The sequence below is a fragment of the Streptosporangium sp. NPDC048047 genome, from assembly GCF_040653115.1.
Classification (GTDB): Bacteria; Actinomycetota; Actinomycetes; order Streptosporangiales; family Streptosporangiaceae; genus Streptosporangium.
The window spans coordinates 1-57,294 of record NZ_JBEZNH010000037.1; the positions used below are offsets into that span (position 1 = coordinate 1).

Sequence of the window (57,294 nt, forward strand, 5' to 3'; positions counted from 1 at the left end):
CCTTCACCCACCGGCTGGCCTGCGGGCTGGCCGCCCGGGGCAACGAGGTCCTCGTCCGACCGCCGGACCCCGGCAGAGCGAAGGCCGGACAGCCCCCCAACTGTCCGGCCTTCTGTCGGCCGGGCGGGCAGTCCCCCAACTGCACGAGCCCAGCCTCCTCGCGGGCCTCTCCTTCGTCTCCCCCAAGACTCCGGCGGCTCCGCTCGGGGACGCGATCCCCCTCGCGTCCTTATCCGGTGAAAAGTCTCTGCAACGCTCCCCCCGGGCTTCGCAGAACCCCTTGACCTGCTACAACAGTACAGAATCGAACGTAAGAAGCACGTCATACACGGGTCGTTTTTGGGCCTACATCCATACTTGACCCGGTATAGCCGAACGGGTGCGCCCGCCCTCCGGCGGAGGGCTCGGCCACCCGTCGGAGAGCCCCCGCGACGCGGGGATCCCCGGCGTGGAGACGGCACGGGGACGGACCGTCAGGCGGGCGGTTCGAGGACGAGGGCCCGTCAGGCGAGCGGGTCAGGCAGAGAGCCCATCAGGCAGGCGGTTCGAGCACGGGGGCCCGTCAGGCGGGCAGTTCGAGGATGACCTCGCTCTTCTCCCGCAGTGCCCGGCTCACCGTGCAGTACTTGTCCTCGACGCGCCGGGCCACCGCGCGGAAGACCTCGTCGGCCTTCTCGTCGCCCTCGGGCAGCTCCACGTCGTAGGTGATGGTGATCGGCCCGAGCAGCGTGGGCTCGACCTTCTCCGCCTGGACGGTCATGGCCAGCCGGACCAGGCGGTGGCCGCGCTGGGCGGTGAGCGGCTCCACGGTGACGATGTTGCAGCCGCCGAGGGCGGCGAGCAGCAGCTCGACCGGGGTGAAGACCCCCTGCTCGTCGGCGCCGCCCATGGCGACCTCCGCCCCGCGATCGTTGCGGGCCACGAACCCGTCGTCGGTCCGCTCCACCCTGACCTGCGCCATGGCGCACCTCCCCGGTTACGCCGCTCACCCTACCGAAACGGGCCGGGGGTGCGGGCCCCGGATCCGGAACCCGGACTCCGAACCCAGCCTCCGTTCCGTGGTCCGTCCCGCCTGCCTCGGTCGAGCGGGCGGGACGAACCACGGAACAGAACTAGGCTTCGGGGTGCCTGGTCAGGTACTCGATGTAGAACGGGCGCAGCGCCTCCCCCAGCTCGCCCTCACCGGCGGCCACCGCGTCGCTGAGCAGGGCCGAGACCCGGCTGAGCTCGTTGGCCGTCTCCTCCTCGTTGCCCGTGGACGCCTCCGCCGCCGGAATCACCTTGAGCAGCTCCCACAGGAACGCGAGATCCCCGTGGTGAACCGCGTAGCGGACCGCGCGGTCGTGCAGTTCCCGGGCCGGCAACGCCTCCAACTCGTCCGTTTCCAACCGTCCCACCTCCTCACCGCGCCTTCTGCCCTCCGATCACACTGATCATGCGTGGTCGGCCGCCAGGCGGACGATCATCTTGCCGACGTTGGCTCCGCCCAGCATGTCGATGAAGGCCCGGGGGGCGTTCTCCAGGCCGTCGACGACCGTCTCCTGGAAGGTGAGCCGACCCTCCGCCAGCCACGGTCCCATCTCGGCGAGCATGTCGCCCATGCGGCCGGAGTGGTCGCCGACGATGAACCCGCGCAGGGTGAGCCGCTTGCCGACGGCGAGGAAGAGGTTCCGCGGCCCCGGAGGCGGCTCGGGGGCGTTGTAGACGGAGATCGCCCCGCACATCGCGACCCTGCCGTGCGTGTGGAGCGCGCCGATGGCGGCCTCCAGGTGGTCGCCGCCGACGTTGTCGAAGTAGACGTCGACGCCGTCGGGGGCCGCCCGCGCGAGCAGGTCGTGGACCCGGCCCTTCTTGTAGTTGAAGGCGTCGTCGAACCCGAGCTCCTCGATCAGGTAGGCGACCTTCTCGTCCGAGCCCGCGCTGCCCACCACCCGGGAGGCCCCCTTGAGACGGGCGATCTGCCCGACCAGGCTGCCCACGGCCCCCGCCGCGCCGGAGACGAACACCGCGTCACCCTCCTTGAAGGAGGCGATGTCGAGCAGGCCGACATAGGCGGTGAGGCCGGGCATGCCGAGCACGCCGAGGTAGGCCGACAGCGGGATCCCCGGCGCCGGATCGAGCCGGCGGGCCTGCCCGGCGTCGAGGACGGCGTGCTCGCGCCAGCCGTACCCGTGCAGGACGAGGTCGCCGGACGTCAGGCCGGCGGTCCGCGACTCCACGACCTCGCCGACCGCGCCGCCCTCCAGGGCCTTGCCGAGCTCGAACGGCGGGACGTAGGACTCGCCCTCGTTCATCCGGCCCCGCATGTACGGATCGACGCTCATGAAGAGGTTGCGGACGAGGATCTGACCGTCGCGCACGTCGGGCGGCCCGGCGTCGGCCATCTCGAAGTCGTCCTCGGTCGGCCACCCCGAGGGCCGCGAGGCGAGCCGGATCTCACGGAATGTCGTGCCGCCCGCGAACCGCGGGCCGCCGGACGTCTGGTCTGCCATGGTGAAGCCCCCTCGGCCTTCGTGTCCGTTCACCGGAGACGTTCCGCATCCGGCGAACGAGACCATCCCCACATCCGGGCGGATCTCTCACCCTGTGACCGAACACACCGCCCCGGACTGCGGCGACGCCCGTTCCCCGTGGGTGACACCGCCGTGGCGGCGCCGCCGTGACCACCGTCGCGGGCACGAAGTGGCTAGGGTCCGGGTAGGCCCGCGCGGCGGGCCTACCGTCCGTCCGACTCTCCTGCGAGGATGCCCAGGCGTGAGAATCATCATCAAGATCGTGGCCGTGGCGGCCGCCCTGTGGGTGGCCACCCAACTCGTGCATGGCATCAAGGTGTCCGCCTCCACCACAGCCGCCGAGATCGGCACGCTGCTCGCGGTCGCCCTGGTCTTCGGCGTCGTCAACGCGGTCCTCAAGCCGATCATCAAGACCGTCGGCTGTGCCTTCTACGTGCTCACCCTCGGGTTGTTCGCCCTGGTGGTCAACGCCGGCCTGCTGCTGCTCACGAGCTGGCTCGCCAAGCAGTTCCACCTGGCCTTCCACGTGAGCGGGTTCTGGGCGGCGTTCTGGGGCGCGATCATCATCGGCCTGGTGAGCTGGCTGCTGGACCTGGTGCTCGGCGACTGAGCCGCTCGCGGCGGGCGGGGCTCAGCCGACCGAGCCCCGCCCGCGGAGCTGGGGTGACTGGACGATGCGCCGGTGGCGGCTCTCGCCGTCCGCCGCGTCCACGACCGTGCCGACGGCGGCACGGACGATGCGGTCGATGTCCCAGTCGACCGTGGTCAGCGGCGGGGTGAGCAGCCCCGACATCGGGTGGTCGTCGTAGCCCATCACCGAGACGTCGAGCGGGATGCGCAGGCCGTCCGCGACGGAGGCGGCGTAGACGCCGTAGGCGATCGAGTCGGAGAAGCAGAAGAACGCCCGGTGCCCGGCGGCGAGCGCACCCCGGGCGACTCCGGCGGCGGCGGCCGGGGACTGCGGTGCGGTGATCACTTCGATGTCCAGCGCCAGCCGTTCGGCCTCGGCCAGGACGTGCACGTCGGCGGGGCGGTCGGGGGTGCTGGCCCGGGTGGGGGTGAGGACCGCCAGCCGCCGGTGCCCCCGGTCGCGCAGGTGCTCCAGTGCCAGGGTCACCCCCGCGCGGTTGTCGAAGACGACCTCTCCCGCCGTGCGGGCCCCGGCCAGCGCGTCGCCGATCGACACCACCGGCAGGCTCTCGCACAGTTCGGCCCAGAACGGCGCGGCCGGGTCGACCGGCTGCACGATCAGGGCGTCCACCCGCTGGTCCCGGAGCTGCCGGGCCAGCGTGCGCTCCCGCGCCGGGTCGCCCGCGGCGTCGAGGATCAGCGCGTAGCGGTCGTTGTCCTTCAGCGCCCGGCCGATGCCGACGGCCAGGGCCTGCTGCCAGAGGTCCTCCAGGGATCCGCAGAGCAGGCCGATCATCCCGGTCCGGCCGCTGGCCAGCGCGCGGGCGATGGGGTCGGCCTCGTAGCCGAGTTCGGCGGCGGCCCGCCGTACCCGCTCGATGGTCTCGCCGGACACCTGCATCCCGCGCAGCGCGTACGAGACCGAGGCAGGGGACAGGCCGGTGGCCTTCGCCACCTCACGTATCGTCGCTCGTTTCCGTGGCTGGGGCACCAGCCCAGGGTATGTCGCGGTCCGCCCCGGCAGGCGTCTCCCGCGCGGTATTCCGCTGTTTCAGCCTGTCACCCGGGGCGGCCCGACACGCCATCGCAAGAACGAGGATGCGGCCCGCCCAATTACCTGTATTCTAGGTAGGGAATAACAGAATGGAGGTTCCGGTGACCGTTGACGTGCACCAGCACCTGTGGACGCCCGCGTTCACCGACGCGCTCCGACGCCGTACGGCCGCGCCGCGCCTCGACGGCTGGACGCTCCACCTGGACGGCGAGCCTCCCTACGAGGTGAACCCCGCCGACCACGACCCGGCCACGCGGCTGGCCGCCGACCCCGGCCTCGACCTGGCGCTGGTCTCGCTGTCCAGCCCGCTCGGCGTGGAGTCGCTGCCGCCCGAGGACGCCTGGCCGATCATCGACGCCTACCACGAGGACGCCCTCGCCCTGCCCGCCCCCTTCGGCGCCTGGGCCGCGACCTGCCTGAGCGACATCGACCCCGGCGCGCTCGCCGGAGCCCTCGACCGGGGGCCGGCCGGGCTCCAGCTGCCCGCCACGGCCGTGGGAGACGCCGCCGGCCTGGCGCGGGTCGCCCCGCTGCTCGACGTGCTCGCCGAGCGGGACCTGCCGCTCTTCGTGCACCCGGGCCCGGCCGCGTCCGCCGTACCGGCGGCGGGCCCCGGGGCGCCCGCCGCGCCCGGGTGGTGGCCGGCCGTCGTGCCGTACGTGCAGCAGATGCACGCCGCCTGGTTCGCCTTCGCCGCCTTCGGCCGCCCCCGCCACCCCGGACTGCGCGTCTGCTTCGCGCTGCTGGCGGGCCTGGCGCCGCTCCACTCCGAGCGGCTGGCCCGCCGGGGCGGCGACGGCCGGGGAGAGGTGGACCGCGACGTGTTCCTGGAGACCTCCTCCTACGGCCCGCGCGCCATCGACGCGATCGTGCGCGAGCTCGGCATCGACGTGGTGGTCAACGGTTCCGACCGTCCCTACGCCGAGGCCCCCGACCCCGCGCTCGGCGAGGCCGCCCGGCACGCCGTCACGGTGGTCAATCCCGACCGCCTGCTGAACCGGAAGGAGACCGGAAGATGAACCAGGTGATCGCCCCGGCCCGGGAGCGGCACGCGCTCCCCCAGGGGCCGGGCACGGGCGGCGCGGGCTACGAGAGCCTGCCCGCGCGCCCCCTCGACCGGCGCGAGCTGCGCACCCTCGTCGAGGAGCTGGCCGCCGACCCGTCGTGCTGGGAGGGTCAGGTGGACTTCCCCGCCGAGGGGGGCCGCCACTACGCCTCGCTGCACCGCGACTCGCACGTCGACGTCTGGCTGCTGTGCTGGCGGCCCGGGGACGACACCGGCTGGCACGACCACGACATCTCCTCCGGGGCCGTCAGCGTGGTGGCCGGGGCGCTGCGGGAGTGCAACCCCAGGATCGGCGGCGAGCACGTGGAGACGCTGATCGAGGCCGGGGAGTCGTTCTCGTTCGGCCCCGACCACATCCACCGGCTGAGCGGGGCGGCGGAGGGCAGCGTGTCGATCCACGCCTACTCCCCGCCGCTGTGGCGTCTCGGGCAGTACTCGATCGACGAGGGCGGGGTCATGCGCCGCGTCTCGGTCAGCTACGCCGACGAGCTGCGGCCTGTGGACCCGTCGGAGGATCCGCCGGGGACGCCGGACGCGCCGGACGTGCTCGACGTGCCGGTCGGCGAGGCCGTCCCCGTCTGACGTGACCGGCCCCCACGGGGCCGGCCCGGCCGATGGGGCCGATTCCCGGGCGGGGCGCGTCTAGCGGGGACCGCCGTTCCCGGCCGCTCCGCCGTTTCCGCCGCTTCCGGCCGCGCCGCCACCCTGGCCCGCGCCGCCGCCCCGGCCGCCCGCTCCGCGGGTGGCCATGACCGCGTGCTCCTCCTCCTCGTGCCTGCGGTACTCCTCGTGGCTCTCCTCCAGCGGCACCTTCTCGCCGCCGTAGGCCCGGCTCATCCTGGCCCGGAGCCTGCCGAGCCGGCCGCGCAGCTCCTCGGGCGGGACCGCGCCCTCCCCGTCGCCGTTCCCATGACCGTTCCCGTGGCCGTCTCCGGCCCCGTGCAGGACCGGGATCGGCTCCTTGCCGCGGACCCGGTCCTCGAGGTCCGGGGTCGGCGGGGCGTGCACCTCGACGTACTCGCCGCTGGGCAGCCGCCTGATGACGCCGGCCTCCACGCCGTGGGCGAGGATCTGCGAGTCACGGCGCTGCAGGCCGATGCAGATCCGGTAGGTGACGAGGTACGCCAGAGCCGGCCCCAGGAAGATCAGGACGCGACCGATGTAGATCAGGTCGTTCATCGAGAAGTGGAAGTACGCGGCGATCACGTCGTTGGAGGCGCCCAGCCACAGGATGCCGTAGAAGGTGACCGCCGCCATGCCGATCGAGGTGCGGTGCGGGTTGTTGCGGGGCCGGTCGGCGATGTGGTGCTCGCCATGGTCGCCGGTGACCCACCGTTCCAGGAACGGATAGAGGGCCAGGCCCAACACGATGATCATGAGCGGGACCAGCGCCGGGATCAGCACGCTCAGCGTCAGCGTGTAGCCGGCGAAGTTGATCTCCCAGCCGGGCATCAGCCGGAGCGCGCCGTCCAGGAACCCCATGTAGAAGTCGGGCTGGGTGCCGGCCGAGATGTTCGCCGGGTTGTAGGGACCGAACAGCCAGATCGGGTTGATCTGCGCGAAGCCGCCCAGCAGCGCGACGGTGGCGAAGGTGAACATGAAGTACGCGCCCGACTTGATCATGAAGGCGGGCCAGAACGGCGAGCCCACCACGTTCATGTTCGTGCGGCCCTTGCCCGGCATCTGGGTGTGCTTCTGCACCCACATCAGGATGAGGTGAGCGGTGATCAGCGCCAGCAGCACGCCCGGGATGAGCAGGATGTGCAGCGAGTAGAACCGGGCGACGATGTCCTCACCCGGGAACTCCCCGCCGAAGAGCAGGAAGGTGGACCAGGTGCCCAAGATCGGGATCATCTGGGCGATGCCCGCGGTGATCCTCAGACCGGCGCCGGACAGCAGGTCGTCGGGCAGGGAGTAGCCGGTCAGACCCTCGGCGAGGGTGAGCAGCAGCAGGGCGACGCCGATCAGCCAGTTCAGCTCGCGCGGCTTGCGGTAGGCGCCGGTGAAGAACACGCGGAGCATGTGGATCATCAGGCCGCCGATGAACAGCAGGGCCGCCCAGTGGTGCATCTGCCGCATCAGCAGGCCGCCGCGCACGTCGAAGCTGATGTCCAGCGTCGAGGCGTACGCCTCGGACATCATGACGCCCTTGAGCGGCTCGTAGGAGCCGGTGTAGGCGAGCTCCTGCATGCTGGGTTTGAAGAAGAACGTCAGGAACGTGCCGGTCAGCAGCAGGATGACGAACGTGTAGAGGGCGATCTCCCCCAGAAGGAAAGACCAGTGGTCAGGAAAGATCTTCCGTAGGTTCCGCCGGAGGAAGTTCCCCGCCCCCAGACGATCGTCCAGGAAGCTGCTCGTGCTCGCTATGGGCTTCGGAACGGTTCCGCTGCTCACGCATGGCCTCCGTTCTCAGGGCCTCGGCTCCGGCGCGACCCGGCGCCCGGTGACCGGACCGGGGTGTACGGCGGAGCACGCCGTCGCCGACCAGGTCCTTCCATCATCCACAGCGGGTTACAAACGAACGTAAAGTCGGAAACCACGCAATACGCACGAAAAGCCTAGAACTTATTCACCGGTCGGGTACGGGGCGCCGGACGGGCCATCCGCACGGCAGGCGACGGCAGAGCCTTTGCCGCCCCTTTACGTTCCCGGCCTGCTCCGTCGCCTCTCCCGGATGACGCGGCGACGCCCCGCCGCCCGGACGGCGGTCAGGCGGGCTCCGGGCTCAGGTGACGGTGGAGCGCGAGCGAGCAGCCGATGACCGCGACCCCCGCCAGGGCGATCGCCAGGTGCGGCGCGGTCGCCTCGGCCACCGCGCCCGCCAGGGCGGCGGCCAGCGCCTGACCGGTCATCACTCCCGCACCCGCCAGGCCGAACGCCTGTCCGGCGACCGCTTCGGGCACCGCCGCCACGAACCCGCGTTGCAGCCCGAGCGCGTAGGAGCCGCCGGCCATCGTGGCCAGCAGGACGAGGAGCGCGGCCACCGCGAGTCCCGGCCGGAGGACGAAACCGAGCAGCGGAACACCCGCCAGGGCCGCGAGCGGCAGTGCCAGGCGTTCCCGGCCGGACGGGGAGGTCAGCCGTCCCACCGCGAGGTTGCCGGCCGCCAGCCCGGCCGAGGCCGCGGCGAGCGCCACCCCGGCCGCGTCACCGAGGTAGGGGACGAGCACCGCCTCGGCCGCCGTCACGAACGACACCGGCAGCCACTGGGCGAGCAGCAGCCCGCGCACCCGGGGATCCGCCAGCAGCGCCCGGTTGACGCGCAGCGTCTCCCGCACGGCCCCGCCGCCCGCTCCCCGAGCCCGCGCACCGGCCCCGCCCTCTTCTCCGCCCCGAGCCCGCGCACCGCCCTCGCCCGCACCCTCGCGTTCGCCCCCGTCCTGAGCCCGCGCGCCGGCCCCGTCCTCACCCCGGACCCGCACGCCCCCGGCTCCGCCCCCGGCACGGGCCGGTACGTCCGGCAGGCCGAGCCGGAGCAGCACGGCGGCCACGGCGGACAGCCCCGCGGTGGCGGCCAGGGCGCCCGCGGGGCCGGCCGCGGCCAGCACGCCGCCGCCGGCCGCCAGCCCGGCGATCTGCCCGCCCGCGGCCGTCACGGACAGCACGGACCTGCCCAGGACGAACGCGTCCCCGGGCAGCAACGCGGGCAGCAGGGCGTTGCGGGACGCCATGAAGACCGGCGAGAACAGGCCACCGGCCAGTACCAGCGCCAGCATCGCCCAGACGGGCAGCCCGGCGAAGGCCAGCAGCAGGCAGGTCACCGCCCGGACTAGCTCACCGACGATCATCAGTGTGCGGGGCCGGACGCGGTCGGCCAGGGAGAGCAGGAACGTCCCGCCGACGACGTACGGCAGGAAGCCCAGCATGTAGGCCGCGGCCGACAGCCCGGGCGAGCCGGTCCTCGCGTACACCAGCGCCGACAGGGCCAGCGCCTTGACCTGGTCCCCGGCGATCAGGAGGGCGAAGCTCGCGAACAGCGTCCGGAACTCGGCGACGGCGAAGAGCTCTCTGTAGGTCGCGGCCCGTTCCCGCGAGGTGATCGTCATGTCCGTCAGGGTGGGGCGTCCCACCGCCCGGGGATAGGCTTTCGGAAATCGCCGAAAGGTCGCCGGGCGGCCCGCCGCGCCGGGACCGTCAGGGAGACGTCATGGCCATCAGGATCGAGGTCAGCCCGGGGGACGTCGTGGCCGCCAGGTTCGCCGTCTCCCCGCTCATCGTCACCAAGCTCGCCCTGCGGGTGGTGTCCGGTGGGAAGCAGGCCGGGGTCTGGCGGGCCTGGGCGGACCGGCAGCGGAAGCCGTACGAGAGGTTGCGGGCCGAGCGGCCGGGGCTCGGGGCGATGGTGGCGCTGTTCCGCGACCGGAGTTACAACGTCGACTTCGCCGCGCCGCCGCCGGCCGGGGTGGGCACCCCGTTCGAGGCGGAGCTCGCGGTAGTGCGCGCCACCTCCGCGGCCCAGGCGCACCGGGAGATCGCCAGGAACCTGGACGGCATGCCCCGGCCGCCGGCCGCCGTGCTGGACGTCCTGTCCTCGCCCGACGTGGTGACGCTCTTCGCCGACGCGCTCCAGGCCCTCTGGGAGGAGATCGTCGCGCCCGCGTGGCCCCGCTTCCACGCGATCCTGGAACGCGACGTGATCCAGCGGTCCGGCCGCCTGGCGACGTACGGCTGGGCGGCGGCGCTCGCCGACCTCAGCCCGCGGGTGCGCTGGCATCCCGACGGGGTGATCGAGGTGCGGGCGGAGAGCCCCGGCGAGACCCGCCGGCTCGGCGGGCGCGGCCTGCTGTTCGTGCCCTCCCCCTTCCCGTCCGGGGTGGGCTCCTACCTGGAGGACGCCTGGCCGTACGCGATCTCCTATCCGGCACGCGGGGCCGGGATCCCGCACGAGGCGCCGGACGGCCTGACCGGGCTGATCGGCCGGACCAGGGCGCGGGTCCTGCTGGAGCTGGCCGTCCCGGCCACCACCAGCCATCTCGTCGCACTGCTCGGCCTGGGACTGGGAACCGTCGGCGACCACCTGGGCGCACTGCGGCGCGCGGGCCTGGTGGCCCGGTGCCGTACCGGCCGCGCCGTGCTCTACCACCGCACGGCGCTCGGCGACGCGCTGGTCAGCCCTTCGATGCCCCCGCCATGAGACCGGGCGGCAGGACGCATGGCCGCCGGAACGGCGGGCGGGTGACGGGAAGGGTGTGGGGGCCCCGCCCCGCCGCGGGACCCCCACCAGGCGCGCCTCAGGGGCCGCGCCGCCCGCCTGTGTCGTGGCGGGCCGCGCCGTTCACCCCTGGACGCGCTGGATCGCGCCGTCGGGCAGCGTCATCACGGTGACGCCGAAGTCGTGGACGGTCGCCGACAGCTCCTCGGGGGAGAGGCCGGGGGCCACCACGACCAGCGCGCCGCGCATGAGCGCCAGGCCGATCAGCGTGGTCATGGCCAGGACGCAGGTCAGGGACCACGTCACCAGCAGGACGTCCGACTTCTCCAGGACCACGAGCCGGTCGAGGACGTGCATCCGGCCGATGAGGTCCTCGTGGGTGAAGACCCCGGCGTCCTGGGTCAGCAGGGCGGGCTGGACCGACGGGTCGAGCAGGGGCAGCGGCCCGGGCTCCAGCAGCAGCAGGTCGGCGAAGTCGACGGTGTCCCGCGCCTGGCCGAACGTGATCACCTGCCGGACCCTGGACGCCTCAGCCGCCCGCAGCGACGCCTCCGCCAGCCCGGGGGTCGTGATGAGCAGCCGGGCGTCCCACCGGGCCAGCAGCGTGCCGACCTCCCCGCTTCCGGGGTCGACGGGGGCCGCCACGCCCCCCGCCGCGATGACGGTGTGCACCGCGAGGGTCTGCGCCGCGGCGTCGCCGACGTGGATCCCGGCCACCTGACGCCTGCGGGCGCCCCGCCGGACCAGACCGGAGGCGCCCAGCGTCACCTCGCCGGCCAGGCGGCGGTAGCCGTACACGACTCCGGCGCCGAGGTCGATCAGCGCGGGCCGGTCACCCCGTTCGTACGCGCGACCGAACACCGCCTCGGTGACGGTTCCCCTGATGGAGGAGGAGGTCGGTCTCATGGCGCCGACCGTAAGGCCGCTCTGACGGCCGGGGCATCGTTCGATGTATGTAGATGAGTGTGTATTCGAGATCGTCCTTTCCGGGGGGTGCGGGCCCGAGCCCTGCGCGGCTCGGACCCGCTGTCGCGTGCCCCGTGGCCCCGAAGTCCCCACCCCTCCGAGGAGACCTCGGCCGACGGGCGGGACACGCGACGCCTCCGGTGTGCCCGGCCGTGACGCCGGGGATGGTGTGGGCCCGCCGCGTCCGCGGCCCTCGCCCCGGGCGGGACGGCGCGGAAGGCCGGCGTCACCGGCCGAACACGAGGGAAACGTACGGCGGGCACCCGGGGCCGCACATGCGCCGAACTGCGTATCCCGAGGTGTAGCCGTACGGCCGCCGGGGTGTGTAGGCCGGGCGGCCGGCGCTCCCCGCCCGCCGGAGCGCCTCAGGAGCGCCGCGTACGGCCCGGCGGCCCCGGTCCCCGGCCCGCCTCTTTCCGGCCGGGGCCGCGCCCCTCGGGCGCGGTCGTGCCCGATGACCCCTTCAGGCGCGGTCGTGCCCGATGACCTCTTCAGGCGCGGTTGTGCTCGATGACCCAGGTGGCGACCTGGGTGCGCGAGGAGAACCCCAGCTTCGCCAGGATGTTGGCCACGTGCCGGGCCGCGGTCGCCGGGCTGATCACCAGTTCGTCGGCGATGGCCTTGTTGCTCAGGCCGCGGGCCACCAGCTCGGCGATCTCCCACTCGCGGCCGGTGAGGGTGGTCAGCGGGGTGGCCGCCGGGCCCCGGGCGGCCGTCGGCGGCGGAGCCCCGGCCTGCTCGCCGTCCGGCTCGTCGTCCTGGAGGGCGTAGCGGATCGCCTGCTCCTGCGTCATCTCCTGGCCGTGCGCCCAGAGCTGGGCGACGAGGGCGTCGCCCAGGCGCGTGCGGGCCGGCTGGAGCAGCTCCTCCATGCGGGCGCCGAACCCCGACGGCAGGAAGGCGCCGCACATCGAGCCGCGGATCGCGGCGGAGGCGCCGGCCAGCCGTACGGCCCGGCGGTCGTCCTCCTCGGCCAGCGCGAGCTGCGCGAGCGTCTCGATCCGCCGGGCGACGCCGAGCCGCTGGCCGGTGCCCAGGCACAGCCGCAGGCTCTCCACCAGCCGGGCGCGGGCGGTCGCCAGGTCGCCCTGGGCGAGGGCTATCCGGCCCAGCCCCGACAGGCAGGTGATCGTCTGCCAGTGCGAGGTGATGTCCTGCAGCAGGTCGAGGGCCTGCTCGTAGTAGGCGCGGGCCTCGGCCAGGTCGCTGCGCAGCCAGGCGACCTGCGCCAGGCCGATGAGCGCGACCGGCTCGGCCCAGTGGTTGTCGAGCTCGTGGGCGATGGCCAGCGCCGCCTCGAACGACCGCTGCGACTCCTTGGCACGGCCCTCCGACAGGGCGAGGGTCCCCTCCATCGAGCGGATCACCATCTCGTGCCAGGGGTCGTCCACCTTCCGCACGGCCTCCAGCGCCTCGTCCAGGCAGGCCCTGGCCGCCTCGGGCCGCCGCTGGTAGATGGCCACCCAGGCCAGGATGGCGAGCGCCCCGCTCAGCGGCCCGTGCAGGCCCGTCGCCCGGCACAGCTCGGCGGCGGCCGCGCAGGCGACCTGCGCGGTGTCGGGGTCGCCCTGGCCGAAGGCCACCTGGCCGCGCAGCACGAGGGCGTCGCCGCGCACCCGCGGGGACAGCAGCGCGGGCTCGGTCTCCAGCAGGCGGTCCAGCCACTCGTCGGCCGGGGTGAACCTGCCTCCGGCGATGGTCGGCCAGCGCAGCAGCACCAGCAGGCGCAGCGCGCTCTCGGGTTCGCCGGTGTCGGCCGACCATCGCACCGCCGCCCAGATGTTGGACTGGAGCTCGTCCAGCAGGACGAGCTGCGGGCAGATCTCCTCCCACGTGGGGCGGGGGTGGCGGACGATCAGCCGGTGGACCCGGTCGGCGATGCCGATCATGTGGTCGCGGTGCCGCTGCCGCAGCGGGCACTCCTCGCCCGAGGCGTCGAGCTGCTCGGCGGCGTACTGGCGGATCGTCTCCAGCATCCGGTAGCGCGTCTCGCCCGCGGCCGCCGCGTCGGCCAGCACCAGGGACTTGTCGACCAGGCCGCACAGCACGCTGAGGATGTCCTCGGCGCCCAGTCCGTTGCCCGAGCAGACCTGCTCGGCCATGTCGAGCGTCCAGCCGCCGGTGAAGACCGCGAGCCGCCGCAGCAGGATCCGCTCGGGTTCCTTGAGCTGCTGGTAGCTCCAGTCGACGGTGGCCCGGAGCGTCTGGTGCCTGGCGGGGGCGGTGCGGTCGCCGGCCGACAGCAGCCGGAAGCGGTCGCGGATGCGGGCGTGGATCTGCTCCACGGTCAGCGCCCGGCACAGGGCGGCGGCCAGCTCGATGGCGAGCGGCATCCCGTCGAGCGCCTCGCACAGGCTGGCGATCTCCGCGGCGTTCTGGTCGGTGACGGCGAAGCCGCGCGAGGCGGCGCCGGCCCGGTCGACGAACAGCCGTACGGCCTCGCTGCCCGCCGGGTTCTGGGCGTCGTCCCCCGGCAGCGAGAGCGGCGGCACCCGCCACACCGTCTCCCCCGCCACCCGCAGCGGCTCGCGGCTGGTGGTGAGCACCCGCACCTCGGGACAGACGGTGAGGACCATGCGGCAGAACCGGGCGCACTCCTCGACGAGCGACTCGCAGTTGTCGACGATGAGCAGCAGCCGCCGGTCGGCGAGGGCGTCGATCAGCGTCTCGGCCAGCGGGCGCGACGGCTCGGCGGCGACGCCGAGCGCGGCGGCCACCCGGGGCACGATCTGGTCGCCGGGCACCGCCTCGGCCAGCTCCACCAGCCACACGCCCCCGGGGAAGCCGTCCGCCACCTGGGTGGCCACCCGGACCGCCAGCCTGCTCTTGCCGATGCCGCCCGCCCCGCACAGCGTCACCACCCGGGCGACGCCGAGCAGATGGGCGAGCTCCTCCACGTCGGCCTCGCGGCCGATGAAGGCGTTGGGTTCGAGGGGCAGGTTGCCCGCGGTGAGGGAGGAGTGCGCGGTGTCCTGTGTCATCGGCTCTTGGTCGCGGTGTCCTGGTCTCGGCGGTCGGTGGCATCCGGTGGTGCGTCGCGGGGCGGCCGTCACGGAAAGTGTGACACCAATTACCGTGCCGTGCCCAGGCTTAACACCTTTTCGGATCTCCGGATCACCTGGCCGTATCCCCTCACGAGCCCCCGATCGCCCCTCGCGGCCCCGTCGCCGCCGTCACGGGACGCGGCCGGGGAAAGGGACATCCGGTGGTGAACCCGCGTAACGATCAACGGCCGTATCCCACCGAACCGCCCACATAACGGTCATCCCCCGCGTCCCGGCGGTAAGCCGCACGGGGGCCGCCGGCCGACCCGGGACGCGACCGGCGACCGGCTCCGGCCATCGGCAGCCGCCCTTCACCGGATTGTCAGTGCCCGACTCCACACTGTCACCATGCCAGCCGAATCCCCAGCCCCAGCCACCGCCGCCTCCTCCGCCCCGGCGCCGCGCGACGGCCTTGCGGGGCCCCCGGACCCCCCTGACCTCGCGGAGCCTTCAGACCTGACGGAGCTCGGCGAGCTCACCGCGCCCAACTGGTACGCCTTCTCGGAGCGGCTCTCCGGGATCGGGTTCCTCACCGTCGCCCGCCGGCTCCCCGCGCTGGTCCGCCGGGCGCTGGGCATGGCCTGGCGGGCGAGCCCCCGCGACACGGCGGCCACCGTCGTCCTCAGCCTGCTCGGCGGGGTGTTCACCGCCTTCGGCCTGCTGGCCACGACCGGTGTGCTGAGCGCCCTGTTCAGCGCCGGGCCCACCCCCGAGCGGGTCAGGGCGGCGCTGCCCTCCCTGGCGCTGGTCGCCGGGGCCGCCTGCCTGCGCTCCGCGCTGCAGGCGGGCGCCGGCTGGGTGCAGGGCCGGCTCCGCCCGCAGGTCGGCCGGATCACCGAGGAGCGGCTGTACGGCCTGACCAGCCAGGTCGACCTGGTCGCCTTCGACGACCCCGAGTTCCACGACGCGCTGCAGCGGGCCCAGGCCCGCGGGATGGACACCGCGCGCGTGATGGTGGACAGCACCATCGACACGATCACCGGCCTGATCGGCATCGCCGCCGCGGCGGGCGTCCTCGGCGTGCTCCACCCGGCGCTGCTGCCGCTGCTGGTGCTGGCGGTCCTGCCGGACGCCTGGGCGGCGGTGCGCGCCGCGAAGATGGGGTACGCCGCCGACCACTCGCTGATCTCGGCCCGCCGCCGCAAGTGGATCCTCGCCGACCTGATGGCCGAGCGGGAGACGGCCGCGGAGGTGCGGTCGTTCACGATGCGCGGCTTCCTGATGCGGATGTACGACGCGGTGGCCCGGGCCGAGCAGCGGGTCATGCTCGACCTGGCCAGGCGCCGGGCCCTCACCCGGGTCATCGGGGAGGCGCTCGGCGGCCTCGGCACCCTGACGGTGTACGTGGCGCTGGGCGTGCTGCTGTCCCTCGGCACCGTCGCGCTGGCGGTGGCGGGTACGGCGGTGCTCGCCATCCGCTCGGGCAAGGGGTCGTTGGAGAACCTCATGTTCGCCGTCAACCGCCTCTACGAGGGGGGCCTGTACTTCACCGACTTCCTGGAGTTCTGCTCCCTGGCCGAGCGGCACCTGCCCCCGCCCCGCCCGCGCCCGGCCCCCGAGGGGTTCGAGCGGATCACCGCCGAGGAGGTCGTCTTCACCTACCCCGGGGCCGACCGTCCGTCCCTGTGCGGCGTCTCCGTCCGCCTCGACCGCGGGGAGGTCGTGGCGCTCGTCGGGGAGAACGGCTCGGGCAAGACCACGCTGTCCAAGATCCTGGCGGGCCTCTACGAACCCGGTGGCGGCCGCGTCCGCTGGGACGACGCAGACCTGTCGGAGGTCGATCCCGCCTCGCTGCGCCGCCGCGTCGCGGTGATCGCCCAGGACCACAGCCGCTGGCCGCTGACCGTCCGGCACAACATCACCATGGGCGACGGCAGGGGGGAGGCGTCGCTGGTCTCGGCCTCCGAGGTGGCGGGCGCCGACGAGGTCGTCTCCGAGCTGCCGCGCGGCTACGACACCCTGCTCGACCGGCGGTTCAAGGACGGCAGGGAGCTGTCGGGCGGCCAGTGGCAGCGGATCGCGGTGGCCCGCGGCTTCCATCGCGACGCCCCGCTGCTGATCTGCGACGAACCGACCGCGGCCCTCGACGCCCGGGCCGAGCACGCCCTCTTCGAACGGGTCAGGCGGCACGCCGAGGGTCGCACGGTTCTGATGATCACCCACCGGCTGGCCAGCGTCCGGCACGCCGACCGCATCTACGTCCTCAACCGGGGCGAGGTCGTCGAGCAGGGCACCCACGCCGAACTCATGGAGCTCGACGGCCTGTACGCCGAGCTGTACAACCTCCAGGCCCGCGCCTACTCCCCCTGACCGGCCGGCTCCTCCCTGCCGGGGGGTGTGAGGACGGCGCGCATGACGGCCCTGGCGATCGGGGCCGCCACCTCGCCGCCGAATCCGCCGTGCTCCACGACGACCCCCACCGCGACCCTGGGGGCGTCGGCCGGGGCGAACCCCGTGAAGATCGCGTGGTTCTCCCGGGAGGGGGCGTTCTCGGCGGTGCCGGTCTTGGCGGCGACGTCGATTCCCGGGATCGCCGCCGCCGTGCCGGTCCCGCCGGGCCTGGTGACGGCGACCATCATCGCGGTGAGCCGGTCGGCCTCGTCGGCGCCGAGGACCCGGCGATACCTCGACGGCTCGGCGTTGCCGATCACCGTGCCGTCGGCGAGGCGGACCTCCTCCACCAGGTAGGGGCGCATCAGGTCGCCGTGACCGGCGACCGCGGCCGAGAACATCGCGATCATCAGGGGGGTGGCCCGGGTGTCGAACTGTCCCAGCGCCGACATGGCGGTCTGTGCCCGGCTCATCCGCTCCGGGTAGACGCTCACGGCCACCGGCATGGGCACGGCGAGGTCGGCCGCGCCGAACCCGAACGCCTCGGCCTGCTCGCGCAGCGCGTTCTGGCCGAGGTCGAGGCCGATCTTCGCGAACGGGGTGTTGCAGGAGACCTTGAACGCGTAGGCCAGTGACGGGTGGCCGTCGCCGCAGGCCGCGCCGCCGGAGTTGCGCACGCGCGCGCGGGTGCCGGGCAGGCGGAGCGAGGCGGGCGCGCTGACGGCGGTGGCCGGGCCGTACCGCTCGGAGCTGAGCGCGGCGGCGGTCGTGACGACCTTGAAAGCCGAGCCGGGCGGGTAGGTCCGCTGGATCGCCCGGTTCAGCAGCGGCCGGCCGGGGTCCCTCTGCAGCCGCCGGTCGGCGGCGTCGAGCGCGGCGGCGTCGAAGACCGTGTACAGGTTCGGGTCGTAGGAGGGGTAGGAGGCCATGGCCAGGATCGCGCCGGTGTTCGGGTTGATCGCGACGACGGCCCCGGGCTTCCCGGTGGCGCGCAGCGCCCGGTAGGCGGCCCGCTGCGCGCGGTCGTCGAGGGTGAGCTTGAGGGTGGCCCCGCTGCGGATGCCGTCCATCAGCGAGCGCACCCTGACCTCGGGGTCGCTCCCGGACAGGCCGGGGTCCTCGGCCGCCTCGATGCCGGAGGAGCCGTAGAGGGAGAGGTAGCCGGTCACCGGCGCGTACAGGGGCCCCTGCGGGTAGACGCGCCGGTACCGGTAGGTGCGGTCGCCGCTCCTGCGGCTGGTGGCGATCACCGTCTCGTCGCGGAGCACGATGTCGCCCCGGGGGCCGTCGAAGCGCTCGATCATGCCGTGCCGGTTGCGGGGGTCCCCGGCGAGCCGGTCGGCCCGGAACGCCTGGATGTAGGTGGTGTTGACGAGCAGCGCGAACAGCATCACCTCGCACGCCACGGCGACGCGTCCGAGCGGAGCGTTCATCCGCCGCGCACGCTGCACCGTCACGGACCTCATGGCCCTCCCCTCGATCCCCTTTCCCGGTGTAACAGTCAGACCGGAAAGGGGCCGCCGCACAGGGGCAAAGCGCCCGTACGGCTTGCGCTCGCCACCGGGGCGAGGAGCCGGGCCGGGAAGGGCCGAGAAGGGGGGCCGCGGGAACGGGCTCTAGTCCACCACGGACCGGTAGTAGCCGATCTTGGCGCGGATGGCCCGCTGCTGCTTCTGGAGGGCGGCGATCTGCGCCTCCACCCGCTCGTCGTGGGCCTCCAGCACCGCGATGCGGTCGCGGACCGTGTGGTCCCCGGCCCTGGTCAGCTCAGCGAAGCGGATCATCTCCGCGATCGGCATGCCGGTGTCGCGCAGGCAGCGCACCATGCCGAGCCAGCCGACGTCCTCCTCGCTGAACCTGCGCTGGCCGGCCGCGTTGCGGCGGATCGACGCCAGCAGCCCGATCCGCTCGTAGTAGCGCAGGGTGTCGAGGCTGAACCCGGTCTCCTCGGCCACCTGTCCCGGTGTGTACACGCTCACGCCCGGCAGCATCCCACCTGGAGCCCACTCCACGTCAAGCACGACAATCCGAACTTGACCTGGAGCCCGCTCCAGGTTCCACAGTGGATCACATGACGCAGATCCCTTTTGCTCTGGGCACGATTCCCTTCGGCACCGCCCTGGACGACCGGGCGACCTTCGAGATCCTCGACCGGTTCAGTGAGGCCGGCGGCACGATTCTGGACACCGCGAACAACTACCCGTTCTGGGTGGAGGGCGCGACCGGCGACGAGAGCGAGCTGGCCATCGGCCGCTGGCTGGCCGCGCGGGGCAACCGCGACCGGATCACGCTGAGCACCAAGTGCGGCGCGCGTCCCACCGTCCCGGGCGACCGTACCCTCGACTCGATCGAGGGCCTGTCCGCGGCGGCGATCCGCTCGGCCGCCGAGGACAGCCTGCGCCGGCTCGGCACCGACCGCATCGACGTCTACTGGGCGCACATCGACGACCGGTCGGCGCCGCCGGAGGAGACGCTGGGCGCGTTCGCCGAACTGGTCGAGGCGGGCAAGGCCCGGGAGATCGGCGCGAGCAACCTGACGGCCTGGCGGCTGGAGCGCGCCCGCGCCGTGTCGGCGGCGCACGGCCTGCCCGCCTACACCCACGTGCAGCTCCGCCACACCTACCTCCGGCCCCGTCCGGGGACGCGGGTGCCGGAGGGCGGGCACGTCCTGGTCCAGGACGACATGACGGACTACCTGCGCTCGGAGCCGGGGCTGACCCTGTGGGCGTACAACACGCTGATGGCCGGCGCGTACACCCGTCCCGACCGGCCGCTCCCGGAGATCTACGACCACCCGGGCACCACCCGGGGGCTCGCCGTGCTGCGCGAGGCCGCCGCCGAGCTGGGCGTGACCGTCAACCAGGTGGTGCTGGCCTGGCTGATCGGCGGCGACGTCCCGACGATCCCGATCATCGGCGTGAGCTCCCTGTCCCAGCTCGATGAGGCGCTCGGCGCGGTGGACCTCAAGCTCGACGACGAGCTGCGCGCCCGCCTGGACGCCGCGCGCTGAGCGGCCCGGCCACCGTACGGCGAGCCGCCCGGCGCCGTACGGCCGGGCGATCGGACGGCCGGGCGATCGGACGGCCGGGCGATCGGACGGCCGGGCGATCGGACGGCCGGGCGATCGGAGGGCCGGGCGATCGGAGGGCCGGGCGGTCAGGTCCGGGGCAGGAGGCCGGAGAGGTAGCGGCGGACCAGCAGCTTGCACTCGGCGATCAGGTCGGGGTCGCCGTCGGGCCGGGTGCGGAAGGCGAGCTTGAGGACGGCGTCGGCCGCCTCGACCGCGACGACGAGCGCGCGGTCGAGGCCCGGCCCGGCGGCGGCGCCGGCCTGCTCGACGACGACGGCCCGGAGCCTGTCGGCCACGATGGCGTTGTTCTCCAGCGCCGCGTCGAGCATCCGCTCGGTCCCCCGGATCGCCGGGCCGCCGGGCGCGGACAGCACCTCGCCGAAGTCCACGACGCCGAATCCCGGCGTGGTGCGCTTCATGGCCACGAACTCGTCGACCGCCAGATCGGTCATCTCCGCCCAGTCCGACGGCGGGGCGGCCGACAGGCGGGCCACGATCCGGCCGAGGAATGCCTCCAGGTTGCGCAGTGCGAGCGCGCGCACCAGCGCCTGCTTGTCGGAGAAGAACTGGTAGAAGGTTCCGATCGGCACCCCGGCCCGGCGCGCGACCTCCTTGGTGGTCAGTGCCTCGTACCCCGCCTCGTCCAGCAGCCGCGCGCACTCGTCGAGCATCCGCTCGACGCGTTCCGCGCTGCGCCGCTGGGCGGGACGGCGGCGCAGCGTTCCCCCGGCGACATTCGTCATCGCTCCATCATCTCGCACGCGGGGGGACCGGCGGTTAACATGAGCCGCACTCATACCACTCGGAGGTCAGGATGTTCCTTTGGGGTACGGCCACCGCTTCCTACCAGATCGAGGGGGCCGTCTCCGAGGACGGCCGGGGCGCCTCGGTCTGGGACACCTTCACCCGCGAGCCCGGCCGCGTCCGGGACGGGCACACCGGCGAGGTCGCCTGTGACCACTACCACCGCTGGGCCGAGGACGTCGAGCTGATGGCCGGGCTGGGAGTGGACTCCTACCGCTTCTCCGTCGCCTGGCCCCGGGTCCAGCCCGCGGGCTCCGGACCGGTCAACCAGGCCGGCCTGGACTTCTACGACCGGCTGGTGGACGCCCTGTGCGCGAGGGACATCGTCCCGGCGGTCACGCTGTTCCACTGGGACCTGCCCCAGGCGCTGGAGGACCGCGGCGGCTGGCTGGACCGTGACACCGCCCACCGGTTCGCCGAGTACGCCGCCGTCGTGGCCGACCGGCTGGCCGACCGGGTGCCGATGTGGATCACCCTGAACGAGCCCTTCGTGCACATGGTCTTCGGCTACGCCCTGGGGACCCACGCGCCCGGCAGGACCCTGTTCCTCGACGCGCTGCCGGTGGCCCACCACCAGCTCCTCGGGCACGGCCTGGCCGCGGCCGCGCTGCGCGAGCGGGGCGCCGGCCGGGTGCTGATCACCAACAACTGCACCCCCGTCCGGGCGGCCTCCGCCGATCCGGCCGACGTGGCCGCCGCTCACGCCTACGACACGCTGCACAACCGCCTGTTCAATGACCCCGTACTTCTCGGCAAATATCCGGATATGTCGGCGTACGGCGTGCGGCTCGACTGCGTCCGGGACGGCGACCTCGACCTGATCTCCGCCCCGCTCGACGGCCTCGGGGTCAACTACTACAACCCCACCCGGATCGCCGCCCCCTCCGGCGACGGCCTGCCGTTCACCGACGCGGGGATCACCGGGCATCCGACCACCGCCTTCGGCTGGCCCGTCGTCCCCGACGGCCTGCGCGAGCTCCTGACCGGCCTCAAGGCCCGGTACGGCGACGCCCTGCCGCCCGTCTACGTCACCGAGAACGGCTGCTCCCAGCACGACGAGCCGGGCCCGGACGGCACGGTCGACGACCGGGCCCGCATCGACTACCTCGACGGTCACATCGCGGCGCTGGACCGGGCGCGCGCCGAGGGCGTGGACGTGCGCGGCTACTACGTGTGGTCCCTGCTGGACAACTTCGAGTGGGCCGAGGGCTACCACCAGCGCTTCGGGCTGGTCCACGTCGACTTCGCGACGGGGCGGCGCACCCCGAAGGCGTCCTATCACTGGCTCCGGGAACGGCTGGCGGAGCGGAGCCGCAGCCGCTCGGACGCTTCGTGAGGAAATATCCCTTTTTCTCCATCCACGGGGGTGTTTTCTGTACGGTCCATGGCCCTTCGAGTAGGCTCCGTGATCACCGGTGTCGCGGGAACGCGGGCGCGGGAAGCGCTCCGCGGAGGTCACCGAAGGGGGCTGGGCGAACCCGCGTCGCCGCATGCCCCGGACGGTCGTGTGGAGGTGCACCATGGGGGACGACTCAAAGCTGCGTCCGACTCAGGAACACAGCTGGCTGGACGCCAAGTGGCCCGGACTGGAGATCAGGAAGGACCAGACCGAGCACAACCCCACGAAGATCAAGAACTGCGTGAAAGACCTGCAGGACATGCTGGAGCGGCTGCAGGGCAGCGAGAAGGGCTCCTTCGGCACCGTGTCGGCCAAGACGAACGTCATGACGCTGAGCGCGGTGGCCAAGGACTGGCCGGCGGGCAAGATCCTCAGTGACACCCTGGAGAACGGCAACCGGGAGTTCGTCCAGGTGTACCAGGAGATCATCCAGAAGCTCCAGGCCGCCATCCTGCTGCTCCAGAGCGGGGCCACCACCTATGACGGCGCCGGCCACGCCAACGGCGGAACGAAGAGCGTCTAGGGGACCGGGATGGACATCTCCAAGAAGACCCACATGATCAAGACCGGCAGCGTCGACTTCGACGTCAAGGGCGATCAGCCGGTGGCCAGGGTCAAGCAGATCATCGAGGCCCTGGACGGCGAGTCCATCAAGAAGGCCGGGACCGCCTACCTGGACGCCTGCTCCCTGCTGGCGGAGTGCCGGTACATGATCGAGGATGTCAGCAAGACCCTCGCCGAGAGCTGGAACGACAAGGCGTCGGTCGAGGCGCAGACCGCGCTGCGCTACATCCACGCGACGACGCGTGAGCTCTCCGAGAAGGGCAACATGATGGGCCGCCCCCTGGAGTCGCTCGGCAACGCCCTTCCCGCCTACAAGGAGACCGGCGAGGGTGGGTTCGCCCCCTCGTGGAGCGAGAACACCTTCACCTTTGAAGATGACATCCCGGACTTCTACGACACAAAAGACGGTGTGCAGTGGGGGTCTCAGAACCAGCTCGCCAAGGAGCACCTGGAGAAGCTCAACGCGGAGATCAAGACGTGGCACAGCCTGCTTCCCGACTCGCTGCGCAAGGAGCTGCCGAGGATCGAGCCGCCGACCGGTCCCGACCCGAACTTCCCGCACGTGAACTACCCGCCGGGCACGGGGCCGTACGGTCCCGGCGGAACGGGACCGTACGGGACCGGACCTTACGGGGCCGGTCCTTACGGGGCCGGACCTAACGGAACGGGACCGTACGGCACCGACCCCTTCGCCAACGGCCCTAACGGGACGAACCCCAACGGAACCGACCCCAACGGGAACAACGGCCTGCCTCCGGGCGGCTACCCGGGTGACGGCACCGGGAACCCGCCGGGGCAGAACGGCCCGGGATCGGGGATGCCCGGGGGGCCGGGCGGGAGCGGCGCCGGCCCCACCGGCGGCCCGAACGACCCGTCCGGGAACCTGACGGACCCCTCCGGGAACCTGACGGACCCGTCCCGGAACCTGACCTACCCCGCCGGGTACGACCCCGCTAACGCGCGGACCACCGACCTGTCGTCGTTCCAGCCCCCGCAGGGCTACGACGCCAACGGCGTCGGGAACCCGAACCTGACCGGCCCGAACAACTCCACCGGCACCTCCCCCACGCACACGGGCCCGCCGACGAACACCGGCACGGGTCCGGGCACCGGCGGCGGTGGCGGGTCCGGCTCTTCCGGGTCGTACGGCACCGCCGGCATGCGCGCCGCCGCCCTGAACGCCGCCGAGGGCGCGGCGGGCGGCGGCATGTTCATGCCGCCGCCCATGGGCGGCATGGGCGGGGCCGGCGCGGGCGAGGAGCAGGAGAGGGAGACCGGCAGCAACCTGTGGGAGCACGACGACGTGTGGGGCGCCAACGACCACGACGGCGCCGTCGACGGCCACATCCGCAACGTCTGACGGCGACGCGGACGGGGCCGCCTCCGGCGGGGTCCGGCCCGGCCCGGACCCCGGACGGGCTCCAGGCCCCGGACGGGCTCCAGGCCCCGGACGGGCTCCAGGCCCGGTCACGCCCGTGAGGCGGCCGTCCGCGTCCGCCTCACGCGGCGGGCCCGGCCGGGGACACGCCGGAGGGCGCGGTCAGAACACCGAGACGTGGACGTGGTCGTAGTGGTTGGCGGTGACGCCGCCCCGGTCGGACATCATCCGCCAGCCGCCGCCCGAGCGGACGTCGTAGTAGCGCTGCTGCCAGATGAGGTACATCACGCCGAGGCGCGGGCCGTTGTCGATGACCCACTGGGCCAGGCGGTCGCCGCGCTCCTTGTCCGCGGGGGACGGCATCCGGCCGCCGCCGCTCATCATGAAGTCGCAGGCCCGGCCGCTGCCGTGGTCGCCGGGGTCGCCGGGGCGCAGGCAGCCGTAGCTGTAGGGCATCGGGAAGTTCCGGAGCACCTCGTTGCGCACGCCGACCATGCGGGGGGTGAGGCCGTCGCTGCCGGAGGGGGTCTCGAAGCCGTACTTGGCCAGCAGCCCCTCGATCCGGACCCGGTTCTTCTTCAGCCTGGCGATGTCGGCCTTCAGCGCGGCGATCCTCTCGCCGGCGGTCTTCTCGGCCTTCTCGGCCTTCTTGATCAGGTCCTGGATCCGGCTGAGCTGGCTGCTCCGCAGGCTGGCGAGGTAGGACATGGTGGCGGCGCCGCCCAGGGCGGCCGAGACGTCCCCCTGGAAGCTCAGCAGGGTGCCGCCGTCCAGCGGGGCGCCCATGTAGGAGGTCTGGGCGAAGCGCACGACGTCGGTCCGGGCGGCTGCCAGCGACCTGCGCAGGCTCTTGACGCTCGTGGTCGCCTTGCCCGCCCGCACGCGGATGTCCTCCAGGCTCTGCACCTGGCCGCGGTACGCCTTGTCGAGCCGGTCGGCCTCGCGGGTCAGCCTGCGCAGCTCGGCCTCGGGGTCGGGCTTGGCGGCGGTGCGGGCGGCCGGGCCGGCGGCGGCCCCGGCGGACAGGAGGGGCGTCAGGAGCAGGGTGGCGAGCAGGAGGACGAGCACGGCCGGGCGGCTCGGTCTCACGCTTCGCTCACCTCCAGAGCCGCACGGACGGAGCGAAACTATAGGAGATGATCTTGTAAACCGCCACCGGAACGACAGAACTCGGCCTCGACGGCGCACCGCCGCCCCGTCCCCCTTGCCATCGACGGCAGAACATGATTCCGTCTCACCACCGGAAGGGCCCTCGGCGACAGGAGGCAGGACGACATGCGCCAGCACGACACGCTGTTCATCGGGGGCGACTGGGTGGCCCCCGCCGGCACCGGGACCATCGACGTCATCTCGCCCCACACCGAGGAGGTCGTCGGCCGCGTCCCCGAAGGGACCGCCGCCGACATGGACCGCGCGGTGGCCGCCGCCCGGCAGGCGTTCGACCACGGCCCCTGGCCGCGCATGACGATGGCCGAGCGCGCCGCCGTCGTCGGCAGGCTCGCCGAGATCTACGCGACCCGGCAGGAGGAGATGGCCGAGCTCATCACGATGGAGATGGGCTCGCCCATCACCTTCTCCCGGATGGCGCAGGCCCCGCAGCCTCTCGGCATGCTGCAGTACTACGCCGAGCTCGGCCGCACGTTCCCCGTGGAGGAGGAGCGCCCGGGCACCTTCGGCCCGGTGACCGTGCGCCGCGAGCCGGTCGGCGTGGTCGCCGCGGTGGTGCCGTGGAACGTCCCGCAGTTCGTCATCATGATCAAGCTCGCCCCGGCGCTCGTCGCGGGCTGCACGGTCGTGGTCAAGCCCGCCCCCGAGACGCCGCTCGACTCCTACCTGCTGGCCGAGATGGTCAAGGAGGCCGGCATCCCCGACGGCGTCGTCAACATCGTCGCCGCCGGGCGCGAGGCCGGCGAGCACCTCGTCTCCCACCCCGGCGTGGACAAGGTCGCCTTCACCGGCTCCACCGCGGCCGGCCGGCGCATCGCCGCGATCTGCGGCGAGCAGCTCAAGCGGTGCACCCTGGAGCTCGGCGGCAAGTCCGCCGCGATCATCCTGGACGACTGCGACCTGCCCTCGGCCATGGGCTTCCTGTCCATCGCCACGCTGATGAACAACGGCCAGGCGTGCGTGGCCCAGACCCGCGTCCTGGCCTCGCGGGCCCGCTACGACGAGGTGGTGGAGGCGGTCGCCGGGATGGTCCGCGCCATGCCGGTCGGCGACCCCGCCGACCCCGCCACCGGCATCGGCCCGCTGGTCGCCGAACGCCAGCGGGAGCGGGTCGAGAACTACATCAGGATCGGCATCGACGAGGGCGCCAAGCCCGTCCTCGGCGGCCTGGAGCGGCCCCGCGACCGCGGCTGGTACGTCGCCCCCACGGTCTTCGCCGGGGCCACCAACGAGATGCGCGTCGCCCGCGAGGAGATCTTCGGACCGGTCCTGACCGTGATCCCGTACGAGAACGAGGACGACGCCGTCCGGATCGCCAACGACAGCGACTACGGCCTGCACGGCACGGTGTGGACCGCCGACGCCGAGCACGGCATGGAGATCGCCCGCCGGGTGCGCACCGGCTCCTACGGCGTCAACCTCCTGATGATCGAGAACAGCTCGCCGTTCGGCGGGTACAAGGGCAGCGGCCTCGGCCGGGAGCTGGGACCGGAGGGCCTCGCGGCCTACCTTGAGTACAAGTCCATCGCCCGCCTGGGCTGAACCGGCGCCGGTTGGAACGACCCGGCCGCGCCGTACGGCTCTGCGGAGGACCGTACGGCGCGGCCGGAGGCACGGATGGGCGGCCCAGCGCGCCCCCGCGTCGCTGGACCGCCGCCGCTGCGGTGGAGCCTGTCACACGTGTCCCGGCATGCGGGTTCACGTACCCCTTGGACGTCTCCCGGCGGGTTCAACCCATCCGTTCTAGGTAGACGTCATTCATCCGGGATTGGTTCGGGGAATCCGGCAAAGTTTTTTACGGACCCGCCGGAACGCTCCCGCGGACCCGCATCCGGTGCGGCGGCGCCTTGCCGGCATCGCGATCTCCCTCGCGCCCCGTGGGCGGTCCCATGGGGCCGTCCGGCGTTGCCCGACGCCTCCGCCATAGCGTTCACCTTCAACTCGTTGCAACGAACGATGGCCCCATAGTTGCGTTAAGCAGGAGACGACTGCAACGATTAATGCGTTTCTAGCTGTATGAACACTGTTTTAATGCAAAGATCTTGTTGCGTAAACATGGAAAGCAACGTAGCGTTTCCGTTGTTCGAAACAGTGAGCAGCAAGCACGAGGGAGAGCACGATGCACACGTCCGACACCGCCGCCCCGATCCCCACCGGCCAGGACGGGTCCACCCCGGCCGGGCAGGACCGCCCGGAACTGCGCGAGATCATTCAGGAGATGGTCGACTCCGGTTTCGTCGGGGTGTCTCTGCGAGTGCACGACGAGCGGGGCGAGTGGGCCGCCGTCGCCGGGGCACGTGAGCTGGGCGGCGCCGAAGCGCCGCCGGCCGACGGGCACGTCCGCATCGGCAGCAACACCAAGACCTTCGTCGCGACCGTGGTGCTGCAGCTGGTGGCCGAGGGCGGGCTCGGACTGGACGACGCGGTGGACGACCACCTGCCCGGGTTCGGCCTGGACCGCCGGATCACGGTGCGGATGCTGCTGCAGCACACCAGCGGGGTGTTCAACTTCACCGGCGAGTACTACGACGACGGCACGTTCGCACCGGGCATCCCCGCCACCCCCGCCGGCAAGGAGTGGGTGGAGGGCCGGTTCAAGACCTACCGGCCCGAGGAGCTGGTGAAGCTGGCGCTGTCGAAGCCGTCGCGGTTCGAGCCGGGCACCGGCTGGAGCTATTCCAACACCAACTACGTGCTGGCCCGGCTGCTGATCGAGAAGGTCACGGGCCGCTCGCTCGCCGAGGAGATGCGGAGGCTGATCCTGGAGCCGCTCGGCCTGTCGGGCACCCTGCAGCCGACCACCGAGACGGACGTCCCCGCCCCGCACGCCCACGCCTACTACCGCTACGAGGAGGACGGCGGGACCGAGACGGTCGACGTCACCCGCCACAACCCCTCGTGGATCTCCAGCGGCGGCGACATGATCTCCACTCCCCGGGACCTGCACACGTTCATCTCCGCGCTGGTGGGCGGCAGGCTCCTGCCGGCCGAGCTGCTGACCGAGATGATCACGCCGGAGTCCAGGGCCGGCTACGGCCTGGGGGTCTTCGTGCAGGAGGCGCCGGGCGGCGGCACCGTCATCACCCACAACGGCGGCATGGCGGGCCACGCGGCGCTGATGTACAGCACGCCCGACGGAGGCACCACCCTGACCGCCGCGCTGAACTACGTCGACGACGCCGCCATGTCCACGGGGGCGGCCTTCCAGCAGGCGCTCCAGCGGCTCGTCGCCGAGGTGTTCGGCGGAGGGCGGGCCGACGCGGCCCGGTAGCGGGGACCGGGGAGGGGCCGGGCCGCCACGGCCCGGCGGACGAGGCGGTCAGGCGGACCCGCCTCGCGGGTCTCCGGCGGGTCCCGGGCGGACCCTCACCGGCGCCGTTCGACCACCTCGAGGGTCTGACGGGCGATCTCCAGCTCCTCGTCCGTGGGGATCACCGCCACCCGCACCGGGGAGCCGTCGGCCGAGACGACCCGTTCCCCGCGCGTGTTGCGATCCGGATCGAGCACGATGCCCAGCCGCTCCAGCCCGGACAGGGTCCGTTCCCGGACCGGCGCGGAGTTCTCCCCCACGCCGCCGGTGAACGCGATCACGTCCACCGTGCCGAGCACCGCGTAGTAGGCGCCCACGTACTTGCGCAGCCGGTGGCAGTAGACCGACATGGCCAGCTCGGCGACCGGGTCTCCGGCGGTCAGCCGCTCCTGCACCGCGCGCATGTCGTTGTCGCCGCACAGTCCGAGCAGGCCGGAGCGCCGGTTGAGCAGCGTGTCGATCTCCTCCGGGGTCATCCCCGCGGACCGGGTGAGGTAGAGGAGCGCCCCCGGGTCGATGTCGCCGCTCCGGGTGCCCATGACCAGGCCCTCCAGCGGGGTCATGCCCATCGAGGTGTCCACGCAGCGCCCGCCGGACACCGCCGAGGCGCTGGCCCCGTTGCCCAGGTGCAGCACGATCACACCGGCCGACGGCGTCCCCGCCAGGCGGGCCGCCTCGCGGGAGACGTAGGCGTGCGAGGTGCCGTGGAAGCCGTAGCGGCGGATCCTCCACCGCTCTGCCAGCTCCCGGTCGATCGCGTAGGCCGTGGCGGCCGGGGGGATCGTGGCGTGGAAGGCGGTGTCGAAGACCGCGACCTGCGGAAGGTCCGGCCGGAGCCGCCGCACGGCCTCGATGCCGGCCAGACCGGCCGGGTTGTGCAGCGGGGCGAGCGGGATCAGCTCCTCGATCTTCCTGATCACCTCGTCGGTGATCAGGGTGGGTTCGGTGAAGGTGACGCCGCCGTGCACCACCCGGTGCCCGACCGCGGTCAGCTCCGGCGAGTCGATCCCCAGGCCCCGCTCGGCCAGCTCGGCGCCGACCAGCTTCAGCGCCGCCTCGTGGTCGGGCACCGGGGAGCCGGGCTCGCCGATCCGCTCCACCGTGCCGGACGCCAGCCGCTCGTCGCCCTCCAGCAGCCGGTACTTCACCGAGGAGGATCCGCTGTTGACCACCAGTACGCGTCCCACCGCTCCCTCTTCTCCCTCTCCGCTCCGCCCGACGTCCCCGCCTGTCCCCGCCTGTCCCCATCGGCCCACGGCCCGCCACGCGCCTACCCGGCGCCCTCCTGCGCCTGGATGGCCGTGATGGCGACCGTGCTGACGATGTCGGCGACCAGCGCGCCCCGCGACAGGTCGTTCACCGGCTTGCGCAGTCCCTGCAGGACCGGCCCGATCGCCACGGCCCCGGCGGAGCGCTGCACCGCCTTGTAGGTGTTGTTGCCGGTGTTGAGGTCGGGGAAGATCAGTACGGTGGCCCGCCCGGCGACCTCGGAGCCGGGAAGCTTGGCCGCGGCGACCCGGGGGTCCACGGCCGCGTCGTACTGGATGGGCCCCTCCACCAGCAGGTCCGGCGCCCGCCGGGCCACCAGGGCGGTGGCCTCGCGGACCTTGTCCACGTCGGCGCCCCGGCCGGAGGCTCCGGTGGAGTACGACAGCATCGCCACCCGCGGCTCGACGCCGAACCGCTCCGCCGTACGGGCCGAGGAGACGGCGATGTCGGCGAGCTGCCCGGCGTCCGGGTCGGGGTTGATCGCGCAGTCGCCGTAGACGAGCACCCGGTCGGCCAGGCACATGAAGAACACCGACGAGACGATCGAGGTGCCGGGGACCGTCCTGATGATCTGGAAGGCGGGCAGGATCGTGGCCGCGGTGGTGTGCGCGGCGCCGGAGACCATGCCGTCCACCATGCCGCGGTGCAGCATCATCGTGCCGAAGAAGTTGACGTCGCCGACGACGTCGCGGGCCCGCTCCGGCGTCATCCCCTTGTGCGCCCGCAGCGCCGCGTACTCCTCGGCGAACGGCTCGCGCAGCGGGGACGTCAGCGGATCGACGACGGTCACGCCGGACAGGTCGAGGCCGAGGGCGCCGATGCGCCTTCTGACCGCCTCCTCCCGCCCCAGCAGGGTGAGGTCCACGATGCCGCGGCGCAGCAGGACGTCGGCGGCCCGCAGGACGCGGTCCTCCTCCCCCTCCGGGAGCACGATGTGCCGCCGGTCGGCGCGGGCCCGCTCCAGCAGGGTGTGCTCGAACATCATCGGCGTGATCCGCTCGGAGCGGGCCAGCTCGATCCGGTCGGCCAGGTCGGCGGTGTCCACGTGGGCCTCGAAGTGGCCGAGCGCCGTGTCGATCTTGCGGGGGTTGTCGGCGGTGAGCCGGCCCTCCAGCCCGGCCAGCACGGTCGCGACCGTGAAGCTGTCCGCGGCGGCCGACAGCACCGGCAGCCCCGGCGCGAGGCGGGCGGTGAGGTCCCTGACCGCCTCGGTCGGCCTCTCCCCCAGGGTCAGCACCACGCCGGACGGCCTGGCCGTGCCCGCCGCCTCCGCCGCGGCCGAGGCGAGCAGCAGGTCGGCGCGGTCACCCGGGGTGATCGTCAGCGCCCCGTCGGCCAGGTGTTCCAGGAACAGCGGCAGCATGGCGCCGCCGAAGACGAACCCGAACACGTCGCGGCGCAGCCCGTCGTCGTCGCCCTGGACGTGCTCGGCGTCCACGGCCAGCATCACCTGGCCGACGGTCGGCGCCGACAGCGACGGGTTCTCGGGGATGGCGTAGCAGGGCACGGGCAGGCCGGGCCGTACGGTCACCCCCTCGGGCACCCGGTTGGCGACCACCGCGAGCACCGTGCCGCCCAGGTCGGAGAAGACCTGGTGGGCGGTGCGCATCTCCATCTCGGCCTCGTCGGAGCGGTCGCCGTGCGCGCCCACCACCACGATCACCGGCGCGCCGAACTCCGCGGCCAGGCGCGCGTTGAACGCCGTCGCGGGCGGCAGGGCCTCGGTGTCGAACGAGGCGCCCAGCACCAGCAGCGCGTCGCACTCCGTCTCCAGCGTGTGGAAGTGGCCGACCAGCCGGCTGACGAGTTCCTCGGCGCCGTGCCGGGTGTAGACCTCGGCGGCGGCCGCGGCCGTCATCCCGACCGCCGAGACCGCGGGGCTGTAGCGGGCGGTGAGCAGTTCGAGGGTCCGGTCCTCGCCGTCCCGGGAGATCGGCCGGAAGACCCCGGCCCGGCCCACCCGGCGGGTGAGCAGCTCCATCAGGCCGAGCTCGACGATCTGCCTGCCGTCACCGCGGCCCAGACCGGTCACGTAGATGCTCCGCATGGACGCCCGCTCCTCCCTCCGGCGCGATGCCGCGCAGGACCCGTGAGACCCGTAGGACCCGTCGGACCCGTGGGCGGCGGTCCTCGTGGCCCGCGGTCCTCAGGACCCGCGGCCCGTAGAACCCGTAAGACTCGTAAGAGGAGTAAACACCCTCGGTGATCAGGTGTTGGCGCTGACCCACGCGCCGATCCGGCGGATCAGCTCCGGCGTGGCCGCCGTCTCGGCGTGGCCGAACCCGGGTTCGATCCACAGTTCCCTGGGGTCGCGGGCGGCGCCGTACAGCTGGAGGGCGTGCTCGACCGGGAAGAAGGAGTCGGCGTCGCCGTGCACGACCAGCAGCGGCGTCGGCGTGATCGTCGCGGCGGCCTCGTAGGGCGCCAGCGGCACCGGGTCCCAGCCTTCCTTGCGGATCCGGGTGCCCCGGCCCACCCGCGCGGCCCACCGGCCCAGCCGCCGCTCGATCGCCCAGTGCACCTGCCGCATCGGCTTGGTGCCGCGGTAGTACCACCGGGCCGGGGAGCTGACCGAGATCACGGCGTCGGCCCGTCCCCGCCCGTCGGTGAGCGCGGTGTTCACGAGGTCCGGGCCCGGCCCGTCCCGGCCCGCGACCACCGCGCCGCCGTCCGGGTCCATCGGCCCGTCCATGACCGGGCTCAGTACCGCGCCGGCGCTCAGACCGCCTCCGGCGCCGCTCAGCAGCCCGTCCCCGGCCGGGCCCACCATCGCCCCGCCGGTCCCGCCGGAGCGCGCCGCGCCGCGCAGCCCCGCGTGCCGCACGACCACGGCGGCGCCCATGGAGAACCCGACGGTGGCCACGCGGGTGTACCCGATCATCCTGGCGTGCCGTACGGCGGCCTCCAGGTCGAGGACCTCCAGGTCGCCGACCGTCGACAGGCCCCCGGAACGGCCGTGCCCGCGGAAGTCGAAGGACACGACGCCGCCGAACTCGCTGAGCACGTGGGTGATCCGCCGGGTGGTGAGCTCCCTGAGCGAGCCGGTGAACCCGTGCGCCACGACGATGCCCAGGTCCGCCGGGCCGCGCGAGGGCGTGTGCGCGGCGTCGATCCGGACGTCGTCCTCTGTCATGAACATCGCGGCGAAAGATGGCGCGAAAGACATGTTCCGAGCTTAGAACGTGAGGTCAGGGCTCCTTCCCGCGACCGGGATCCCACGGGCCGCGGGACGCGGGAGGCCACGCGGCGCAGGGGATTCCCGCAGCCGGGGTGAGGCGCGGATGCCTCCGGTGTCCTCTGGCCCCTCCGATCGGCCCCTCCGGTGCCGGCCGGGGGCGGGCGCCGCGATCCCGGGGCCGGGTCAGCCCCGGGGGATGACGAGCTCCGTCGACCGGCCGTACGCCGACACGGTGACCCGCGGCCAGCGGCTCCCGGCCGGCCGCGTGAGCGCCCACGGCGGCACCGCGGCGACGGTGACGCCGTACTCCTCGATGAGCGCCCGGCACTCGCCCGGCGTGGCGCCCGGGGCCGCGACGACGTGCGCCCCGCCCATCAGCGCCAGGTCGAACAGGACGGTCTGGGCCCGCGGCTCGGTGGTGGCGACGAGCACGCGGTCGCGCTCCCTGAGCATCGCCTCCGGGGCCAGCCGCAGCAGCTCGGCCACCACCCCGGCGTGGCTGATCACCCGCCTGCCGTCGAAGGTCAGCGCGGGCGCCTCGGCCCCGCCGCGCGACCGGACGGCCGCGCCGCGCCGGGGAGGGAGACCAGGCCCGCGACGCGGCGGCGCGCTCGGCCCCCGCTGCGGCGGCACACTCGGCCCGCGCCTCGGCTGGACGCCGGGATCGCGCTGCGGCGGGACCACGGGCCCGCGGCGCGACGGGACGCCCGGACCGTCCGGCCGGGGGGACGTCACCTCCTCCAGGGTCTCCAGGGTTTCCAGGGCCTCCAGCGTGAGGATCTGCCGGACGCGTGACTCGCCGGCGACCCTCATCGACCGCTCGGCCTGCGCCCGGTCGGTGATCATCATCCGCGCGTGACTCGCCGACAGGCACTCGTAGAAGACGTCGCGGTCCAGATCGGCCGCGAGCGGGACCACCAGCGCCCCGGCCGCCGCGGCGGCGTGCACGGCGATGGGGAAACCGGGCCCCGGGGGGAGGCGGACGACCACCCGGTCCCCGGGACCGACACCGCGGTCGCGCAGCTCCGCCGTCGCCTGGCCGACACGTCCGGCGAGCGCGGCGTAGGAGAGGACGTCGCCGGTGGCGGCGTCGGTGACCGCGGGCCGCTCCCCGCGATGCCCGGCGGCGGTCAGCACCACATCGGTCCAGGTCGGCATGAGATCACGATAGAAATTCGGGTCCCGGCGCGCATGGTCAGGAATATGCAGACGGCTGACCATTTCCGCGGGGCCCCCTGTCCCCCGGTGTCTTCCGGTGTCTTCCGGCGTCTCCCCGGCGTCTCTCCGGCCGCGTCGCCGTCGTCCTCCCGAAAGGCCCTTCCCCGCGTCCTTCCCTGCGTCCTTCCCGGGGGTTCGTGGCGCGGCCGCCCGTGAGTCCCGGCCGGTCGGAGCGGTCTTCCGGCCACCGGACCGGGCCCCTACTCCCGAGAAGCATCGCGGTGAGCGTGAGAGCGATTGGCGGCATCGCCTAAAATGGGAAGGCCGCACGTTCGGCGGCCAGCCTCCACGATCACAGAGTGAGACTCCACCATGCCTTTGAACAGCCGCGACGACCTGCGGAACATCGCGATCATCGCGCACGTCGACCACGGCAAGACCACTCTCGTGGATGCCATGCTCTGGCAGTCCGGAGCCTTCCGGGCCAACCAGGACGTCGACGACCGTGTAATGGACTCCAACGACCTCGAGCGCGAGAAGGGCATCACCATTCTCGCGAAGAACACCGCCGTACGGCACAGCGGCATGACCCTCAACATCATCGACACCCCCGGCCACGCCGACTTCGGCGGCGAGGTCGAGCGCGGCCTGTCGATGGTGGACGGCGTCGTGCTGCTGGTCGACGCCTCCGAGGGCCCGCTGCCGCAGACGAGGTTCGTGCTGCGCAAGGCGTTCGCCGCGAAGATGCCGGTCATCCTGTGCATCAACAAGGTCGACCGCCCCGACGCCCGCATCAAGGAGGTCGTGGACGAGGTCTACGAGCTCTTCATGGACCTCGACGCCACCGAGGAGCAGATCGACTTCCCGATCGTCTACGCCTCGGCCAAGGCCGGCCGCGCCTCGCTGAACCGTCCCGAGGACGGCGGGATGCCCGACTCCGACGACCTGGAGCCCTTGTTCGAGGTCATCAAGGAGACGATCCCCGCCCCGACCTACGACCCCGACGCCCCGCTGCAGGCGCACGTCACCAACCTCGACGCCTCGTCCTACCTCGGCCGGATCGCGCTGTGCCGGGTGCACCAGGGCGTCATCAAGAAGGGCCAGCAGGTCGCCTGGTGCCGTACCGACGGCAGCATCCAGCGGGTGAAGATCACTGAGCTGCTGATGACCGAGGCGCTGGAGCGCAGGGCCGCCGACGAGGCCGGCCCCGGCGACATCATCGCGATCGCCGGCATCCCGGACATCATGATCGGCGAGACCCTGGCCGACCCCGACGACCCGCGGCCGCTGCCGTTGATCACCGTGGACGAGCCCGCGATCTCGATGGTCATCGGCACCAACACCTCGCCGCTGGTCGGCAAGGTCAAGGGTTCCAAGGTCACCGCCCGCATGGTCAAGGACCGTTTGGACAAGGAGCTGGTCGGCAACGTGTCGCTGCGCGTCCTGCCGACCGAGCGCCCGGACGCCTGGGAGGTGCAGGGCCGAGGCGAGCTGGCGCTGGCCATCCTCGTCGAGCAGATGCGCCGCGAGGGCTACGAGCTGACCGTCGGCAAGCCGCAGGTGGTCACCAGGGTCGTCGACGGCAAGGTGCACGAGCCGGTCGAGCGCCTGACCGTCGACTGCCCTGAGGAGTACCTCGGGGCCGTCACCCAGCTCCTGGCCGTCCGCAAGGGCCGCATGGAGCACATGACCAACCACGGCACCGGCTGGATCCGGATGGAGTTCGTGGTCCCGGCCCGCGGCCTGATCGGCTTCCGGACCGAGTTCCTGACCGAGACCCGGGGCACCGGCCTGGTGCACCACGTCTTCGAGGCGTACGAGCCGTGGTTCGGCGAGCTGCGCACCCGCAACAACGGCTCGCTGGTCGCCGACCGCTCCGGCCCGGTGACCGCGTTCGCCATGCTGAACCTCCAGGAGCGCGGCGTGCTGTTCGTGTCGCCGACCACCGAGGTCTACGAAGGCATGATCATCGGTGAGAACTCGCGCTCCGACGACATGGACGTGAACATCACCAAGGAGAAGAAGCTCACCAACATGCGCTCCTCCACCGCGGACGAGACCGAGAAGGTCATCCCGCCGCGGCAGCTCTCCCTGGAGCAGGCGCTGGAGTTCATCCGCGAGGACGAGTGCGTGGAGATCACCCCCGAGGCGGTGCGCATCCGCAAGGTCGTCCTTGACGCCGCCACCCGGGGCCGTTCCGCCGCCCGCGCCAAGCGCGGCAGCTGAGCCCTCCCGCCCCCGGCCCACACCGGGTACGGTGACCGGTTCCGCCGCCCCGCCCCCTCGGGCGGGGCGGCGTGCCGTCCTCTCCCGAACCCCTTCGGATCCCTCCGAACCCCTCCGGATCCCTCCGGATCTCCAGGACCCGGGACGGACCCGCCCGGACCGGCATGGGCCCCGCCGCCCGCCCGGCGAGCGGGGCGCGGTCCTTTCCCCTCCCTTTCCCCAGCGCGTGATTGTCACCTGATCTTCGAGGTAGGAGACTCGCAGGGCGCTTCCCGCGCCGCGGGGAGTGGACGAATTCGGGGGAGATCATGCTTCGTGGAATCCATCTGACGCTGGCCCTCGCGCTCGGGGCGGGCGCGGCGACCGTGGGAGCCGCCGCTCCCGCGCCCCGCCCGCCGGGCGACGGGCCGTCGGCGCGCCCGTCCGGACCGGCCGGCGAGCCCTCGGCGGGCCCGTTCGGCGGGCAGGTCGGCGCGACCATCAAGGACGCCGACGGCCGGACGGTCGGCATGCTGCGCATCGCGGGGACCGACTCCGACAAGCCCAGGGTCGTGGTAGTCGTCAGGGACCTGACGCCTGGACAGCACGCCTTCCACATCCACGCCAAGGGCGTCTGCGACCCCAAGGCGGTCGATCCGGCGACGGGCAGCCCCTTCGCCAGCGCGGGACCGCACTTCGACCTGGACTCGGAGGCACACCCGTACCACTCCGGCGACCTGCCGGACCTCATGGTCGGCCAGGACGGCACCGGCCGGGCCGCCCTGGTGACGGACCGCTTCCGGGTGCAGCAGCTCTTCGACGCCGACGGCAGCTCCGTCGTCATCCACGCCCTGTCCGACAACCACGCCAACATCCCCGACCGCTACCGCAGCGGGAAGGATCCGGCCGGGCCGGACGCCGAGACGCTCAAGGCCGGCGACTCCGGCAGGCGCGTGGCCTGCGGCGTGATCGAGCGCTAGCGGGCCGAGCGCCGGTAGGTCGAACGCCGGTGAAGCGCCCGTCCGCACCGGTGGCGCGGGCGGGCGGTTGCGGGCGGCTGCGAGCGGCGGACGGTCATCTGTCGCGTTCCCGCTCGCTGTAGTCCATGCCGGGGCGGAGCGGCCTGCCGTACAGCTCCGAGATCGTGACGAACGCGAAGCCCCGCCGGGTGAGCTCCTTCAGGATCCGGGGGGCGGCCTCCACCGTGGTGCGGTGGATGTCGTGCATGAGCACGATGGACCCGGGCTTGATCGCGGTCGCGCGGCGCGCGACGACCGGGGTGACGCGGTCGCGCCAGTCCAGGGTGTCCACGCTCCACAGGACCTGGGCCAGCCCCATGTGCCGGGCCACGGCCGCGACCTTCTTGTCGGTGGCCCCGTACGGCGGGCGCATGAGGGTCGCCCGGACGCCGGTCCGGCGCTCGATGACCTTCTGGGTGCGGGTCAGCTCCGCCCGGACCGCACCCTCGGACATGGCGGTGAGCTGCGGGTGGCTCCAAGTGTGGTTGCCCAGCTCGTGCCCGTCGCGCACCATGCGGCGCAGCGCGCCGTCGGCGTTGGCCAGGACCATCTTCCCGACGAGGAAGAAGGTGGCCCTGGCGTGGTATCTGGCGAGGATGTCGAGCAGCTTCGCGGTGTGGTGCCCGGGGCCGTCGTCGTAGGTCAGCGCCACGCACTTGACCCGTCCGCAGTCGATCTTCTGTTTCGGGGGCGGGAGGGGGTAGCCGCGCCTGGGCCAGCCCGGCTGGATCCCGGCGAGCTTCAGGGCGAGCTCGGCGGGGTCCACCGGCCGCCGGCTGGGGGCCGCGGACGGGGCGGGGGCCGGTTCGCGGGTCTGCACTCGGTGGGCCGGGGCGGCGCACGCCCCGGCCGACAGGAGAAGCGCCACCGGGACGATCCGCAGCCGCATGCCCGCCCTCCGATAATCGCGGCGGGGCGAGAGGTGCTCCTGGACCGCGTCTCCCCGCACGATCTCGGCCAGTTCCTCCCACCAGGATGGGACATCGACTGGCAATTCAATGTATCGACGCGCCATTGGGGACACGCGTCCGTGGTCGGTGTACCCGGACCGCGTCGGCGCCCCACCTGTCCTCCAGGCCACGGACGCCTACTGGCCGGGCGTTTCCGGCGGGGGGACGGCCTGCGGGCCCCTGCCCTCCGGACGCCTCCCGGGGCCCCGTCACGGACGCCCACTGGCCGGGTGTTCCCCGGGGCCCCGTCACGGACGCCTACTGGTCGGGTGTTCCCCGGGGCTCGGTCACGACCATCACGAAACGCAGCGGGGCGTCGCCGAGGTTGGCGTACCGGTGCGGCCGGTCGGCGCTGAACAGGACGGCCCCGTCCGCCGGGACGAGGTGGCTCCTGCCGTGGACCGACAGGGTCAGCTCCCCCTCCAGCACGCTCAGCATCTCGCGGGTGCCCGGCGGGTGGGCGTCGCCGTCGTGGTGCTCGCCCGGGGCCAGGCGCCAGTCCCACAGCTCCAGGATCGCGGGGGCGTCGCTGCCGACCATCAGCCGGGCGGAGCTCCCCTCGCCGTGCGGGAAGGTGACGACGTCGGCGGGGGAGACCACCCGGACGACCGGCGTGTCCGCGACCTCGACCATCCGGGCGACCGTCACGCCGAGCGCGTCGGCGATGCGGGTCAGGGTGTTGATGCTGGGGTTGGTCCGCCCCTGCTCGACCTGGACGAGCATGCCCCGGCTGACGCCGGAGCGCGCGGCGAGCTCGTCGAGCGTCATGTGCCGGTGCGCGCGCTGGGCACGGACGTTGTTCGCGATGGCGCCGGTGATGGTCTCAGGATCCACCGGTTCATTGTAGTGAACCAAAATTACATCGTGGTGCACCTTATGTGCTGTACTTATAGTGCAACCCATTGCACCAGGAGGAGACATGACGGCGGTGGTGCTGGCGACGGCCTGCGCGGTGGTGTACGGCACCGCGGACTTCTTCGGCGGCCTGGCGACCCGGCGGTCGAAGGTCGTCATGGCGGTGGTCGTCCTGTCGCAGTTCGCGGGCCTCGTGACGGTCGGCGTCCTGCTGCCGTTCCTGCCGGGCCACCCGTCGGCGGAGGCGCTGGGCTGGGGCATGGCGGCGGGCCTGTCGGGCACCGTCGGACTGGTGCTGTTCTACCGCGCGCTCGCCACCGGCACGATGTCCGTGGTGGCGCCGATCACCGCGGTCACCTCGGCGGCGCTACCGGTGATCTTCGGGGTGGCCACCGGGGACCGCCCGGAGCCGGTGGCGCTGGGCGGCGTGACGCTGGCGCTGGTCGCGGTGGTGCTGGTGAGCCGCGAGTCCCCCGCGGCCGGGTCCGGCCCGCGGCGCACCCCGGTCCTGGCCGCGCTCGTCGCCGGGGCGGGCTTCGGCGGCTTCTTCGTGCTGCTGGCGCAGACCCCGGACGACGGCGGCCTGTGGCCGCTGGCCGGGGCCAGGACGGTGTCGATCACCATCATCGCCCTGCTGGCCGCGGTCAGCGGCCGGACGCTGCGCCCGGGGCCCGGGGTGTCGCGCATCGTGATCGCGGCGGGGATGCTCGACATGGCGGCCAACGTGCTGTTCATGCTCGCCCAGCAACGCGGGATGCTCAGCCTCGTCGCCGTCCTGGTCTCGCTCTATCCGGTGAGCACCCTGCTGCTCGCCCGGCAGATGCTGGGCGAGCGGCTGAACGCGGTGCAGGCCGCCGGGGTCGGCGCCACCCTGGTCGCGGTCACGCTGATCGCCGCGGCGCCGTCCCCCTGAGGATCAGGCGGCGCCGCATCCGGAGAGAGCCTGAGGATCAGGCGCCGCGCCCGGAGCGGGTCAGGCGGCGCGGCGCTGCTCCGGCAGCCGGACCGCGCCCTCCTCGCGGGCGTAGTCGGCCAGCAGGGTCCGCAGCTGACGGCGGCCGCGGTGCAGGCGGGACATGACCGTGCCGATGGGGGTGCCCATCCGGTCGGCGATCTCCCTGTAGGCGAACCCCTCGACGTCGGCGAGGTAGACCGCCACGCGGAACTCCTCGGGCAGGGTGCGCAGGGCGTTCATCACCGCGGTGTCGGGCAGCTGCTCCAGCGCCTCGGTCTCGGCGGACTTGAGCCCGGAGGACGTGTGGGACTCGGCGGCGGCGAGCTGCCAGTCCTCGATCTCCTCGGTGGCCGAGAGCTTGGGCGAGCGCTGCCTCTTGCGGTACTCGTTGATGAAGTTGTTGGTGAGGATGCGGTGCAGCCACGCCTTGAGGTTGGTGCCCTCGCGGAACTGGTGGTAGGAGCTGAACGCCTTGGCCACGGTCTCCTGGACCAGGTCCTCGGCGTCCGCCGAGTTGCGGGTGAGACGCATCGCGGACGCGTAGAGCTGGTTGGTCACCGGCACGACATCTCGCTCGAACCAGTCGTTGCGCTGCTCTTCGGTCATCGTGATCACGTAATCCCCCTCGGGCCTTCCCCCAGTAACATCCGGCACATCGCGCGATGCCCCTTCCCCTGACAGGCCATCGCATGCTCGCAGGCACGCCGTAAAGGTGCCGTTAAGAGTCCCAGCTGGTCAGGGGGTCGGCTTCTGGCTGCATCGGTGGCGGACGGACACACGCCCCACAGCCGGACAAGTATCGTTATCGTAACATCTTTCCCTCCGAATAGTCGTAAAGTGTGTCCACACTCACATCACCGCAGCTCACGCTACCTTTGCCTCTATGCAATCCCCGATGGACCAGGTGGATCGGCACGATCCCCGTACCCGCTCCTGGGTGGCCGAGGCCATCCGCCGCGTCGAGGCCGACGCGCACCGGAGCTGTGACACCCACCTCCACGTCTTCCCCCTCCCCGCCCACTGGGGGGTGAGCCTCTATCTGAAGGACGAGTCGGTCCACCCGACCGGTTCACTCAAGCACCGGCTCGCCCGTTCCTTGTTCCTGTACGGCCTGGCCGGCGGATGGATCGGCCCGTCCACCACGGTCGTGGAGGCGTCCAGCGGCTCCACGGCGGTGAGCGAGGCGTACTTCGCCCGGCTCGTCGGCCTGCCGTTCATCGCGGTGATGCCCGCCTCGACCTCGCCGGAGAAGATCGCCCTGATCGAGTTCTACGGCGGCAAGTGCCACCTCGTGGACGACCCCAAGACGATCTACGCCGAGTCGCGCAGGCTGGCCTCCGAGACCGGCGGCCACTTCATGGACCAGTTCACCTACGCCGAGCGGGCCACCGACTGGCGCGGCAACAACAACATCGCCGAGAGCATCTTCCAGCAGATGGAGATGGAGCCCCACCCCGAGCCGGCCTGGATCGTGGTCGGCGCGGGCACCGGCGGCACGTCCTCGACGATCGGCCGCTACATCCGCTACCGCCGCCACCTCACCCGCCTGGCCGTGGTCGACCCCGAGGGGTCGGCCTTCTACCCCGCCTGGGAGAGCGGCGACACCGCGGTCACCGCCCCGGGCTCGCGCATCGAGGGCATCGGCCGCCCCCGGGTGGAGCCCTCCTTCATGCCCGAGGTCATCGACCGCATGATCCGCGTGCCCGACGCGCTGTCCGTCGCGGCCATGCGCTGGGTCCGGGAGGTCACCGGCCGCGACGTCGGCGGCTCCACCGGCACCAACGTGGCGGCGGCCGTGCGGATCCTGCGCGAGATGCGCGCGGCGGGCGAGCGGGGCAGCGTCGTCACACTGATCTGCGACGGCGGCGAGCGCTACCGCGGGACGTACGACAGTGACGCCTGGCTGGCCGAGCAGGGCCTGGACATCACCCCCCACCTGCGCGACCTGCGGGCCTTCCTGTCGGAGGTGTGACGCGCCGCCGGCCCACCGGGCGGAGACCCGGCGGGCCGCCCGCGTCCGGGGCCGATGTCGGAGCCGGTCATGGACGCGGGCGGGGGTGGGACGCGGCGGGTGTTCTCCGCCCAGTGGTGTGGAGGTAGCCGGCGGTGGCGGCGAGCATGGCCACCCCCCAAAGCAGGAACACCGGGTAGGTCGCGGCGAATCCCCAGCTCCCATCGAGCACCTCTGTGCCGCCGTGCGGCGCGCACGTGCGGGTGATGCCGAACGCCAGGCATTTCGTCATCATCGCGCCGTACTGGCCGACCAGCATGCCGACGGCCGCCGCCGGAACGACGGCCAGACCACGAGGCACCCGGCGTCCCCGCACGAAGGGGACCCACTCCGGGACGACTTGCCCCCACCGGCCGATCAGCCCCAGCGTGAGCAGACCCCCGATCACCGGCCCGGCGACGAGCAGCGCCCAGAACACCGCCGAGCCGTGCAGAGCCGCCAGGCCGGCGCGGGAGTCTCCTGCCACGCCGAGCGGCACGCCCAACCCCCACAGCAGGTGCGGAATCGAGAAGCCCAGTACCGGCAGACCGGCCGCCGTCCAGGTCACCGCCCTGGCCCAGGACGCGGGACGGACCGTCCCATCGGCCCGACGCCCGTGTGACGGTGAGGCGGTGCGCGTGCCGAAACGGATGACCGCCAGAGCCAGCAGCACCCCCAGTACGGCGAGCAGCGACTGCGAGACGAGCGCCGGGTCGTCCAGCTTGCCGAACGCCAGCCGCATGACCAGGTTCCCGGGAGCCACCAGCACGAGTGCGGCCGAGACCGCCCAGCCCGCGGCCAGCAGCGCCGGCCGTGCATGTGATCTCATGGCCGCCCACGCTAGGGCGTGCCACCTGCCTGGGACCTCCCTCCCATGGGGGAGGAGGCTCCCCCATGGGGTGATGCGCGGCCGGAAGCGCCGTCCCGGCTCACCCCGCGCCGCCTGCGGTGGCCGATCGCCGATGGCGGCGCCCGCGCCCGTCCCCGCTCTCACCGAGCCGACGACCGGTGGACACGGGTTCGGGCCGGCGCGCTCAGGCCGTCTTCGCCGGGTCGACCTCGAAGATCTTCGCCAGGTCGTCGAGCATGGCGTGGGCGCCCTGGATGCCGACGGCGCTCATCCACGTGGTGTCGGAGACGTCGTGCCTGGCGCCCTTCAGCCGGTCCCACAGCGGGTTGGCCTCGAACTTCTTCCTGATCGGCTCGACCGACGGGTCGTCGTAGGCGGCGACGAAGATGTGGTCGGCGTCGAGCTGGGAGATGTTCTCCTGGCTGACGTCCACCGCGATGGCGTCCGCGCTGGTCGGCTGGTCCTTCGGCCGCGGGAAGCCGACGTCCTTCAGCACCAGGCCGGAGTAGGAGTTCTCCACGTAGAGGCGGACGGTGGGCTCGCCGGCGAAGCGGGCGACCGAGACGGTGGGCATCCCGCCCTCCTTCGCCTCGATCGACTCACCGATCTTCGCGGCCCGGTCCTGGTAGGCGGTGATCCGCTGCTCGGCCAGGTCCTCCCTGCCCAGGGTGCGCCCCACGAGCCGGAGGTTCTCCTTCCAGATGGCGCCGGTGGTCTCGCTGAACACCGTCGGTGCGATCTTCGACAGCTTGTCGTAGAGCGCCTCGTGGCGGACCTTCGCCGAGACGATCAGGTCCGGCTTGAGGGCGACGATCTTCTCCAGGCTCGGCTGCTCCAGCGTGCCGACCGACGTGGCGTCCCCGGCGTGCCCGAGGACCGGGGCGAGGTAGCCGGGCAGCTTCTCCTCGATCGACCGGTAGGTGGTGTAGCCGACGACGTCGGTCTCCAGGGTCAGCACCGCGTCCACGAAGCTCTGGTCGAGTGCCACGACCCGCTTGGGCCGCGCCGGGATCTCGGTCTCGCCCATGGCGTGCCTGACCGTCCGGGGGAACGCGGCCGCGCCGGCCGTACCGCTCGCCCGCGGGTCGGACGCCTGCGCGTCCGAGCCCGGACCGGCGGCCGTGCCGGTGGACGAACCCGACCCGCAGGCGGCGAGCCCGAGGGCCAGCACGGCCCCCGCGACGCCGGCGACCAGGGTGCGCAACACTCTCATCAGATTTTCCTTTACCGAAGCCATGCCTAATTTAGTTTAGGCATACCTAACCTGACATACTTGCCTGAAATCCAGCAACCGACCCGAGAGGAGCACGGGTGAGCACAGCGGTGACCGCCGTCCGGCCGCCCGCGCCCGGCAGGCCCCGGACGGGCCGCCCGCGCCCGCCCCTCGTGCTGGCCGGGCTGCTGGGCGCCGTGGCGGTGGCGGCCGTGCTGAGCGTCATGGTCGGCGCCCGGCCGGTGCCGCCCGCCGACGTCTGGCACGCGCTGACCGGCCCCACCGGCACCGAGAACGACATCGTCGTCTCCTCGCTGCGCGTCCCCAGGACCACCCTCGGCCTGCTGGCCGGGGTCGCGCTCGGCGTGGCGGGCGCGCTGATGCAGGGCCACACCCGCAACCCCCTGGCCGACCCCGGGCTGCTCGGCGTCACCCAGGGCGCGGCCTTCGCGATGGTGGCGGCCATCATGGTGTTCGGCGTGACGAGCCTGTACGGCTACATCTGGTTCGGCCTGGCCGGGGCGCTGGTGGCCAGCGTGGGCGTCTTCGCCCTCGGCATGGCCGGCGGCGGCCGGGGCGGCCCCACACCGGTGACGCTGGCCCTGGCCGGCACCGCGGTCAGCGCCTTCCTCTACGCCCTCACCTCGGCCATGGTCCTGATGGACGAGCAGGCCATGGACGTCTTCCGGTTCTGGCAGGCCGGGTCGATCGCCGGCCGGGGCGCCGACGTCGCCTGGCAGGTGCTCCCGTTCGTCGCGGCCGGCCTGGTCCTGGCGCTGGTCAACGCCCCCGGCCTCAACACCCTCGCGCTCGGCGAGGACGTGGCCCGCGCCCTGGGACAGAACGTCACGCTGACCCGCACCGTCGGCGTCGCCGCGATCACGCTGCTCAGCGGCGCCGCCGTCGCGGCCTGCGGAGCGCTCGCCTTCCTCGGGCTGATGGTGCCGCACCTGGCGCGTCCCCTGTCGGGACCCGACCACCGGCTGCTGCTGCCGTACTCGGGGCTGCTCGGCGCCGCGGCGCTGCTGGGCGCCGACGTGGTCGGCCGGGTCGTGGCCCGGCCCGGCGAGCTGGAGGTCGGCGTCGTGCTCGCCCTGCTGGGCGCGCCGTTCTTCGTCGCGCTGGTCAGGCGCAGGAAGCCGCTGAGTCTGTGACCTCCTTCCCCACTCCCCCACCGTCCCCCTCGCCCCGCACGGAAGACGCCCCGCCCGTGACGACCTCCGTGCCCGTACGGCTCGCCCACGAGCGGCCGCTGCGGCTCGGCCCGGCCTCCTGGCTGCTGCGCCTGCGCTCGGCTACCGCGTCCCTGGTCCTGCTGGCCGCCGCGGTGCTGCTGATGGCGCTGAACATGCGCATCGGCGACATCCCGATGAGCGTCGCCGAGGTGTTCCGGGCGGTCGCCGGCGGCGGGCCGGACCACTTCGTCGTGATGGAGCTGCGGCTCCCCCGCGCGCTGACCGGCGTCCTCGTCGGCGCGGCGCTGGCCCTGGCCGGCGCGATCACCCAGGCCATCGCCCGAAACCCGCTGGCCAGCCCCGACGTCCTCGGCGTCACCACGGGCTCCAGCGTCGCCGTGGTCGGGATCATCGTGACCGCGGGCAGCGCGGCGGGCGGCGCGGGCGGAGCCCTGGCGAGCGTGGGCGTCCCCCTGGTCGCCCTGGCCGGCGGACTGGCCGGGGCCCTGGCCGTCTACCTGCTGGCCTGGCGCGGGGGCCTGGACGGCTACCGCCTCGTCCTGGTCGGCGTCGGCGTCTCGGCGGTGTTCACCAACGTCAAGTACTGGCTGCTGACCGTGGGAGACGTCACCGACAGCGGCCGGGCCATGGTGTGGATCAGCGGCTCGCTCAACGGCCGGGGCTGGGAGCACGTGGTCCCGGTCGCGATCGCGCTGGCCGTACTGGTGCCGGCGGCGCTGGCAGGCACCCGGTCGCTCGGCGCGCTGCGCTTCGGCGACGACACCGTGACCGGCCTGGGCGTGCGGACGAACCTCGCCAGGGGCCTGCTGGTCCTGGCCGCGGTGCTGCTCGCGGCGGTGGCCACCGCCGCGGCCGGTCCGATCGCCTTCGTCGCCCTGGCCTCGCCGCAGATCGCGCTGCGCGTGGCCGGGGTCGCCCAGCCGCCGCTGATCGTCTCGGCGCTGTGCGGGGCCGTCCTGGTCACCGCCGCCGACCTGGCCGCCCGTACGGTGGCCTCCCCCGCCGAGCTCCCGGTGGGCGTGGTCACCGCGGTCCTGGGCGCCCCCTACCTGATCTACCTGCTGGTCCGCGCGCGCCGGGGGGCACGCGCGTGAACGGCGGGAACCGTACGGACGACCACGGAGAGCACGGAGAGGAAGCGAACGTGAGGCTGCAGGCGGTCGGCGTGAGGCTCGGCTACGGTGACCGCGTCATCGTCGACGGTCTCGACCTCGGCATCGAGGCCGGGACGGTCACCACGATCATCGGGCCCAACGGGTGCGGCAAGTCCACGCTGCTGCGCGCGCTGGGCCGGCTGCTGAAGCCGTCCGGCGGCGAGGTGCTGCTGGACGGCAAGCGCATCGACCGGATGCCGACCAAGGAGGTCGCGCGGATCCTGGGCGTGCTGCCGCAGGCGCCCACGGCCCCCGAGGGGCTGACCGTGGCCGACCTGGTGGCCCGGGGCCGGCACCCGCACCAGACCTGGTACCGGCAGTGGTCGTCCGGCGACGAGGCGGCGGTCGGCGAGGCGCTGGCCATGACGGGCCTGGACGGCCTGGGCGAGCGCCCGCTGGACGAGCTGTCGGGCGGGCAGCGGCAGCGGGCGTGGATCTCGATGGCCCTGGCCCAGGGCACCGACCTGCTGCTGCTGGACGAGCCGACGACCTTCCTGGACCTCGCCCACCAGATCGATGTGCTGGAGCTGGTCCGCCGGCTGCACGGCGAGCACGGCCGGACCGTGGTGATGGTCCTGCACGACCTCAACCTCGCGGCCCGGTACGCCGACCGGCTGGTCGCCATGCGCTCCGGCCGGGTGGTCGCGGCCGGGACGCCGCACGAGGTCCTCACCGAACCGCTGCTGGCCGAGGTCTTCGACCTGGAGGCCAAGGTCATCGAGGACCCGGTGGCGGGCACCCCCCTGGTCGTCCCGGTCGGCGTCCGCCACCACGGCCTCTGAGGAACCGGGGTCAGGGGATGGTCCGGGCGGAGAACGCGTCCAGGGTTCGAACCTCGGGGCGCGTTCGATCGTCTTGGGGGGAAGGTCAGGATTGACGATGCCTCAGGCGGCACGGGTATTCGTCGTGCCGTTGTCCGGGGCCCCTTTCTCCATGCGGGAGATCTCCTCCAGCCGGTCGGCCTGCCGGGCGGGGAGGGTGAGCGCGAAGCCCTCCAGGTTGCCGTGGAGCTGGTCGAGAGTGCGCGGGCCGATGATCACGGAGGTGACCCCGGGCCGGTCACGCACCCAGGCCAGGGCGACCGCGGTCGGCGTGACGCCCAGTTCGGCGGCGGCCTTGACGACTTCCGCGGCGATGTCCAGAGTGCGGTCGTTCAGCAGACCGTCGGCCACGCTCCTGGCCGCGGGGAGTGACGAACCGAGCAGCCGTCCGATCCGGCTCTCGGCCGCCGGGGCGGCCTCCCGGCCGTACCGCCCGGTGAGCACGCCGCCGCCGAGCGGCGACCACACGGCGGCGCCCAGCCCGTGCCGCGCGCACACGGGCAGGATCTCCGCTTCGATGCCGCGCGCCACCAGCGAGTACTGCGGCTGGAGGCTGACGAACGGGGTCGCTCCGGCACGCTGGGCGGCCCATTGGGCCTCCACGATCTGGGCGGCGGTGAAGTTGGAGAGGCCGAGGTAGCGGACCTTGCCGGAGCGGACGAATCCGTCCAGCGTCGTCACCGTCTCCTCGAACGGTGTGGTGTCGTCCCAGCCGTGGCACTGATAGAGATCGACATGGTCGGTGCCGAGCCGTCGCAGGCTGGCCTCCAGCGCCCTGGTGAGGTGCAACCGGGACAGACCCCGCTGGTTGGGACCCGTTCCGTGCGGCATGAACGCCTTCGTGGCGAGGACGACGTCGTCGCGACGGCCCTTGACGGCCCGGCCGACGATCTCCTCCGACCGGCCGCCGGTGTAGACGTCGGCGGTGTCGATGAAGGTGTGCCCCCTGTCCAGGAAGGCGTGGACGATCCTGGTGGCCTCGGCCTCGTCGCATCCGGTGACGTGGTCCGAGGGGCCGAAGTTCATCGTGCCCAGGCAGACGCGGGAGACCTTGAGTCCCGAGCGACCCATCGTGACGTGCTCCATGAGTGTCCCATCGCTATACTCACCAAACCGGATCAGTCGTTCCGGTTGTGAACATACGGAACGCTTGATCCGGTTGTCAACGGGAGTGACCATGCCCGAGAGCAGACCCCTGCGCGCCGACGCACGGCGCAACCGCGAACGGATTCTGCGGACGGCCGAGATCGTCCTGGCCCGCGATGGCCTGTCCGCCTCCATGCGCGAGATCGCCCGTCAGGCGGACGTGGGGCTGGCCACCATCTACCGGCAGTTCCCCACCAAGGAAGCCCTGTACGAGGCGATCGTCGTGGCCCGCGTGCGCGCGCTCGTCGACGAGGCCCGCGGCCTGGCCGACTCCGAGGAACCCGGCGCGGCGTTCTTCCGCTTCTTCACCCGCGTCGTCGAAGACGCCACACACAAGAAGACCCTGGTGGACGCCCTCACGGATGCGGGCGTCGACGTCAAGGCCGGCATGAGCGGGCTGAGCAGGGAGATGGTGGCCGTGATCGAGACGTTGCTGACCCGCGCCCAGCAGGCCGGGAGGGTCCGTGCCGACGTGCGCATGCCCGAGCTTCTCGCCCTGCTCAGCGCCGCCTGCCTGGCCGCCGAGCGCGGTCGATGGGAGGAGCCCCTGCGCACGCGCACCTTGTCCGTCATGTTCGACGGCCTGCGCGGCCCTTCCCTCGGACCTGCGCCAGGTGCGGCAGGGGGACGGCGTGGGCCCACCCCCTGAGGGGTGCCGCACGGCGCGCCCTCAGGGCAGCCAGTCGCGCCGCGGGTCGTACTCCAGCCACCGGTTGCGGCCCGCCTCCGCCAGGAACGCCTCCACCAGCGGTTCGATCGGCGGGTGCCCGCCGGAGCCCCGCCACAGCAGCGACCAGGCGTACAGCGGGGTCGGGTCCACCAGCGGGATCGTCCGGACGCCGGGGACGTCCGGCAGGGGGCAGTCGGCGGGCAGCAGCGAGAAGCAGCCGGGGTCGGCGGCGATGCGCGCCGCGAAGTGGTCGAGGCCGAGGTTGGGCCCCTGCTCCCGGGCGGTCACGCCGAAGTGGTCGGCGAAGCGGCCGAGGAAGTCGAGCCGGTCCAGCGGCCCCGGCGTCCACAGCACGCCGGTGCGCAGCCGCTCGGGCCGCAGGACCGGCTCGGCCGCCAGGGGATGGTCGGCGCTGACCACCGCGTCGACGGGTTCCAGCCGCACCAGCCGGTGGGTGAGCCCCTCCGGCAGCGGCGGATGGACCCTGCCGAACCCGATGTCGGTCTCCCCGCGCAGCAGCGCCGCCGCCACGGACGGCAGGTCGCGGGCGTGCCCCAGTTCGAGCTCCAGCCCCTCGGCGCGTTCCGCGGCGCGGGAGAGCGTGCGCATCGGCGCGTAGAGGTGGCCCCACACGTCCACCCGCAGCGGCCGGCGTTCCTCGCGCGCGGCGGCCACGGCGAGGTCCCCCGCGGCGAGCGCCTGCCGGGCGGGGGCGAGGAAGCGCAGCCCGGCCGCGGTGAGCCGTACCCCCTGTCCGCCGCGGTCGAGCAGGCGCGCGCCGAGCCGGGCCTCCAGGGCGGCGATCCGCTTGGACAGGGCCTGCTGGGAGATCGAGAGCTCCGCCGCCGCCCGGCCGAAGTGCAGCTCCTCCGCGGCGAGCACGAACGCGCGGACCTGTGCCAGATCGAGATCCACGGCCCACACCCTATGACCTGGTCCGGGAGCCGGTCACCGGTCCCGGTCACCCGGGCGGTCTCCCGCCACGGACCCGGGACGACAACCGGTGGTTGTCGCCTCCACCCGCCGGTTGTTGGCCGGAGCGCCCCGGCCTCCGATTCCATGACGGGCATGAAGAGACTGATCGCCACCGGCGACCCGGAACGCCCGGTACGCCTCGCCGAGGACGTCCAGCCCGTCCCGGCCGCGGACGAGGCCCTGGTCAGGGTGGAGGCGTTCTCCGTCAACCGGGGAGAGACCTTCCTGCTGGAGGACCCGCGCCCGGGGTTCGTCCCGGGCAAGGACGTCGCGGGCCTGGTCGTGCAGGCGGCGGCCGACGGCTCGGGCCCGGCGGCCGGGACCCGCGTGGTGGGGCATCCGCCGTACGGGGGCTGGGCCGAGTACGTCGCGGTCCCCACCCACTCGCTCGCCGGGCTGCCCGGCTCCGTCACCTCCGTCCGGGCCGCGGCCCTGCCTCTCGCCGGGATCACCGCGCTGCGTCTGCTCCGCGCGGCCGGCGTCGTGACGGGCCGGCGGATCCTGCTCACCGGCGCCTCGGGCGGGGTGGGCCACTACGTCACCGAACTGGCCGCCGCGGCCGGAGCCGAGATCACCGCGGTGACCGCCTCGCCCGAACGCGGCCGGCGGCTGATCGAACTGGGCGCCGCGGAGGTCGTGCACGACGTCGCCGACGCGCGCGGGCCCTTCCCGCTGGTCCTGGAGTCCACCGGCGGGACCGCCCTGCCCGCCGCCCTCGCCGCGCTGGCGCCGGGCGGCACGCTGATCTGGTACGGCCAGGCCAGCCGGACCCCGGTGACCCTCGACTTCTTCGATCTCCTCGCCGGGCCGGAGAACGCCGTGATCCGGCACTTCCACTACGCCGGCGCCCCCTACGGCGATGACCTCGCCACGCTGGTCCGGCTGGTGGACGCCGGACGGCTGCGCCCCGAGATCGGCCGGATCGCCGACTGGGCGCAGGCCGCGGACCTCCTGGTCGACCTGCGGGAGAGGCGGGTGCGAGGCAAGGCCGTCCTCACCGTCGGCGGACCCCCCGCCGCCCGCTCCGCCGTAGAAGAGCCGTCCGCCGCCCGCTCCGCCGCGGAGGAGCCGTTCGCCGCCGGTGAACCCGTCCTCACCGAAGGCCCCCTCACCGGCGGTTCCGCCGCCGGAGTCCCCCTCGCTCCGAAGGAGTCGCGATGAGCGCCGCCGTGTTCGCCGAGGCCAACTTCAGCCGCGCCACCGCCGCCGGCCTCGACCCGCACGAGTACCGCCGCGTCACGGCCGGGCTCGCGTCCCTCGACGACTGGCCGGACGCCTTCGTCCGGGCCGGCCGGCGCCACCTCGGCCTGGCCGGGGCGGCGGCGTCCACGGTCTCGGCGGGCGAGCACTTCCGGACGGCCGCCAGGTGGTTCCACTTCGCCGCCCTCGTGCCGCACCCGGACCGCGCGCTGGCCGCCGGGGCGGCCGCGGAGGCCGACGCCGCCATGGGCCGCGCCCTGGAGATCCTGGAGCCCGCCGCCCGGAGGATCCAGGGCCCCGGCTTCACCGGCCGGCTCCGCGGCCCCGCCGACGCCGCCGCGACCGTCGTCATCGTGCCCGGCATGGACTCCGCCAAGGAGGAGTTCCACGCCGTCGCCGAGGCGTTCCTGCACAGGGGCGCGGCGGTGTTCGCCATGGACGGCCCCGGTCAGGGCGCGCTCGCGGCCACCACCGTCGTCCGCCCCGACTACCACCGGGTGGTGGGGGACGTCGTCGACGCCCTCGGCGTCGAGGGGATCGGCCTGGTGGGGCTCAGCCTGGGCGGCTACTACGCCGCCGAGAGCGCCGCCAGAGAGCCCCGGGTCAGGGCCGCCGTCACCGTCAGCGGCCCCTTCCGCCTCGACTGGGACGGGCTGCCCCCGTTCGTGCACGACACGCTGACCCAGCGCGCCGGCGGCGTCGAGGCCGCCCGGGACTTCGCCCGCCACGTGGACCTGACGGACCTCGCCCCGCGCGTCGCCGTACCGCTGCTGGTGGTGGACGGCGGGCGGGACGCCATCCCCGGCGTGGTCAACGGCGAGCCGCTGGCCCGCCTGGCGCCGTACGGCGAGTACATGCTCGTGCCGTACGCCGACCACCTGCTCGGCGAGGCCCACCCCGACTGGCTCCCCGCCGCGGCCGACTGGCTGATGGCGCGACTGGGGGCGTCCGAACGCTGACGGAGTGAGCGGGGATGCCGTGCGCGCCCGCCCCGGCCCGGGGCAGGGCCGGGCGGTGAAGGCTCGGGGGGACGGTGAAGGCCCGGCCGATGGCGGGGACGGGCGGAAGAGGCAGGCGCGGTTACCGGATGGGCTGTTGATCGGCCGGCCACCCGGGCGTATGTTCCTCCCAACATCCGAGTGCTCCTCATGTTCTGGGGGTTCCCCGTGCACTCACGTCTCCGGCGGATGATCGCCGCCGCCTCGGCGTTCGCGATCGTCGCGCTCACCCTCCCCCTCACCTCTCCGACCCCGGCGTCGGCGGACACCCTCGCCCCCGACGACCACTGCCTCGGCCAGTGCGCCGACATCCTGCCACCCGGCGAGAACGGCAACGCCACACTGGTGGAGATCCTCGCCAACCAGTCGCTGGGCACGATGCCCCGGCACAGCTCCGACCAGCTCGGCCGGTACGCGGACCTCGTCTCCGGCTACACCGGGCTGACCGACGAGCAGATCGCCGCGTTCTTCAACGACGCCTCCTTCGGTGTGCCGGACGGGCAGGTGGAGAGCACCGTCAGCCCGCGGTCCGACGTGAAAATCGTCCGCGACCGGGCCACCGGGGTCCCGCACATCACCGGCACGACCCGCGAGGGCACCATGTTCGGCGCCGGATACGCCGGCGCGCAGGACCGATTGTGGGTCATGGACCTGATCCGGCACGTCGGCCGGGGCGAGCTGACGCCCTTCGCCGGCGGCGCGCCCGGCAACCGCGCGCTGGAGCAGAGCGTCTGGCTCAACTCCCCCTACACCGAGGCGGACCTGCAGACGCAGCTCACCCGCCTGCGCGACTCCGGCCCCCGGGGCGCGCAGCTCTACGCAGACGTGCGGTCCTACATCGACGGCATCAACGCCTACATCGACCACTGCATGGCGGGCCGCAACTGCCCCGGCGAGTACGTCCTAACCGGCCACCTCGACGCCGTCACCAACGCGGGCGGCCCCCAGGACTTCACCATGACCGACCTCATCGCGATCTCCGGGGTGGTCGGCGGCCTGTTCGGCGGGGGCGGCGGCGCGGAGATGCAGTCCGCGCTGGTACGCGTCGCGGCCCGCGCCCGCTACGGCGTCGCCGCCGGCGACCGCGCCTGGGAGGCGTTCCGGTCGCGCAACGACCCCGAGACCACCCTCACCCTGCACGCCGGCCAGAGCTTCCCCTCGGGCGACGCGCCCGGCGCCACCGGCGTCGTCCTGCCCGACGCCGCCACGACCGCGCCGGTGGACATCACCGAGAACGAGAAGGGGTCGGCCACCGGCCCGGCCCTCACCGCCCGCTCCGGCGAGGCGGAGAAGGGCGTGCTCGGCGGGCTGACCGTCGACAACGCCAGGCCCGGGATGTCCAACGCCGTCGTGGTGTCCGGCGCCGAGTCCACCACCGGCCACCCGGTCGCGGTGTTCGGCCCGCAGACCGGATACTTCGCCCCGCAACTGCTCATGCTGGAGGAGCTGTCCGGGCCCGGCATCCGGGCGCGCGGCGCGGCGTTCGCCGGGCTCAACCTGTACGTGTTGCTCGGCCGGGGCACCGACTACGCCTGGAGCGCCACCTCCAGCGGCCAGGACATCACCGACACCTACGCCCTGGAGCTCTGCGAGCCCGGCGGCGGGACCCCGACCGCGGCGTCGGACCACTACCTCTACCGCGGCGTCTGCACGGCCATGGAGACGCTGCGCAAGACCAACTCCTGGAAGCCCAACGTCGCCGACACCACCGCGGCGGGCTCCTACGACCTGGTGATCAAACGGACCAAGTACGGGCTGGTGACCTGGCGCGGCACCGTCGGCGGGCGGCCCACCGCCTTCGCCTCGCTGCGCTCGACCTACGGGCACGAGGCCGACTCGGCGATCGGGTTCCAGCGGTTCAACGACCCGGCGCAGATGGGCGACCCGGCGGGCTTCACCACCGCCGCCTCCGACATCGGGTTCGCGTTCAACTGGTTCTACGTCAACTCGGCCCGCTCGGCGTACTTCATGTCGGGCAACACCCCCGTCAGGTCCGCGGTCTCCGACCCGAACCTGCCGATGACGGCCGACGCCGCCCACGAGTGGGCCGGCTTCGACCCCGAAACCCGCACCGCGACCTACACCGCCCCGGCGACCCATCCGCAGGCCGTCGACCAGGACTACTTCGTCAGCTGGAACAACAAGCAGGCCAAGGACCACGGCGCCGCCGACGGCAACTTCAGCTTCGGCCCCGTCCACCGGGCCGACCTGCTGGACGCCCCCGTCAAGGCGGCCCTGGCCGGGTCCGGCAAGCTCGACCGGGCCGGCACCGTGAAGATCATGGCCGAGGCCGCCGTCACCGACCTGCGCGGCAGGAAGGTCCTGCCGCACCTGCTGCGGGTGATCGGCGACGCCCCCGCCGACCCGGCCCTCGCCTCGGCGGTGGCCGGGCTGAAGGCGTGGGCGGACTCGGGGGCGAAACGGACCGAGACCGCGCCGGGCAGCCGGACGTACGCGCACGCCGCGGCGATCCGCGCGTTCGACGCCTGGTGGCCCAGGCTCGTCCAGGCCGAGTTCCGGCCCGGGATGGGCGAGGGCCTCTACCGGTCCCTGACCGGCGCCCTGCAGATCAACGAGTCCCCCTCCGGCCACCAGAACGGTGACTCGGGCTCGCCCGGCTCGGCCAACGAGGCCCAGGCGCACAAGGGCTCGTCGTTCCAGTACGGCTGGTGGGGCTACGTCAGCAAGGACCTCCGGGCCGTTCTCGGCGAGCCGGTCTCCGGACCGCTGCCCGCGAAGTACTGCGGCGACGGCACGGTGGCGGGCTGCCGGACGGTGCTGCTGGACAGCCTCGCGGCGGCGCTCGCCGAACCCGCGACGACGACCTACCCCGCCGACGACGTCTGCGGCGCGGGCGACCAGTGGTGCGCCGACAGCGTCCGCCACTCCCCGCTCGGCGGGATCAAGCAGTCGCTGATCTCCTGGCAGAACCGGCCGACCTACCAGCAGGTCGTGTCGTTCCCCTCGCACCGGGGCGACCCGATCGGCAACCTCGCGGCCGGCCGTACGGCCAAGGCGTCCAGCTCGGAGCTGTTCCTGCTCTACCCGGCGAGCAAGGCGGTGGACGGCGACCCGGGGAGCCGATGGTCCAGCGCCCGCAGCGACGACCAGTACCTCCAGGTGGACCTGGGCTCTCCGCAGACCGTGGCCCGGGTGCTGCTGCGCTGGGAGTCGGCCTACGGCTCGGCGTACTCGATCCAGACGTCCGCCGACGGCTCGTCCTGGACGACCGTCTCCTCCACCACCACCGGGAACGGCGGCGTGGACAACGTGACGTTCGCCCCGGCGACCGCGAGATACGTCCGGATGAAGGGCACGAAACGCGCCACCTCCTACGGCTACTCGCTGTACGAGATGGAGGTCTACTCCCGCTGATCCCCGCTGGAGCATGCGGATGCCCCCGGGATGGTGCCCGGGGGCGTCCGCGCGCGGTAACCAGCACCTACTTCGGCTTCACGTCGTACATGGACGCCGAAGGCCGGATCACCGCCGCCGGGCTCTGGCGGGTCTGGGGCCCGGCGGCGTACCGGACACATGCGGAGGTCGGCCGACCGCCCCCGCCACGTCCTACTCCTCCGGCTCCCAGGCGCGGAGCAGGTCGAGCAGCCCCGCGTCTCCGTCAACGTGCAAGGAGCCGGCCGGGATACGGTCGTACAGGTAGAGGACCAACTCACTGGCCGTGCCATGGATGGAGGCACCGGCTGCGTCCGGGTCCTCGCCGGTCGCGGCGGTGGGCGCGGGGATGCGGGTGGAGCGTGCGCCGTCGCCGTCGACCGTGAGGCGCCAGGAGCGGCCCTCGGCGGTGTGGAAGTCGAAGGTCGTGGGCTTGTGCGGCCAGGCGCTGGGCGTGGCGACGCAGGTGAACAGGAACTCCTCGACACCATCGAGGGCGACCTCGGCCGGCAGCGGCTGCGGGGCGCCCGCAGCGAGCTGGGCGTCGTAGGTGTGCACCGCGCTCTCCTGGACCCGGTGCCGGGCGACCCCGCCGGAGGTCCGCGGCGTCTGCAGGGCGCTCCACCACGCCCAGCAGCCGGCGTCCGGGCCCGCCTCCCGCAGGGCGCTCAGCAGAAGCCGCGTCGACGCGGCCAGCCAGGCCAGCAGTGCCTCACGCTCCCGCGGCACCTCCAGGGCGGCGCGCGCGGCGGTGGCCTCGGCCGGGGGAGCGTCGGCAGGCCCCGCGCCGACGACGGCGGCCCAGAAACGGTCTCCCCCACCCAGGTGCTTCACCAGATCGAACAGCGTCCACCCGGGGCAGGTCGGCACCTGTGCGTCGAGGCTGGGCGCGGCGGCGAACGCGGCGCGGAAGGCGGTCGACCGTTCATCGATCAGTCGCAGCAGGTCAGGGAACTCGGGATTCTTTTCCACGCCGGATGTCTATCACCGCGCTCCGGTGATCGGACAGCGGTTTCAGACGTGACGAAGCGGGCGAGGCACCATCGGATCGGCCGAAGGCCGATGCACCCCGGCGCCAGGTCGTCCGGGCCCCCGCCCAGACCGGCCGGCTTGACCGGCCCGCCCACCCGCTGAACGCTGGGGCTTCCCACCGCATGCGAACGGGAGCCTCATGCTTGTCAGTACCCGCCGCCACAATGATCGGCATGACGGAGAACTCGACGGTGCCGGTCGCCGTCCTGGCTGATGAAGGCGCCTATTTGCAGGCGGTCGCGCAGGCGCGTACCGCTGCCGAGGCGTACTACGGGTCCGGCGAGCCCAGCATGGACGATGAGACCTACGACCGGCTGCTGCGCGCGATCACCGACTGGGAGAGCGAGCACCCCGACCTCATCGCGGCGGACTCGCCCTCCCAGCAGATCGCAGCCGGGGTGACCACCGGCGACGTCGAGCACCCGGTGCGGATGCTGAGCCTGGGCAACGTCTTCTCGGACCAGGAGCTGAGGGCCTGGGCGGCGTCGCTGGAGCGCCGCCTGGGCGGGCGCGCGGTGACCGCCTGGGCCGTCGAGCCCAAGTTCGACGGCGTGGCCTTGGCCGCCCGCTACCGCAACGGCCGGCTGGCGCAGCTCGTCACCCGGGGCGACGGGGCGAC

The 57,294-nt window shown here is 73.1% G+C and carries 47 protein-coding genes (1 of these 47 only partly in view); 23 read left to right on the forward strand and 24 right to left on the reverse strand.

Annotated features, from left to right (window positions below; genetic code table 11):
- Positions 1-562 precede the first annotated feature (562 nt).
- The 3 genes from AB0D67_RS26620 to AB0D67_RS26630 all read right to left on the reverse strand — a co-directional run bounded on the left by AB0D67_RS26620 (position 563) and on the right by AB0D67_RS26630 (position 2,492).
- Entirely contained in the window at positions 563-961 is a 399-nt protein-coding gene (locus tag AB0D67_RS26620; RefSeq protein ID WP_362941344.1) for an OsmC family protein, read from the reverse strand.
- A 151-nt stretch (positions 962-1,112) separates the two neighbouring features.
- The gene (locus AB0D67_RS26625; RefSeq protein ID WP_362941347.1) at positions 1,113-1,397 is read right to left on the reverse strand and encodes a hypothetical protein; all 285 of its coding nucleotides are present in this window, start codon (positions 1,395-1,397) and stop codon (positions 1,113-1,115) included.
- A gap of 36 nt (positions 1,398-1,433) precedes the next feature.
- Complete coding sequence (locus AB0D67_RS26630; RefSeq protein WP_362941350.1) at positions 1,434-2,492, reverse strand: NADP-dependent oxidoreductase; 1,059 nt, start codon at positions 2,490-2,492, stop codon at positions 1,434-1,436.
- 262 nt (positions 2,493-2,754) lie between these two features.
- On the opposite strand from AB0D67_RS26630, the gene AB0D67_RS26635 reads away from it, so the two are divergent.
- A complete protein-coding gene (locus AB0D67_RS26635; RefSeq protein WP_362941353.1) occupies positions 2,755-3,123 on the forward strand; it encodes a phage holin family protein in 369 nt (122 codons plus the stop codon).
- A 21-nt stretch (positions 3,124-3,144) separates the two neighbouring features.
- Here AB0D67_RS26635 and AB0D67_RS26640 read toward each other — a convergent pair whose 3' ends face one another.
- Positions 3,145-4,098 carry a LacI family DNA-binding transcriptional regulator gene (locus AB0D67_RS26640; protein WP_362941356.1) on the reverse strand — a complete coding sequence of 318 codons (954 nt, stop codon included), beginning with the start codon at positions 4,096-4,098 and terminating at the stop codon, positions 3,145-3,147.
- A gap of 200 nt (positions 4,099-4,298) precedes the next feature.
- Here AB0D67_RS26640 and AB0D67_RS26645 point away from each other — a divergent pair, with 200 nt between their 5' ends.
- Positions 4,299-5,216, forward strand: coding sequence for an amidohydrolase (locus AB0D67_RS26645; protein ID WP_362941359.1), 918 nt, complete (start codon positions 4,299-4,301; stop codon positions 5,214-5,216).
- A complete protein-coding gene (locus AB0D67_RS26650) occupies positions 5,213-5,845 on the forward strand; it encodes a cysteine dioxygenase family protein (protein ID WP_362941362.1) in 633 nt (210 codons plus the stop codon). The genes AB0D67_RS26645 and AB0D67_RS26650 overlap by 4 nt, the downstream gene beginning before the upstream one ends.
- Positions 5,846-5,905: 60 nt before the next feature.
- On the opposite strand, the gene AB0D67_RS26655 is transcribed toward AB0D67_RS26650, so the two are convergent.
- Positions 5,906-7,657 (reverse strand): ubiquinol-cytochrome c reductase cytochrome b subunit, encoded by a 1,752-nt coding sequence (locus tag AB0D67_RS26655; RefSeq protein ID WP_362941365.1) that lies wholly within the window; start codon positions 7,655-7,657, stop codon positions 5,906-5,908.
- 314 nt (positions 7,658-7,971) lie between these two features.
- Positions 7,972-9,309, reverse strand: coding sequence for an MFS transporter (locus tag AB0D67_RS26660; RefSeq protein ID WP_362941368.1), 1,338 nt, complete (start codon positions 9,307-9,309; stop codon positions 7,972-7,974).
- Between the two features lie 101 nt (positions 9,310-9,410).
- Between AB0D67_RS26660 and AB0D67_RS26665 the strand changes: the two genes are divergently transcribed.
- Positions 9,411-10,397 (forward strand): ArsR family transcriptional regulator, encoded by a 987-nt coding sequence (locus tag AB0D67_RS26665; RefSeq protein ID WP_362941371.1) that lies wholly within the window; start codon positions 9,411-9,413, stop codon positions 10,395-10,397.
- A 141-nt stretch (positions 10,398-10,538) separates the two neighbouring features.
- Here the strand turns inward: AB0D67_RS26665 and AB0D67_RS26670 are convergent, their stop codons facing one another.
- Positions 10,539-11,321, reverse strand: a complete 783-nt coding sequence (locus AB0D67_RS26670; protein ID WP_362941374.1) for an AMP-binding protein — start codon at positions 11,319-11,321, stop codon at positions 10,539-10,541.
- A 551-nt stretch (positions 11,322-11,872) separates the two neighbouring features.
- On the reverse strand, positions 11,873-14,362 hold the full coding sequence (locus AB0D67_RS26675) for a tetratricopeptide repeat protein (protein WP_362941377.1): 2,490 nt from the start codon (positions 14,360-14,362) through the stop codon (positions 11,873-11,875).
- 411 nt (positions 14,363-14,773) lie between these two features.
- Between AB0D67_RS26675 and AB0D67_RS26680 the strand changes: the two genes are divergently transcribed.
- Positions 14,774-16,735: an ABC transporter ATP-binding protein gene (locus AB0D67_RS26680; RefSeq protein WP_362941380.1), complete on the forward strand. Its 1,962-nt coding sequence runs from the start codon at positions 14,774-14,776 to the stop codon at positions 16,733-16,735.
- Here the strand turns inward: AB0D67_RS26680 and AB0D67_RS26685 are convergent.
- Positions 16,723-18,222, reverse strand: a complete 1,500-nt coding sequence (locus AB0D67_RS26685; protein ID WP_362941383.1) for a penicillin-binding protein 2 — start codon at positions 18,220-18,222, stop codon at positions 16,723-16,725. The genes AB0D67_RS26680 and AB0D67_RS26685 overlap by 13 nt on opposite strands.
- A 150-nt stretch (positions 18,223-18,372) precedes the next feature.
- Positions 18,373-18,735, reverse strand: coding sequence for a MerR family transcriptional regulator (locus AB0D67_RS26690; protein ID WP_362941386.1), 363 nt, complete (start codon positions 18,733-18,735; stop codon positions 18,373-18,375).
- Positions 18,736-18,827: 92 nt separating this feature from the next.
- On the opposite strand from AB0D67_RS26690, the gene AB0D67_RS26695 reads away from it, so the two are divergent.
- Positions 18,828-19,766 (forward strand): aldo/keto reductase, encoded by a 939-nt coding sequence (locus tag AB0D67_RS26695; protein ID WP_362941389.1) that lies wholly within the window; start codon positions 18,828-18,830, stop codon positions 19,764-19,766.
- A gap of 146 nt (positions 19,767-19,912) precedes the next feature.
- Here the strand turns inward: AB0D67_RS26695 and AB0D67_RS26700 are convergent, their stop codons facing one another.
- Positions 19,913-20,569 (reverse strand): TetR family transcriptional regulator, encoded by a 657-nt coding sequence (locus tag AB0D67_RS26700; RefSeq protein ID WP_362941392.1) that lies wholly within the window; start codon positions 20,567-20,569, stop codon positions 19,913-19,915.
- 71 nt (positions 20,570-20,640) lie between these two features.
- Here AB0D67_RS26700 and AB0D67_RS26705 point away from each other — a divergent pair, with 71 nt between their 5' ends.
- From AB0D67_RS26705 to AB0D67_RS26715, 3 genes are all read left to right on the forward strand, one after another.
- Positions 20,641-21,966, forward strand: a complete 1,326-nt coding sequence (locus tag AB0D67_RS26705) for a GH1 family beta-glucosidase (RefSeq protein ID WP_362941395.1) — start codon at positions 20,641-20,643, stop codon at positions 21,964-21,966.
- A gap of 184 nt (positions 21,967-22,150) precedes the next feature.
- On the forward strand, positions 22,151-22,552 hold the full coding sequence (locus tag AB0D67_RS26710; RefSeq protein WP_362941398.1) for a hypothetical protein: 402 nt from the start codon (positions 22,151-22,153) through the stop codon (positions 22,550-22,552).
- Positions 22,553-22,561: 9 nt separating this feature from the next.
- Positions 22,562-23,953 carry a hypothetical protein gene (locus AB0D67_RS26715; protein WP_362941401.1) on the forward strand — a complete coding sequence of 464 codons (1,392 nt, stop codon included), beginning with the start codon at positions 22,562-22,564 and terminating at the stop codon, positions 23,951-23,953.
- A 180-nt stretch (positions 23,954-24,133) separates the two neighbouring features.
- On the opposite strand, the gene AB0D67_RS26720 is transcribed toward AB0D67_RS26715, so the two are convergent.
- Positions 24,134-25,060: a hypothetical protein gene (locus AB0D67_RS26720; protein ID WP_362941404.1), complete on the reverse strand. Its 927-nt coding sequence runs from the start codon at positions 25,058-25,060 to the stop codon at positions 24,134-24,136.
- A gap of 186 nt (positions 25,061-25,246) precedes the next feature.
- Between AB0D67_RS26720 and AB0D67_RS26725 the strand changes: the two genes are divergently transcribed.
- Both AB0D67_RS26725 and AB0D67_RS26730 read left to right on the forward strand, forming a co-directional pair.
- Positions 25,247-26,680 carry an aldehyde dehydrogenase gene (locus tag AB0D67_RS26725; RefSeq protein ID WP_362941407.1) on the forward strand — a complete coding sequence of 478 codons (1,434 nt, stop codon included), beginning with the start codon at positions 25,247-25,249 and terminating at the stop codon, positions 26,678-26,680.
- A gap of 577 nt (positions 26,681-27,257) precedes the next feature.
- Positions 27,258-28,409, forward strand: coding sequence for a serine hydrolase domain-containing protein (locus AB0D67_RS26730; protein WP_362941410.1), 1,152 nt, complete (start codon positions 27,258-27,260; stop codon positions 28,407-28,409).
- 95 nt (positions 28,410-28,504) lie between these two features.
- On the opposite strand, the gene AB0D67_RS26735 is transcribed toward AB0D67_RS26730, so the two are convergent.
- The 4 genes from AB0D67_RS26735 to AB0D67_RS26750 all read right to left on the reverse strand — a co-directional run bounded on the left by AB0D67_RS26735 (position 28,505) and on the right by AB0D67_RS26750 (position 34,053).
- On the reverse strand, positions 28,505-29,635 hold the full coding sequence (locus AB0D67_RS26735; protein WP_362941413.1) for an acetate kinase: 1,131 nt from the start codon (positions 29,633-29,635) through the stop codon (positions 28,505-28,507).
- An 83-nt stretch (positions 29,636-29,718) separates the two neighbouring features.
- Entirely contained in the window at positions 29,719-31,764 is a 2,046-nt protein-coding gene (gene pta / locus AB0D67_RS26740) for a phosphate acetyltransferase (RefSeq protein ID WP_362941416.1), read from the reverse strand.
- Between the two features lie 159 nt (positions 31,765-31,923).
- The gene (locus AB0D67_RS26745; RefSeq protein ID WP_362941419.1) at positions 31,924-32,856 is read right to left on the reverse strand and encodes an alpha/beta hydrolase; all 933 of its coding nucleotides are present in this window, start codon (positions 32,854-32,856) and stop codon (positions 31,924-31,926) included.
- 222 nt (positions 32,857-33,078) lie between these two features.
- Entirely contained in the window at positions 33,079-34,053 is a 975-nt protein-coding gene (locus AB0D67_RS26750) for an AMP-binding protein (RefSeq protein ID WP_362941422.1), read from the reverse strand.
- 372 nt (positions 34,054-34,425) lie between these two features.
- Between AB0D67_RS26750 and typA the strand changes: the two genes are divergently transcribed.
- Together typA and AB0D67_RS26760 are read left to right on the forward strand one after the other, a co-directional pair.
- Positions 34,426-36,279, forward strand: a complete 1,854-nt coding sequence (gene typA / locus AB0D67_RS26755) for a translational GTPase TypA (RefSeq protein ID WP_362941425.1) — start codon at positions 34,426-34,428, stop codon at positions 36,277-36,279.
- Positions 36,280-36,587: 308 nt separating this feature from the next.
- Positions 36,588-37,238 (forward strand): superoxide dismutase family protein, encoded by a 651-nt coding sequence (locus AB0D67_RS26760; protein ID WP_362941428.1) that lies wholly within the window; start codon positions 36,588-36,590, stop codon positions 37,236-37,238.
- Positions 37,239-37,332: 94 nt separating this feature from the next.
- Here the strand turns inward: AB0D67_RS26760 and AB0D67_RS26765 are convergent, their stop codons facing one another.
- Both AB0D67_RS26765 and AB0D67_RS26770 read right to left on the reverse strand, forming a co-directional pair.
- Complete coding sequence (locus AB0D67_RS26765; RefSeq protein WP_362941431.1) at positions 37,333-38,271, reverse strand: polysaccharide deacetylase family protein; 939 nt, start codon at positions 38,269-38,271, stop codon at positions 37,333-37,335.
- 214 nt (positions 38,272-38,485) lie between these two features.
- Positions 38,486-39,061: an XRE family transcriptional regulator gene (locus AB0D67_RS26770; protein ID WP_362941434.1), complete on the reverse strand. Its 576-nt coding sequence runs from the start codon at positions 39,059-39,061 to the stop codon at positions 38,486-38,488.
- 85 nt (positions 39,062-39,146) lie between these two features.
- On the opposite strand from AB0D67_RS26770, the gene AB0D67_RS26775 reads away from it, so the two are divergent.
- Entirely contained in the window at positions 39,147-39,995 is an 849-nt protein-coding gene (locus AB0D67_RS26775; RefSeq protein ID WP_362941437.1) for a DMT family transporter, read from the forward strand.
- Positions 39,996-40,055: 60 nt separating this feature from the next.
- Here AB0D67_RS26775 and AB0D67_RS26780 read toward each other — a convergent pair whose 3' ends face one another.
- Positions 40,056-40,643: a sigma-70 family RNA polymerase sigma factor gene (locus tag AB0D67_RS26780; protein WP_362941540.1), complete on the reverse strand. Its 588-nt coding sequence runs from the start codon at positions 40,641-40,643 to the stop codon at positions 40,056-40,058.
- Between the two features lie 277 nt (positions 40,644-40,920).
- On the opposite strand from AB0D67_RS26780, the gene AB0D67_RS26785 reads away from it, so the two are divergent.
- Positions 40,921-42,009, forward strand: a complete 1,089-nt coding sequence (locus AB0D67_RS26785; protein ID WP_362941440.1) for a PLP-dependent cysteine synthase family protein — start codon at positions 40,921-40,923, stop codon at positions 42,007-42,009.
- Between the two features lie 67 nt (positions 42,010-42,076).
- Here AB0D67_RS26785 and AB0D67_RS26790 read toward each other — a convergent pair whose 3' ends face one another.
- On the reverse strand, positions 42,077-42,856 hold the full coding sequence (locus tag AB0D67_RS26790) for a hypothetical protein (protein ID WP_362941443.1): 780 nt from the start codon (positions 42,854-42,856) through the stop codon (positions 42,077-42,079).
- Positions 42,857-43,061: 205 nt separating this feature from the next.
- Positions 43,062-44,090 carry an iron-siderophore ABC transporter substrate-binding protein gene (locus AB0D67_RS26795; RefSeq protein ID WP_362941446.1) on the reverse strand — a complete coding sequence of 343 codons (1,029 nt, stop codon included), beginning with the start codon at positions 44,088-44,090 and terminating at the stop codon, positions 43,062-43,064.
- A 98-nt stretch (positions 44,091-44,188) separates the two neighbouring features.
- On the opposite strand from AB0D67_RS26795, the gene AB0D67_RS26800 reads away from it, so the two are divergent.
- The 3 genes from AB0D67_RS26800 to AB0D67_RS26810 are packed head-to-tail and all read left to right on the forward strand — an operon-like array spanning position 44,189 to position 47,222.
- A complete protein-coding gene (locus tag AB0D67_RS26800) occupies positions 44,189-45,244 on the forward strand; it encodes an iron ABC transporter permease (RefSeq protein ID WP_362941449.1) in 1,056 nt (351 codons plus the stop codon).
- Positions 45,245-45,300: 56 nt separating this feature from the next.
- Entirely contained in the window at positions 45,301-46,380 is a 1,080-nt protein-coding gene (locus tag AB0D67_RS26805; RefSeq protein ID WP_362941452.1) for an iron chelate uptake ABC transporter family permease subunit, read from the forward strand.
- A gap of 50 nt (positions 46,381-46,430) precedes the next feature.
- Positions 46,431-47,222 carry an ABC transporter ATP-binding protein gene (locus AB0D67_RS26810; RefSeq protein WP_362941455.1) on the forward strand — a complete coding sequence of 264 codons (792 nt, stop codon included), beginning with the start codon at positions 46,431-46,433 and terminating at the stop codon, positions 47,220-47,222.
- Positions 47,223-47,324: 102 nt separating this feature from the next.
- On the opposite strand, the gene AB0D67_RS26815 is transcribed toward AB0D67_RS26810, so the two are convergent.
- The gene (locus AB0D67_RS26815) at positions 47,325-48,332 is read right to left on the reverse strand and encodes an aldo/keto reductase (RefSeq protein ID WP_362941458.1); all 1,008 of its coding nucleotides are present in this window, start codon (positions 48,330-48,332) and stop codon (positions 47,325-47,327) included.
- A 106-nt stretch (positions 48,333-48,438) separates the two neighbouring features.
- Here AB0D67_RS26815 and AB0D67_RS26820 point away from each other — a divergent pair, with 106 nt between their 5' ends.
- Entirely contained in the window at positions 48,439-49,056 is a 618-nt protein-coding gene (locus tag AB0D67_RS26820) for a helix-turn-helix domain-containing protein (RefSeq protein WP_362941461.1), read from the forward strand.
- Positions 49,057-49,077: 21 nt separating this feature from the next.
- On the opposite strand, the gene AB0D67_RS26825 is transcribed toward AB0D67_RS26820, so the two are convergent.
- A complete protein-coding gene (locus AB0D67_RS26825; protein WP_362941464.1) occupies positions 49,078-49,992 on the reverse strand; it encodes a LysR family transcriptional regulator in 915 nt (304 codons plus the stop codon).
- A gap of 153 nt (positions 49,993-50,145) precedes the next feature.
- Here AB0D67_RS26825 and AB0D67_RS26830 point away from each other — a divergent pair, with 153 nt between their 5' ends.
- The 3 genes from AB0D67_RS26830 to AB0D67_RS26840 all read left to right on the forward strand — a co-directional run bounded on the left by AB0D67_RS26830 (position 50,146) and on the right by AB0D67_RS26840 (position 55,625).
- On the forward strand, positions 50,146-51,213 hold the full coding sequence (locus AB0D67_RS26830) for a zinc-binding dehydrogenase (protein ID WP_362941467.1): 1,068 nt from the start codon (positions 50,146-50,148) through the stop codon (positions 51,211-51,213).
- Positions 51,210-52,211, forward strand: a complete 1,002-nt coding sequence (locus tag AB0D67_RS26835) for an alpha/beta hydrolase (protein ID WP_362941470.1) — start codon at positions 51,210-51,212, stop codon at positions 52,209-52,211. The genes AB0D67_RS26830 and AB0D67_RS26835 overlap by 4 nt, the downstream gene beginning before the upstream one ends.
- Before the next feature lie 207 nt (positions 52,212-52,418).
- On the forward strand, positions 52,419-55,625 hold the full coding sequence (locus AB0D67_RS26840; protein ID WP_362941473.1) for a penicillin acylase family protein: 3,207 nt from the start codon (positions 52,419-52,421) through the stop codon (positions 55,623-55,625).
- Between the two features lie 192 nt (positions 55,626-55,817).
- Here the strand turns inward: AB0D67_RS26840 and AB0D67_RS26845 are convergent, their stop codons facing one another.
- Positions 55,818-56,615, reverse strand: coding sequence for a maleylpyruvate isomerase family mycothiol-dependent enzyme (locus AB0D67_RS26845; RefSeq protein WP_362941476.1), 798 nt, complete (start codon positions 56,613-56,615; stop codon positions 55,818-55,820).
- A gap of 233 nt (positions 56,616-56,848) precedes the next feature.
- Between AB0D67_RS26845 and ligA the strand changes: the two genes are divergently transcribed.
- Positions 56,849-57,294, forward strand: the beginning of a protein-coding gene (gene ligA / locus AB0D67_RS26850; RefSeq protein ID WP_362941479.1) for an NAD-dependent DNA ligase LigA. It continues 1,642 nt past the right edge of the window; only the first 446 of its 2,088 coding nucleotides appear in the window; the start codon lies at positions 56,849-56,851; the stop codon falls past the right edge of the window.

Excerpts from the sequence above, each read along its gene's own strand:
- AB0D67_RS26620 (WP_362941344.1), bottom strand. The coding sequence starts at position 961 with ATGGCGCAGGTCAGGGTGGAGCGGACCGACGACGGGTTCGTGGCCCGC.
- AB0D67_RS26630 (WP_362941350.1), bottom strand. The coding sequence starts at position 2,492 with ATGGCAGACCAGACGTCCGGCGGCCCGCGGTTCGCGGGCGGCACGACA.
- AB0D67_RS26650 (WP_362941362.1), top strand. The coding sequence starts at position 5,213 with ATGAACCAGGTGATCGCCCCGGCCCGGGAGCGGCACGCGCTCCCCCAG.
- AB0D67_RS26660 (WP_362941368.1), bottom strand. The coding sequence starts at position 9,309 with ATGACGATCACCTCGCGGGAACGGGCCGCGACCTACAGAGAGCTCTTC.
- AB0D67_RS26665 (WP_362941371.1), top strand. The coding sequence starts at position 9,411 with ATGGCCATCAGGATCGAGGTCAGCCCGGGGGACGTCGTGGCCGCCAGG.
- AB0D67_RS26670 (WP_362941374.1), bottom strand. The coding sequence starts at position 11,321 with ATGAGACCGACCTCCTCCTCCATCAGGGGAACCGTCACCGAGGCGGTG.
- AB0D67_RS26675 (WP_362941377.1), bottom strand. The coding sequence starts at position 14,362 with ATGACACAGGACACCGCGCACTCCTCCCTCACCGCGGGCAACCTGCCC.
- AB0D67_RS26680 (WP_362941380.1), top strand. The coding sequence starts at position 14,774 with ATGCCAGCCGAATCCCCAGCCCCAGCCACCGCCGCCTCCTCCGCCCCG.
- AB0D67_RS26685 (WP_362941383.1), bottom strand. The coding sequence starts at position 18,222 with ATGAGGTCCGTGACGGTGCAGCGTGCGCGGCGGATGAACGCTCCGCTC.
- AB0D67_RS26695 (WP_362941389.1), top strand. The coding sequence starts at position 18,828 with ATGACGCAGATCCCTTTTGCTCTGGGCACGATTCCCTTCGGCACCGCC.
- AB0D67_RS26700 (WP_362941392.1), bottom strand. The coding sequence starts at position 20,569 with ATGACGAATGTCGCCGGGGGAACGCTGCGCCGCCGTCCCGCCCAGCGG.
- AB0D67_RS26705 (WP_362941395.1), top strand. The coding sequence starts at position 20,641 with ATGTTCCTTTGGGGTACGGCCACCGCTTCCTACCAGATCGAGGGGGCC.
- AB0D67_RS26710 (WP_362941398.1), top strand. The coding sequence starts at position 22,151 with ATGGGGGACGACTCAAAGCTGCGTCCGACTCAGGAACACAGCTGGCTG.
- AB0D67_RS26715 (WP_362941401.1), top strand. The coding sequence starts at position 22,562 with ATGGACATCTCCAAGAAGACCCACATGATCAAGACCGGCAGCGTCGAC.
- AB0D67_RS26725 (WP_362941407.1), top strand. The coding sequence starts at position 25,247 with ATGCGCCAGCACGACACGCTGTTCATCGGGGGCGACTGGGTGGCCCCC.
- AB0D67_RS26730 (WP_362941410.1), top strand. The coding sequence starts at position 27,258 with ATGCACACGTCCGACACCGCCGCCCCGATCCCCACCGGCCAGGACGGG.
- pta (WP_362941416.1), bottom strand. The coding sequence starts at position 31,764 with ATGCGGAGCATCTACGTGACCGGTCTGGGCCGCGGTGACGGCAGGCAG.
- AB0D67_RS26745 (WP_362941419.1), bottom strand. The coding sequence starts at position 32,856 with ATGTTCATGACAGAGGACGACGTCCGGATCGACGCCGCGCACACGCCC.
- AB0D67_RS26750 (WP_362941422.1), bottom strand. The coding sequence starts at position 34,053 with ATGCCGACCTGGACCGATGTGGTGCTGACCGCCGCCGGGCATCGCGGG.
- typA (WP_362941425.1), top strand. The coding sequence starts at position 34,426 with ATGCCTTTGAACAGCCGCGACGACCTGCGGAACATCGCGATCATCGCG.
- AB0D67_RS26760 (WP_362941428.1), top strand. The coding sequence starts at position 36,588 with ATGCTTCGTGGAATCCATCTGACGCTGGCCCTCGCGCTCGGGGCGGGC.
- AB0D67_RS26775 (WP_362941437.1), top strand. The coding sequence starts at position 39,147 with ATGACGGCGGTGGTGCTGGCGACGGCCTGCGCGGTGGTGTACGGCACC.
- AB0D67_RS26780 (WP_362941540.1), bottom strand. The coding sequence starts at position 40,643 with ATGACCGAAGAGCAGCGCAACGACTGGTTCGAGCGAGATGTCGTGCCG.
- AB0D67_RS26785 (WP_362941440.1), top strand. The coding sequence starts at position 40,921 with ATGCAATCCCCGATGGACCAGGTGGATCGGCACGATCCCCGTACCCGC.
- AB0D67_RS26790 (WP_362941443.1), bottom strand. The coding sequence starts at position 42,856 with ATGAGATCACATGCACGGCCGGCGCTGCTGGCCGCGGGCTGGGCGGTC.
- AB0D67_RS26795 (WP_362941446.1), bottom strand. The coding sequence starts at position 44,090 with ATGAGAGTGTTGCGCACCCTGGTCGCCGGCGTCGCGGGGGCCGTGCTG.
- AB0D67_RS26815 (WP_362941458.1), bottom strand. The coding sequence starts at position 48,332 with ATGGGTCGCTCGGGACTCAAGGTCTCCCGCGTCTGCCTGGGCACGATG.
- AB0D67_RS26820 (WP_362941461.1), top strand. The coding sequence starts at position 48,439 with ATGCCCGAGAGCAGACCCCTGCGCGCCGACGCACGGCGCAACCGCGAA.
- AB0D67_RS26830 (WP_362941467.1), top strand. The coding sequence starts at position 50,146 with ATGAAGAGACTGATCGCCACCGGCGACCCGGAACGCCCGGTACGCCTC.
- AB0D67_RS26835 (WP_362941470.1), top strand. The coding sequence starts at position 51,210 with ATGAGCGCCGCCGTGTTCGCCGAGGCCAACTTCAGCCGCGCCACCGCC.